This window comes from Duganella aceris, assembly GCF_011090165.1.
Taxonomy (GTDB): domain Bacteria; phylum Pseudomonadota; class Gammaproteobacteria; order Burkholderiales; family Burkholderiaceae_D; genus Rugamonas; species Rugamonas aceris.
In genome coordinates, this window is record NZ_JAADJT010000023.1 from 1 (window position 1) to 47,710 (window position 47,710).

44 protein-coding genes, 3 tRNA genes, 1 other RNA gene and 1 riboswitch are annotated in these 47,710 nt (G+C 65.2%); of the genes, 21 read left to right on the forward strand and 27 right to left on the reverse strand.

Going from position 1 to position 47,710, the window contains the following annotated elements; all coding sequences use genetic code 11:
- Positions 1-274 precede the first annotated feature (274 nt).
- The 5 genes from GW587_RS30035 to GW587_RS30055 all read right to left on the reverse strand — a co-directional run bounded on the left by GW587_RS30035 (position 275) and on the right by GW587_RS30055 (position 5,943).
- Positions 275-364: transfer RNA gene (locus GW587_RS30035), tRNA-Ser, on the reverse strand.
- Between the two features lie 49 nt (positions 365-413).
- Positions 414-2,498, reverse strand: a complete 2,085-nt coding sequence (locus GW587_RS30040; protein WP_166108585.1) for a putative bifunctional diguanylate cyclase/phosphodiesterase — start codon at positions 2,496-2,498, stop codon at positions 414-416.
- A gap of 3 nt (positions 2,499-2,501) precedes the next feature.
- Complete coding sequence (locus GW587_RS30045) at positions 2,502-3,671, reverse strand: EAL and HDOD domain-containing protein (RefSeq protein ID WP_166108586.1); 1,170 nt, start codon at positions 3,669-3,671, stop codon at positions 2,502-2,504.
- Positions 3,672-3,953: 282 nt separating this feature from the next.
- Positions 3,954-4,571, reverse strand: a complete 618-nt coding sequence (locus tag GW587_RS30050; protein ID WP_166108587.1) for a response regulator — start codon at positions 4,569-4,571, stop codon at positions 3,954-3,956.
- Between the two features lie 10 nt (positions 4,572-4,581).
- Positions 4,582-5,943 (reverse strand): cache domain-containing protein, encoded by a 1,362-nt coding sequence (locus GW587_RS30055; protein WP_166108588.1) that lies wholly within the window; start codon positions 5,941-5,943, stop codon positions 4,582-4,584.
- A 255-nt stretch (positions 5,944-6,198) separates the two neighbouring features.
- Here GW587_RS30055 and GW587_RS30060 point away from each other — a divergent pair, with 255 nt between their 5' ends.
- From GW587_RS30060 to GW587_RS31720, 6 genes are all read left to right on the forward strand, one after another.
- Positions 6,199-8,280, forward strand: a complete 2,082-nt coding sequence (locus GW587_RS30060; RefSeq protein ID WP_166108589.1) for a carbon starvation CstA family protein — start codon at positions 6,199-6,201, stop codon at positions 8,278-8,280.
- Positions 8,280-8,480: a YbdD/YjiX family protein gene (locus GW587_RS30065; RefSeq protein ID WP_166108590.1), complete on the forward strand. Its 201-nt coding sequence runs from the start codon at positions 8,280-8,282 to the stop codon at positions 8,478-8,480. Before GW587_RS30060 ends, GW587_RS30065 begins: the two co-directional genes overlap by 1 nt.
- Positions 8,481-8,654: 174 nt before the next feature.
- A complete protein-coding gene (locus GW587_RS30070; RefSeq protein WP_166108591.1) occupies positions 8,655-9,524 on the forward strand; it encodes a ThiF family adenylyltransferase in 870 nt (289 codons plus the stop codon).
- Entirely contained in the window at positions 9,521-10,627 is a 1,107-nt protein-coding gene (locus GW587_RS30075) for a nitroreductase family protein (protein WP_166108592.1), read from the forward strand. Before GW587_RS30070 ends, GW587_RS30075 begins: the two co-directional genes overlap by 4 nt.
- On the forward strand, positions 10,627-11,301 hold the full coding sequence (locus GW587_RS30080) for a DapH/DapD/GlmU-related protein (RefSeq protein WP_166108593.1): 675 nt from the start codon (positions 10,627-10,629) through the stop codon (positions 11,299-11,301). Before GW587_RS30075 ends, GW587_RS30080 begins: the two co-directional genes overlap by 1 nt.
- 146 nt (positions 11,302-11,447) lie before the next feature.
- The gene (locus GW587_RS31720; protein WP_166108594.1) at positions 11,448-12,365 is read left to right on the forward strand and encodes a PEP-CTERM sorting domain-containing protein; all 918 of its coding nucleotides are present in this window, start codon (positions 11,448-11,450) and stop codon (positions 12,363-12,365) included.
- Between the two features lie 85 nt (positions 12,366-12,450).
- Here the strand turns inward: GW587_RS31720 and GW587_RS30090 are convergent, their stop codons facing one another.
- Entirely contained in the window at positions 12,451-13,656 is a 1,206-nt protein-coding gene (locus GW587_RS30090) for a glycosyltransferase (RefSeq protein ID WP_166108595.1), read from the reverse strand.
- Between the two features lie 180 nt (positions 13,657-13,836).
- On the opposite strand from GW587_RS30090, the gene GW587_RS30095 reads away from it, so the two are divergent.
- On the forward strand, positions 13,837-16,728 hold the full coding sequence (locus GW587_RS30095) for a hybrid sensor histidine kinase/response regulator (RefSeq protein ID WP_166108596.1): 2,892 nt from the start codon (positions 13,837-13,839) through the stop codon (positions 16,726-16,728).
- A 1-nt stretch (position 16,729) separates the two neighbouring features.
- Positions 16,730-18,886: a putative bifunctional diguanylate cyclase/phosphodiesterase gene (locus tag GW587_RS30100; RefSeq protein ID WP_166108597.1), complete on the forward strand. Its 2,157-nt coding sequence runs from the start codon at positions 16,730-16,732 to the stop codon at positions 18,884-18,886.
- A gap of 100 nt (positions 18,887-18,986) precedes the next feature.
- Here the strand turns inward: GW587_RS30100 and GW587_RS30105 are convergent, their stop codons facing one another.
- Genes GW587_RS30105 through dnaX form a run of 4 tightly spaced genes read right to left on the reverse strand, consistent with a single transcriptional unit; the run spans position 18,987 to position 23,899 of the window.
- Positions 18,987-20,198, reverse strand: a complete 1,212-nt coding sequence (locus GW587_RS30105) for a CaiB/BaiF CoA transferase family protein (RefSeq protein ID WP_166108598.1) — start codon at positions 20,196-20,198, stop codon at positions 18,987-18,989.
- Positions 20,195-20,785, reverse strand: coding sequence for a recombination mediator RecR (gene recR, locus GW587_RS30110; protein ID WP_166108599.1), 591 nt, complete (start codon positions 20,783-20,785; stop codon positions 20,195-20,197). Before recR ends, GW587_RS30105 begins: the two co-directional genes overlap by 4 nt.
- Before the next feature lie 18 nt (positions 20,786-20,803).
- Entirely contained in the window at positions 20,804-21,130 is a 327-nt protein-coding gene (locus GW587_RS30115) for a YbaB/EbfC family nucleoid-associated protein (protein WP_166108600.1), read from the reverse strand.
- Positions 21,131-21,166: 36 nt separating this feature from the next.
- Positions 21,167-23,899 carry a DNA polymerase III subunit gamma/tau gene (gene dnaX, locus GW587_RS30120; protein WP_166108601.1) on the reverse strand — a complete coding sequence of 911 codons (2,733 nt, stop codon included), beginning with the start codon at positions 23,897-23,899 and terminating at the stop codon, positions 21,167-21,169.
- A gap of 116 nt (positions 23,900-24,015) precedes the next feature.
- Here dnaX and GW587_RS30125 point away from each other — a divergent pair, with 116 nt between their 5' ends.
- On the forward strand, positions 24,016-24,669 hold the full coding sequence (locus tag GW587_RS30125; protein ID WP_166108602.1) for a hypothetical protein: 654 nt from the start codon (positions 24,016-24,018) through the stop codon (positions 24,667-24,669).
- A gap of 42 nt (positions 24,670-24,711) precedes the next feature.
- Here the strand turns inward: GW587_RS30125 and ffs are convergent.
- Together ffs and ubiD are read right to left on the reverse strand one after the other, a co-directional pair.
- Positions 24,712-24,810, reverse strand: an RNA gene (ffs, locus tag GW587_RS30130) — signal recognition particle sRNA small type.
- Between the two features lie 15 nt (positions 24,811-24,825).
- Complete coding sequence (gene ubiD / locus GW587_RS30135; RefSeq protein ID WP_166108603.1) at positions 24,826-26,310, reverse strand: 4-hydroxy-3-polyprenylbenzoate decarboxylase; 1,485 nt, start codon at positions 26,308-26,310, stop codon at positions 24,826-24,828.
- A 524-nt stretch (positions 26,311-26,834) separates the two neighbouring features.
- Between ubiD and GW587_RS30140 the strand changes: the two genes are divergently transcribed.
- Complete coding sequence (locus GW587_RS30140; protein ID WP_229259732.1) at positions 26,835-27,686, forward strand: lytic transglycosylase domain-containing protein; 852 nt, start codon at positions 26,835-26,837, stop codon at positions 27,684-27,686.
- A 46-nt stretch (positions 27,687-27,732) separates the two neighbouring features.
- Here the strand turns inward: GW587_RS30140 and GW587_RS30145 are convergent, their stop codons facing one another.
- From GW587_RS30145 to ribBA, 4 genes are all read right to left on the reverse strand, one after another.
- Positions 27,733-28,161 (reverse strand): hypothetical protein, encoded by a 429-nt coding sequence (locus GW587_RS30145; protein ID WP_166108605.1) that lies wholly within the window; start codon positions 28,159-28,161, stop codon positions 27,733-27,735.
- A gap of 366 nt (positions 28,162-28,527) precedes the next feature.
- Complete coding sequence (gene nusB / locus GW587_RS30150; protein WP_166108606.1) at positions 28,528-28,998, reverse strand: transcription antitermination factor NusB; 471 nt, start codon at positions 28,996-28,998, stop codon at positions 28,528-28,530.
- Positions 28,999-29,019: 21 nt separating this feature from the next.
- The gene (ribH, locus tag GW587_RS30155; RefSeq protein WP_166108607.1) at positions 29,020-29,508 is read right to left on the reverse strand and encodes a 6,7-dimethyl-8-ribityllumazine synthase; all 489 of its coding nucleotides are present in this window, start codon (positions 29,506-29,508) and stop codon (positions 29,020-29,022) included.
- 27 nt (positions 29,509-29,535) lie between these two features.
- Complete coding sequence (gene ribBA, locus GW587_RS30160; RefSeq protein ID WP_166108608.1) at positions 29,536-30,645, reverse strand: bifunctional 3,4-dihydroxy-2-butanone-4-phosphate synthase/GTP cyclohydrolase II; 1,110 nt, start codon at positions 30,643-30,645, stop codon at positions 29,536-29,538.
- A gap of 191 nt (positions 30,646-30,836) precedes the next feature.
- Between ribBA and GW587_RS30165 the strand changes: the two genes are divergently transcribed.
- Positions 30,837-31,214 (forward strand): c-type cytochrome, encoded by a 378-nt coding sequence (locus GW587_RS30165; RefSeq protein ID WP_166108609.1) that lies wholly within the window; start codon positions 30,837-30,839, stop codon positions 31,212-31,214.
- A gap of 19 nt (positions 31,215-31,233) precedes the next feature.
- Here GW587_RS30165 and GW587_RS30170 read toward each other — a convergent pair whose 3' ends face one another.
- From GW587_RS30170 to glyA, 10 genes are all read right to left on the reverse strand, one after another.
- The gene (locus GW587_RS30170; protein WP_166108610.1) at positions 31,234-31,869 is read right to left on the reverse strand and encodes a riboflavin synthase; all 636 of its coding nucleotides are present in this window, start codon (positions 31,867-31,869) and stop codon (positions 31,234-31,236) included.
- 8 nt (positions 31,870-31,877) lie between these two features.
- On the reverse strand, positions 31,878-32,945 hold the full coding sequence (gene ribD, locus GW587_RS30175; protein WP_207393702.1) for a bifunctional diaminohydroxyphosphoribosylaminopyrimidine deaminase/5-amino-6-(5-phosphoribosylamino)uracil reductase RibD: 1,068 nt from the start codon (positions 32,943-32,945) through the stop codon (positions 31,878-31,880).
- Between the two features lie 34 nt (positions 32,946-32,979).
- Positions 32,980-33,507 carry a GspH/FimT family pseudopilin gene (locus GW587_RS30180; protein WP_371875667.1) on the reverse strand — a complete coding sequence of 176 codons (528 nt, stop codon included), beginning with the start codon at positions 33,505-33,507 and terminating at the stop codon, positions 32,980-32,982.
- Between the two features lie 152 nt (positions 33,508-33,659).
- The gene (locus GW587_RS30185) at positions 33,660-34,106 is read right to left on the reverse strand and encodes a type IV pilin protein (protein WP_166108613.1); all 447 of its coding nucleotides are present in this window, start codon (positions 34,104-34,106) and stop codon (positions 33,660-33,662) included.
- The gene (locus GW587_RS30190; protein WP_166108614.1) at positions 34,103-36,184 is read right to left on the reverse strand and encodes a pilus assembly protein; all 2,082 of its coding nucleotides are present in this window, start codon (positions 36,182-36,184) and stop codon (positions 34,103-34,105) included. The genes GW587_RS30185 and GW587_RS30190 overlap by 4 nt, the downstream gene beginning before the upstream one ends.
- Positions 36,185-36,195: 11 nt before the next feature.
- Positions 36,196-36,888 carry a pilus assembly protein gene (locus GW587_RS31105; protein ID WP_229259730.1) on the reverse strand — a complete coding sequence of 231 codons (693 nt, stop codon included), beginning with the start codon at positions 36,886-36,888 and terminating at the stop codon, positions 36,196-36,198.
- Between the two features lie 24 nt (positions 36,889-36,912).
- Positions 36,913-37,854, reverse strand: coding sequence for a PilW family protein (locus tag GW587_RS30205; protein ID WP_166108615.1), 942 nt, complete (start codon positions 37,852-37,854; stop codon positions 36,913-36,915).
- Positions 37,851-38,417: a type IV pilus modification protein PilV gene (gene pilV / locus GW587_RS30210; protein WP_166108616.1), complete on the reverse strand. Its 567-nt coding sequence runs from the start codon at positions 38,415-38,417 to the stop codon at positions 37,851-37,853. The genes GW587_RS30205 and pilV overlap by 4 nt, the downstream gene beginning before the upstream one ends.
- Before the next feature lie 94 nt (positions 38,418-38,511).
- The gene (nrdR, locus tag GW587_RS30215) at positions 38,512-38,982 is read right to left on the reverse strand and encodes a transcriptional regulator NrdR (RefSeq protein ID WP_166108617.1); all 471 of its coding nucleotides are present in this window, start codon (positions 38,980-38,982) and stop codon (positions 38,512-38,514) included.
- A 54-nt stretch (positions 38,983-39,036) separates the two neighbouring features.
- The gene (glyA, locus tag GW587_RS30220) at positions 39,037-40,284 is read right to left on the reverse strand and encodes a serine hydroxymethyltransferase (RefSeq protein ID WP_166108618.1); all 1,248 of its coding nucleotides are present in this window, start codon (positions 40,282-40,284) and stop codon (positions 39,037-39,039) included.
- Positions 40,285-40,382: 98 nt separating this feature from the next.
- A riboswitch (ZMP/ZTP riboswitch) is annotated at positions 40,383-40,506 on the reverse strand.
- A 154-nt stretch (positions 40,507-40,660) separates the two neighbouring features.
- Here glyA and GW587_RS30225 point away from each other — a divergent pair.
- From GW587_RS30225 to GW587_RS30270, 10 genes are all read left to right on the forward strand, one after another.
- Positions 40,661-41,410, forward strand: a complete 750-nt coding sequence (locus GW587_RS30225) for an SDR family oxidoreductase (RefSeq protein WP_166108619.1) — start codon at positions 40,661-40,663, stop codon at positions 41,408-41,410.
- A 251-nt stretch (positions 41,411-41,661) separates the two neighbouring features.
- Positions 41,662-42,084, forward strand: coding sequence for a tol-pal system-associated acyl-CoA thioesterase (ybgC, locus tag GW587_RS30230; RefSeq protein WP_166108620.1), 423 nt, complete (start codon positions 41,662-41,664; stop codon positions 42,082-42,084).
- 12 nt (positions 42,085-42,096) lie between these two features.
- Positions 42,097-42,789 (forward strand): protein TolQ, encoded by a 693-nt coding sequence (gene tolQ, locus GW587_RS30235; protein WP_166108621.1) that lies wholly within the window; start codon positions 42,097-42,099, stop codon positions 42,787-42,789.
- Positions 42,790-42,803: 14 nt separating this feature from the next.
- On the forward strand, positions 42,804-43,241 hold the full coding sequence (locus GW587_RS30240; protein WP_166108622.1) for an ExbD/TolR family protein: 438 nt from the start codon (positions 42,804-42,806) through the stop codon (positions 43,239-43,241).
- Between the two features lie 14 nt (positions 43,242-43,255).
- Positions 43,256-44,191 (forward strand): cell envelope integrity protein TolA, encoded by a 936-nt coding sequence (tolA, locus tag GW587_RS30245; RefSeq protein WP_166108623.1) that lies wholly within the window; start codon positions 43,256-43,258, stop codon positions 44,189-44,191.
- A 1-nt stretch (position 44,192) separates the two neighbouring features.
- Positions 44,193-45,458, forward strand: a complete 1,266-nt coding sequence (gene tolB, locus GW587_RS30250; protein WP_166108624.1) for a Tol-Pal system beta propeller repeat protein TolB — start codon at positions 44,193-44,195, stop codon at positions 45,456-45,458.
- Positions 45,459-45,488: 30 nt separating this feature from the next.
- Positions 45,489-46,019, forward strand: a complete 531-nt coding sequence (pal, locus tag GW587_RS30255) for a peptidoglycan-associated lipoprotein Pal (RefSeq protein ID WP_166108625.1) — start codon at positions 45,489-45,491, stop codon at positions 46,017-46,019.
- A 109-nt stretch (positions 46,020-46,128) separates the two neighbouring features.
- Complete coding sequence (ybgF, locus tag GW587_RS30260) at positions 46,129-46,884, forward strand: tol-pal system protein YbgF (RefSeq protein WP_166108626.1); 756 nt, start codon at positions 46,129-46,131, stop codon at positions 46,882-46,884.
- Between the two features lie 58 nt (positions 46,885-46,942).
- Positions 46,943-47,018, forward strand: a tRNA-Lys gene (locus tag GW587_RS30265).
- Between the two features lie 29 nt (positions 47,019-47,047).
- A tRNA-Lys gene (locus tag GW587_RS30270) sits at positions 47,048-47,123 on the forward strand.
- Positions 47,124-47,297: 174 nt separating this feature from the next.
- Here GW587_RS30270 and GW587_RS30275 read toward each other — a convergent pair.
- Positions 47,298-47,588 carry a hypothetical protein gene (locus GW587_RS30275; RefSeq protein ID WP_166108627.1) on the reverse strand — a complete coding sequence of 97 codons (291 nt, stop codon included), beginning with the start codon at positions 47,586-47,588 and terminating at the stop codon, positions 47,298-47,300.
- Positions 47,589-47,710: the final 122 nt, after the last annotated feature.

Genomic DNA, 47,710 nt, shown 5'->3' on the forward strand with positions numbered 1-47,710 from the left:
ACAATGCGAGCAGATCAGCGGGCACGCCGGATCGGGAATCAGGCACACATGCAGCTCAGCGCCGACAGGGTCTAGCTTGGAAACGAGAAAGCCTTCCCAGAACGGGAGGCTGAGATTATGATTAGCCATGAGAGCAGTGGGTTGGGTTTTGGGTTTGGTCGCACAAACACAATAACTCTTCCTTACTGCTCTCTTGCGTTTACAACAGGTTCATCCCGCTAATCCGCGATGAACCAAAAAAAAGCCCCATCGATGGGGCTTCTTGCTGAGTACTTGGCGGAAGCGGTGAGATTCGAACTCACGAACGGCTCACACCGTCGGCAGTTTTCAAGACTGCTGCCTTCAACCACTCGGCCACGCTTCCTAAGTGTGCAACATTATACAGATTTCCCCTCCCATCAGGGGCAAAAGCCTCAGGCCGCCCGACTCGACCGGCCCGGCAGCCAGTTCTCGCGCAGCGCCGTCTCGAAGGCTTCGGCGTCCAGCGGCCGCGAGAACAAGTAGCCCTGCACCTCGTCGCACCCCGAATTCTTCAGGAACGCCAGCTGTTCCACCGTCTCCACGCCTTCGGCGATCACCTTGTGCTTCAGCTGCTGCGCGATGCTGATGATGGTGTTGGCGATCGCGCAATCGTTGGCGTCGCCCGGAATGCCGATGGTGAACGAGCGGTCGATCTTCAAGGTGTCGATCGGGAAGCGCTTCAGATACGACAAACTCGAGTACCCGGTGCCGAAATCGTCCAGCGACAAGGTCACGCCGGTGGCGGTGATCTGGTCCATGATGCCGATCACGCGGTCGATATTGTGCATCAACGTGCTTTCGGTGATCTCCAGCTCCAGCCACGACGGCTCCAGCCCGTAGCGCTTCAGCGTTTCCATCACCCGCGCCGGCAGCGCGGCCGTGAACTCGCGCGCCGAGACATTGACCGCCAGCCGGATCGGCGGCAATCCGGCGTCCTTCCACCGCTGCGCCTGCGCGCAGGCCGCTTCCAGCACCCATTCGCCAACCTGCACCACCAGCCCGGTGGCCTCGGCCAGCGGGATGAATTCGGCCGGCGGCACCAGGCCGCGCTCCGGATGGCGCCAGCGCACCAGCGCTTCGGCGCCGATGATCTTGCCGCTGGCGATCGAATACTTGGGCTGGTAATGCAGCAGCAGCTCGCCGTTGCCCAACGCGTGGCGCAGCCCGGTTTCGATGCGCATCCGTTCCTGCATGCCCTGGTTCATGTCCTGGCTGTAGAAGGCGACATGGTCGCCCTCGGCCCCGCCCTCCTGCTTGGCGCGGTACATGGCGATGTCGGCCAGGCGCAACAGCGTTTCGGCGTCGCTGCCGTCCTGCGGGTAGACGCTGATGCCGATGCTGCCGCCGACCCGCAGGTCGTGGCCGTCGATGAAGATCGGTTCGTTGAGCGTGCCCAGCAGCTTTTGCGCCACCATGCTGGCTTCGAAATGCTGGCCGATGTCGAACAGGCCGACGGCGAATTCGTCGCCGCCCAGCCGCGCCACCAGGTCCTGGTCGCGCAGCACGGTGCGGAAGCGGCGCGCCACTTCGCACAGCAGTTGGTCGCCGACGCTGCGGCCCAGCGTGTCGTTGATCAGCTTGAAGCGGTTGAGGTCGATGAACAGCATGCAGCCGTGCGCCTTGTTGCGCTGCGCCACCATCAACGCCTGGTCGACCAGCTTGGTCAACAGGCTGCGGTTGGGCAGATTGGTCAGCGCGTCGTAGTAGGCCAGGTGGTGGATGCGCTCCTCGGCCATCTTGCGTTCGGTGATGTCGGTCAGGTAGGCGATCAGCCCGACCGAGCGGTCGTTGATGTCGCACAGCGGCGACAGCGACAGGCTGGCCCAGAACACTTCGCCGGATTTCTTCTTGCGCCGCACCTCCATCAGCCGGCCGCCCTGCTCCAGGAAGTCGTCGTGGAAGCTCATGTCTTCGTCGTCGTACAGGAACAGGATGTTGCGCCCCACCGCTTCGACCGCGCTGTAGCCGAACAGCCGCTCCGCGCCCTTGTTCCAGCTGATGATGAAGCCGTTCATGTCCATCGTCAGCACCGACTCGTGAATCTGGTCGAGGATCTGCGCCTGGTGTTGCAGCTGCGCCTCCATCTGCGCGTAGGCGTGGGTCGAGCGCTGCGCCACCGAGTGCACCTGCAGCACGCTGGCGGCCAGGCCGGCCAGGCTGGCCAGCTGTTGCCGGTCGAGTTCGCTGTAATGGGCGCGGCCGGAGACCACGAAGCGGCCGAAATACTGGTCGTCGAAATAGATGTCCTGGACCAGGCTCGGCACGGCGGCGTCGTTGGCGGCGAGCACCTCCTCCACCGGCGGATGCAGCAGCAGCTTGACCGCGTCGGCCGGCAGGTAGTCGCCCAGTGGGCTGTTGAGTACGCTACGGACGATGCGTCCGAGTTCCTCGCTCAGCGCGGGGCCGCGCAGGCGCAACACCGCGTCGCAAAGCGCCGCGCTGCTGCCCAGGAAGTCGGAGACGGGATGCGCGAGCATGGCTTATAGGTTCCTGCTCACCTGGATCGCCCAATGGTAAGCCTGCAGCTGCGCCTGCCAGTAGGTTTCAGCGTCGATGCCGGCCTGCTCCAGGCCGGCGCGGTCGTGGTGTTCGACCAGCTTGAGCAGATCGCCCAGCGGGCCGGCGCGGTCCAGCAGCGCCATCACAACGTCGAGGTCGAGGCTGAGCGCGGCGACGATCTCGGTCATCGGCATCGCCAGCAGCACGTCCAGCAGCGAGAACACGCCGGCGACAAAGGCCATGTCCTGCTGGTCGCGGTCCCAACCCAAGGCCTTGGCCAGCGCTTCCATCTGCGCCGCGCGCACCGCCGCCAGCGGCAGCAGCGGATTGGCCAGGCCGTCGTCCTGCTGGCGCGCGTACAGCAACAGTTGCAGCCAGCGCTGCAGCTGGCGCCGGCCCAGCACGTTGATGGCCTGGCCGAAGCTGTGGATCGGCGAACTCAGCGCGAACGCCGCCGAGTTCACCAGTTTCAACAAGTGGTAGGACAGCGCCGGATCCTGCTTCAGCAACACTTCCAGCTCGCGCGAGTCGGCGTCGCGCGCCAGCATGCCCAGCAGCGCCAGCAGCCGCTTGCGCGAGGTGCCGTCGCCGACGCTGATGTCGTGCGACGGATGCAGCGCGAAATCGCCGGCGAACCAGCTGAAGCCGGCCTTGGCGCACTCGGCGATGCGCCCCTCGCTGTGCATGCCGGTGGCCAGGTGCGGCCCCGGTTGGGCCACCAGCGCCAGCACCGGCGGCATGACCAGCGACGCGTCGACCATCAGCGAGCGCGCGCTGCACATGGTGGCGGCCGAGCCGTCGGCCACGCCTTCGACCATGATGCGGTAGCCGGCGTCGGCATAGCCGGCCAGCTTCTTCTGCACCGCGACGTCGGCGCAGGCGGCGGCCGGCACGCGCAGGATGACGCGGTTCGGCGGCAAGGTCGACAGGTGCGACAGTTCCAGCAGGTGCGGATGCGGTACGGGAAGGATGCAGTCGAGCGGCGCCAGCGCGGCGAAGACGTCGGGCGTCTTCAGCAGGGTCAGCGCGGCCTGGAAGGGATCGCCTTCGGCGGCGGATAGGTCGAAACTCAGTGCCACCCACTCGTTGTGAGCGTTGGACACCGCATGTAAAGCCACCAGTGGGTACAGGCTGATTTCAGGCGCAGACATCAATATCTCGTCAGGAGTTGTGCGCGTAATCTTAGATCAACTATTGATTTAAAGCAATCCTGTACCATGGGCGTAGTAGAGTGATTAACGATATTACCAGTATAAGACCAATCGACTGCGCGCGAAACGTTTTCTTTTACACAATTGCAATATTCTGCGGTCGGACAGGAATATATCAGATATTGCCGTACAAACACGCACAGTTAAAGATTGCTCAACAGTATTAGATGCCATTGTCGGTTTTTTGGCTACATTAATAAAAATGATAGCGCTCACTCGGCGTTATTGCGCGTGTTGCACCGCGAAACGGATCAATTCGGCCTGGCCTTCGATGCCCAGCTTGCGCTTGATGTTGAGGCGATGGGTCTCGACGGTGCGCACGCTGAGGTCGAGCGCGCGGGCGATCTGCTTGTTCGATTCGCCGTTGGCGATGTGGCGCAACACCTCGTGCTCGCGCGAGGTCAGCTGGTTGTCCTGGGTGTGCGGCTGGGCCAGCTGGCGCGCCAGCGCGGCGCTGTAGTAGATGCCGCCCGACATCACGGTCTCGATCGCCACCACGATGTCCTTGCCGGGCGCGTCCTTGAGGACGTAGCCGCGCGCGCCGGCCTGGATCGCCTGCGACACGTATTCCAGCTTGTCGTGCATCGACAGGATCAGCACCGCGATGTGGGGGAAGGCGTGCTTGAACTGGGCGGTCGCCTCGATGCCGTTGGCGCCGCGCATATTAATATCCATCAGCACCAGGTCGACCTCGCAGCGGGCGGCCTGCTCCAGCGCCTCGGCCGCGCCGCCGGCCTCGGCCACCACTTCGAACTGCGGCATGGCTTCGAGGCGGGCGCGCAGGCCGTCGCGCACCAGGGGATGGTCGTCGACCAGCAGGATTTTGATGGTAGTAGTCATGGTCAGGTCTTTATACGTGGTTGCCGGCGTAGGCGGTCAGCACCGTGCCGCCGTCCGATGAAACGATGTCGAAGCGGCCGCCGATGGCTTCCATCCGCTCCATCATATTGCGCAGGCCGATACCGCGCTTGGGATGCTCGGCGATGCCCTCGGCGTCGAAGCCGGCGCCGTCGTCCTGGATGCGCAGCGTGACGCCGGCCTCGGCGCCGCTCAGGGCGATGTCGATGCGGTGCGCGCCGGCGTGGCGCTCGATGTTGGTCAGCGCCTCCTGGGCCACGCGGAACAGCACGGTGTTGGCGACGTCGGGCAGCCCGTCGGTGCAGCCGGACGCCTCGAAGTGTACCGGAGTGCCGCTGCTCAGGGTGTACTCCTGGCCCAGGTGGTGCAGCGCCGCCGCCAGGCCGAGGTCGTCGAGGATGGCCGGGCGCAGGTTGTGCGAAATGCGCCGCACCTCGCCCATCACGTTGCTGAGCTGGTCGGCGGCGTGCTCGAACACCGCCTGCGCCGCCTCGCGCTGCCCCGGCTTGGCGGAGCTCAGGCGGATAATGCCGGCCTCGATCTGCAGCTTGATCGACACCAGCCACTGGCTGATGCCGTCGTGCAGATCGCGCGACAGCCGCGCCCGCTCCTCTTCCTGCGACTCGACCACCCGTTGCGCCAGCACCTTGAGCTTGGCGTCGGCCACGCGCAGCTCGCTGATGTTGAGCGCCAGGCCGGAGCTGGCGATCGCCACCGAGGCGGCGACGGCGATGCCGGCGATCCACAGCATGGTGTTCTGGATGTTGCCGGACTGCTGGACGTCGATCTTTTCCAGCGCCCGCTCGACGTCGTCCAGATAGATGCCGGTGCCCATCATCCAGCCCCACTTCGGCATCGCCACCACGTAGCCGAGTTTGGCGACCGGCTTGTGGGTGGACGGCTTGATCCACATGTAGCGCTCCAGGCCGCCGCCGGCGCGGGCGCGCTGCAGCAGGTTCTGGATGGTGGGCTGGCCGCGCTCGTCGCGCAGCTCGAACAGGTTCTGGCCGACCAGCTCGGGCTGGCGCGGATGCATCAGCGTGTTGCCCTGCATGTCGTACAGGAAGAAATAACCATCGTCGCCGTAGCTGAGCGAGGACAGGATGCGCATCGCCTCCTGGCGCGTGTCGACGTCGTTGCGGCCGGAGTCGTACAGGTGCGAGATCGAATGCGACGCCAGCGTCACATAGTGCTTGAGCTCGGCTTCCTTGCTGCTGAGGTAAGCCTGCTGGATGGTGGCGCGCTGCTGCTCGGCCAGCAACACCGACTGATGGCGGACCGCCCAGGCGATCGCGCACAACGCCAGGATCAGCGGCGTGATGGCCAGAAAAATGACTTTTTGCCGCAACTGCATGACGCCGCGCTCCTTCGCTACCCGTGTAGCCGCGATTCTACGCTCCCGCCCGCCTTCGCGCCTACGTAGTGGTACGCAGCGATAGTGCGTAGTGCTGCGCTTGTGGCGGTTATCAGCTTCATGAATACTGCCCATAAGCTGCGCAGATTCCATCAAGCGGCAGAAGCAACTCCGGGGTCAGAGCTAAAAACTGGACACGAGCTCATGTCCAGTTTTTAGCTCTGACCCCGGAATAAGGACAACCTTGGAGGAAGCATGAAAACATTACCTACCGCCGGCCAGACGCTGGTGAGCAAGCTCGGCTGGGCGGCGCTGGCGCTGACCGGGGCCTCGGCCCTCGGCGTCGTCGCGCTCAAACGCGGCGAATCCATCAGCGCCATCTGGATCGTCATCGCCGCCGTCTGCGTCTATCTGATCGCCTACCGCTTCTATAGCCTGTACATCGCCGACAAGGTGCTTGGCCTCGACGCGCGCCGCATGACGCCGGCCAACAAGCTGAACGACGGCCTCGACCATGTGCCGACCAATAAATACGTGCTGTTCGGTCACCACTTCGCCGCCATCGCCGGCGCCGGTCCGCTGGTCGGCCCGGTGCTGGCCGCGCAGATGGGCTATCTGCCCGGCATGCTGTGGATCCTGGCCGGCGTCGTGTTCGCCGGCGCGGTGCAGGACTTCATCGTGCTGTTCATTTCGATGCGCCGCGACGGCCGTTCGCTCGGCGACCTGATCAAGTCGGAGCTGGGCCAGATCCCCGGCATGATCGCGCTGCTCGGCACCTTCATGATCATGGTCATCATCCTGGCGGTGCTGGCGCTGATCGTGGTCAAGGCGCTGACCGGCTCGCCGTGGGGCAGCTTCACCGTCATGGCCACCATCCCGATCGCGCTGTTCATGGGCGTGTATTCGCGCTACATCCGCGTAGGCCGCGTCGGCGAGGTGTCGATCATCGGCTTCGTGCTGCTGATGGCGGCCATCTTCGGCGGCCAGTATGTGCAGGAAAACGCGGCGCTGGCGCCGATGTTCACCTTCACCGGCACTGAGCTGACCTGGATGCTGATCGGCTACGGCTTCGTCGCTTCGGTGCTGCCGGTGTGGCTGCTGCTGGCGCCGCGCGACTACCTGTCGACCTTCCTCAAGATCGGCACCATCGTCGGCCTGGCGCTGGGCATCGTGTTTGTCGCGCCTTACCTGAAGATGCCGGCGTTCACCAAGTTCATCGACGGCACCGGTCCGGTATGGTCGGGCTCGCTGTTCCCGTTCCTCTTTATTACGATCGCTTGCGGCGCCGTGTCCGGCTTCCACGCGCTGATCGCGTCCGGCACCACGCCGAAGATGATCGAGAATGAAACCCACGCCCGCTTCATCGGCTACGGCGCGATGCTGATGGAGTCGTTCGTCGCCATCATGGCGCTGGTGGCGGCCTCGACCATCGAGCCCGGCATCTACTTCGCGATGAACAGCCCGGCCGCGCTGATCGGCACCACCGCCGAGTCGGCCGCCGCGGCGGTGTCGCAGTGGGGCTTCTACGTCACGCCGGAAATGCTGATCCAGACCGCCAAGGATGTCGGCGAGCACAGCATCATCTCGCGCGCCGGCGGCGCCCCGACGCTGGCGGTCGGCATGGCCCACATCCTGTCGAGCGTGATGGGCGGCCAGGCGATGATGGCCTTCTGGTACCACTTCGCGATCCTGTTCGAGGCGCTGTTCATCCTCACCGCCGTCGACGCCGGCACCCGCGCCGGCCGCTTCATGCTGCAGGACTTGCTGGGCGCCTTCGTGCCGGCGATGAAGAAAACCGAGAACGTGTTCGCCAACCTGACCGCGACCGCGCTGTGCGTGGCGGCCTGGGGCTACTTCCTGTACCAGGGCGTGGTCGATCCGCTGGGCGGCATCAACACGCTGTGGCCGCTGTTCGGCATCGCCAACCAGATGCTGGCGGCGATCGCGCTGATGCTGGGCACCTGCGTGCTGTTCAAGATGAAGCGTGCGCGCTTCGCCTGGGTCACCGTGGTGCCGACCATCTGGCTGCTGATGTGCACGCTGACCGCCGGCTGGCAAAAGATCTTCGACGCCAATCCAAAGATCGGCTTCCTGGCCCACGCCAACAAGTACCAGGCGGCGCTGGACGAGGGCAAGCTGCTGGCGCCGGCCAAGTCGGTGGCGCAGATGCATCAGATCGTCTTCAACGATTACCTGGACGCGTCGCTGGCGGCCTTCTTCGTGATCGTCGTGCTCAGCGTGCTGGTGTTCGGCATCCGCACGGTGCTGGCGGCGCGCGCCAACGCCCAGCCGACCGCCAAGGAAAGCCCGATGGTCCTGACGCCGTCGGTGCAGTGATGCTGGGCGAGATCGCCAAGGCCGGCCGCTACCTCGGGCAGAGCATGCGCCTGATGATGGGGCTGCCGGACTACGACGTCTATGTCAGCCATCGGGAGGCCACCCATCCCGACGAGCCGATCATGACCTACGAGGAGTTCTTCCGCGAACGCCAGGAGGCCCGCTACGGCGGCGCCGGCAAGCGCGGCGGCTGCTGCTGATTCGCTACCACGACCGGGGTCAGTTCCGGCATCGTGCCACGGGCTGTGCCGTAATCTTCCATACGGCAGAGTTCGTGGCACGATGCCGGAACTGACCCCGTTTTTTACAACGGAACTTTTGGCGCGACCACAGGTCCAACCTCCTTGAGCCGTTTGGCGGGCGATGGGAGCGTCATGACACAGCAATTTTCTTATCAGCAGGCGTTCGCCCGCAACATCGGCTGGGTCACGCCGGCCGAACAATCGGTGCTGCGCGGCAAGCGCATCGCCATCGCCGGCATGGGCGGGGTCGGCGGCGTGCATCTGCTGACCCTGGCGCGGCTGGGCGTCGGCGCCTTCCACATCGCCGACTTCGACCGCTTCGACATCGCCAACTTCAATCGCCAGGTCGGCGCCACCGTGTCGACCCTCGGGCAACCCAAGGTCGACGTGCTGGCCGAGATGGCGCGCGACGTCAATCCCGAGCTCAGGCTGACCCGCTTTCCCGAGGGCGTCGACAGCCGCAACCTTGCCGCCTTCTTCGACAGTGTAGACTTGTATGTCGACGGCTTGGATTTCTTCGCCTTCGGCGCGCGCCAGGCCACCTTCGCCGCCTGCGCCCGGCTCGGCATCCCGGCCATCACCGCCGCGCCGCTGGGCATGGGCGCGGCGGTGCTGAACTTCCTGCCGGGCGGCATGACGTTCGAGGAATACTTCGGCTGGGGCGAACTGCCGGACCAGGAAAAGGCGCTGCGCTTCCTGGTCGGCCTGGCGCCGGCCGGGCTGCACGGCGGCTACCTGGTCGATCCGTCGAGCATCAACCTGCAAGAGCAGCGCGGGCCGTCCACCATCATGGGCTGCCAGCTGTGCGCCGGCGCGGCGGCCACCGAGGCGCTGAAGATCCTGCTCAACCGCGGCGAGATCCTGGCGGCGCCGCGCGGTTATCAGTTCGACGCTTATCGCAACAAGCTGGTGCGCACCTGGCGCCCCGGCGGCAACCGCCATCCGCTGCAACGGCTGGCGCTGATGCTGGCGCGGCGGCGCCGGCCCGGAGCACAATCATGAGCAAAATGGAGCTGCACCTGGACGCGACACTGGAACACATCCTGGAACTGGCGCGCTGGGCCCCCAGCGGCGACAACACCCAGCCGTGGCGCTTCGAGATCCTCGACGCGCGCCGGCTGGTGGTGCACGGCCACGACACCCGCGAGCATTGCGTCTACGACCTGGACGGCCATCCCAGCCAGATCTCGATCGGCGCGCTGCTGGAGACCATGGCGATCGCCGCCAGCACCTTCCAGCTGCGGATGCACGCGATGCGCCATCTGGAGTCGCCCGACAACCGCCCCACGATCAGCGTCGAATTCGCGCCGGCGCCGGGACTGGAGCCCGATCCGCTGGCCGACGCCATCCTGGCGCGCAGCGTGCAGCGTCGCGCGCTGAGCCGGCGTCCGCTGACGGCGCAAGAGAAGGCGGCGCTGGCGGCGTCCCTGCCATCCGGCCACGAGGTGGTCTGGCTGGAGGGCGCGCGGCGGACGGCGGCGGCGCGGCTGATGTTCCGCAACGCCAAGCTGCGCCTGACCATGCCGGAGGCGCACCAGGTGCACCAGTCCATCATCGCCTGGAACGCCCGCTACAGCGAAGACCGCATCCCCGACCAGGCGCTGGGCGTGGACGCCGTCACGGCCAGGCTGATGCGCTGGATCATGCGCGACTGGCGCCGGGTGGAGTTCTTCAACACCTGGCTGGCCGGCACGCTGGCGCCGCGCCTGCAGATGGACCTGCTGCCCGGCCTGGCCTGCGCCGCGCATTTCGTGCTGACCGGACCGCGCCCGCCGCAGCGCATCGACGACTACCTCGCCGCCGGCCGCGCCATGCAGCGCTTCTGGCTGACCGCGACGGCGCAGGGCCTGCAACTGCAACCGGAGCTGACGCCGCTGATCTTCTCCCGCTACGTGCGCGAGGGCCGGGTGTTTTCCGGCGCGCCGGGCATGCGGCAGCGCGCGCAGGACCTGGCGCGGCAAGGCGCGGCGCTGGCCGGCCAGCAGACCTGGGAGGCGGCGGTGTTCATGGGACGCATCGGCGCCGGCGAGGCGGCGCGGGCGCGCTCGCTGCGGCGTCCGCTGCGCGAGCTGCTGGTCGGCCCGGGCGCCACCGGGAGCCACTGATGCGCGCCATCAAGCCGGGCCAGATCGCCGTCTTCATGGCCCTGCTGAGCTTGATCCTGATGCTGGGCGTCGGCACCACCGCGCTGCTGTTCGGCGGCCTGCCGCTGGGGGATTTTCGCGGCGTGCTGCTGTTGCTGGGCGGCGTGCTGCTGACTTATCTTTACGCCTTCCTGGTGTACCGCTGCTTCCTGGCCGCGCTGCCGCTGCGCGAAGGCGCGGTGGCGGAAAACTCGCGCCACGAGCTGGCCGCCAACGTCAACATCCTGTTCTACCTGCTGCTGTTCAACGCGCTGATCCGCACCCACTTCATTCCGGTGCCGCTGCTGCGCCTGGTCTATCTGGCGCTGGGCGCGCGGCTGGGCGCCAACACCTACAGCGCCGGCGTGCTGCTCGATCCGCCGCTGACCCGCATCGGCAGCAACACCATCATCGGCCACGACGCGGCGATCTTCGGCCACGTCATCGAAGGCGACAAGCTGGAGCTCAAGGCGGTGACCATCGGCGACACGGTGACCATCGGCGCCACCGCCGTGGTGATGGCGGGCGTGAGCATCGGCGACCGCGCCATCGTCTCGGCCGGCGCGGTGGTGACCAAGGACACGGTGATCGCGCCCGGCGAAATCTGGGGCGGCATCCCGGCGCGCCGGCTCAAGGCCGCGCCGGCCCCGGCCTGACGGATTTTTTTACAGTGCGCGCGCCGCCGCCGTGCCGCGCGCGCGCAAGTGGTTGATTTGATGAGGAACCCCAGCACTGGCAAGGCTTTTGCTCTATGGACGATACGAACCCGATCCCCGGATTCCCCTCTTTCCAGGAGCACGCAATGAACATCCTCAACCCCGCGTTGGCCACCGCCTTGCTCGCCGGCGCGCTGACGGCGCCGCTGGCGATGGCCGGCCCCACCGTCGGCCTCGACCCCACCGGCAGCGGCGCCTACACCACCTATGCCGATTTGTGGACCAACGTCACCAACACCGGCCTGGCCACCAACTTCATTCCCGGCCGCATCGTCGGCCCCGGCGCCACCGCCCCCTATCTGACCGAGCTGCGCTCGCAGATGGTGATCGGCACTATGACCAACAGCAACATCCCCGGCATCGTCACCCCGAACGGCCTCAACACCAATTTCGAGATCAGCAAGGTGGTGCGCTTCCAGGAGCTGGTCGACGCGCAATCGGCCAGCACCGCCCACTTCACGCTGCCCGCCACGCAGGCGGTCGCGATGGACGTCGACCCGATCCGCGCCGGCGTGCAGAACATCGCGATCTACTTCGACGACATCACCGACGGCAGCGTGGCGGTGCCGGGCAACGGCGCCAACACCGTGCGCTGCTACGGCGGCGGCTCGACCTCGGCCGGCTGCGGCGGGGCCGGCGGCGATGGCGACGGCATCATGATCCTGTCCGGCCACATCATCTTCAACGACGCCAGCTTCACCGCCACCGGCGCGGTCGGCACCGGTTCCTTCGATTCGCGCTTCATGATCGACTATGTCGATCCCGCCTACCTGGACGTCGTGACCGGCTCCATCTTCCAGGACAAGCTGACCGGCACCACCAACGTGCCATCGTTCTTCCAGCCGCAGCAGATGTGGGATGGCGCGACGCCCACCACGGTGCCGTTCCTGAAGGTCGATTCGTCGCAGAGCTTCGCGGCCGTTCCAGAACCCGCCACGCTGGCATTGATGGGCCTGGGCTTTGCCGGCCTGGCGCTGGGTCGTCGTCGCAAAGTGCAGTCCTGAACCGCAGCAGCGGTCTTTGCAGCGGACCCGGCGCAGCCAGCCTGGTCCGCTTTTTTTTCGCCCGATCGCTTTGCTCCCGATGGCCCTAGCGCCGCAGCGGCTGCGCCAGCAGCCTGGCCAGCCGCGCGCCGGCGTCGTAGCGCAGGAACTGCTGCGCCACCTTGCGCGCCGCCTCGCGCGGACCGGGCTGCTCCAGCAAGCGCAGCGCCGTGTCGCGCAACTGCTCCTCGTTCAAGCGGTCCGAGCGCAGCAAGGCGCCGGCGCCGGCGGCCAGCACGCCGTGCATGTTCAGATACTGGTCCAGATTGCCGGCGATGCCCAGCACCGGCACGCCGGCCGTCAGCGCCTGCTGGCTGGTGGGGCTGCCGCCGTTGCAGATCACCAGCGCGGCGCGCTGCGCCGCCATCATGCCCGGCAGATAGGCCGCCGCCCGCGCGTTGGACGGCAGCAGGCCGGGATCGACCATGCCCGCCGTCGCCGCGATCACCGTCACCGGCAACGGCGCCAGCGCCTGCAGCACCTTGGGCAGCAAGGCGCCCTGCCCCGAGCTGCCCAGGGTCACGTAGACGACCTGGCGCGCCGCCGGCAGCGCGTCCCACCACGACGGCAGGCCGGTCGGCGGCGACCAGATCACCGGCCCCAGATAGGAATGCGTGATCGGCAGATCGTGCGAGGGGAACAGCTCGGGAATGTCGGCGTACAGCACATGGTCGGCGTCGGTGTAGACGCGCCGCAGGTCGCGCCCAAGCGACCGCAGTCCGTAGCCGCGCCGCACCCGGTTCAGCGGCATGCTGTGCAGCGCGAAGGCCAGCGGCCGCGCCAGCCGGAACAGGCGGTCGGCCAGCGCGATCGGCAGCACCCGCGCCAGCCCGATCGCCGGCACTGTGTAGTGCTGCGCGACATAGGGACTCCAGTAGGCGTTGATCAGCCCGACATATGGCACGCCCGCCAGCCGCGCGCTGACCGACAGCGACAGCCGGAAGTCGCCGATCACCACGTCCGGCCGCACCGCCTGCAGCAGCCGCTGGTCGTCCAGCACATAGCGCCGCAAGGTCGCCGCGTCGTACACCGGCTTGCCCGCCGCCAGCGCGGCCAGGAAGCGCGCGCTGGGAATGCTGTCGATGCTCCAGCGGCTGAGCTCGCTGCCGGAGAAAAATTGCTCATACCCGGGCGCGCAGGCGAAGTGCACGTCGTAGCGCTGCCGGTCCAGCGTCTGCGCCAGCGCCAGTGGACGGCCGACATGCGCCAAGGTCACGGCCTCGGCCACGAACAGGATTTTTTTACGTTCCATCCCGATAGCTTGCGACGCGCAAGGCGGCAGGGTTTGAGCCAGCGCAAACGTGCGCCTTAGACGCAGATCAATGTCCGCGCCGCGCGAAGCGGATACTTTTCCGATTGGCACTCACTGATCAGCTTGCTGCACCCGCCGCGCCGACGCTTTCGACGCCCACCGTTTGCAACCGCTCACGCCATGTTCCACTTCGAACGCTCCGGCCCGCGCCAAAAACTGACGGTCATCCCGGTGCTCGCGACCGGCAGCGCGCTGCTGCTGGTGTTCATCGTCTTCGCCGCCGCCTCCGTGCTGGGCCACACCGACGCACAACGCAAACAGCTGTCCGCGCTGGCCGGCGTGATCGGCAACAACAGCAAGTCCGCGCTGATGCTCGCCGACCGCACGCAGGCCGAACAGACGCTGGCCACGTTGGCGCTCGAGGACGACATCCTGCAGGCGGCGCTGTACGACGGCGACGGCAAGCTGCTGGCGCGCTACGCCGCCGCCGGCCTGGCGCCGGAGCGCGCGGCGCCGGACGCGGTGGACACCGCCGGCGCCGATCTGCGCAGCGAGCACAGCGGCCCGCCGTGGGCGCCGGCGCTGCGCGTGCAGCGCGCGGTGCGCAGCGGCGCCGATGCCGACGGCGGCCCCGGCGTGCTGGCCGGCGTGGTGATGGTGGAAAGCGCGCAGCTGCGCATGTGGCTCGATATCCTCAAGAACCTGGGCGCCGCCGCCGTCGCCGCCGTGCTGGCGTTCATGACGGCGCTGCTGACGGCGGCGCGCTTCAAGGGCGGCATCGCCGAGCCGGTCGGCCAGCTGATCGCCGCCGCGCAGCAAGTGAGCCGCGGCCAGCAAACGCCGCGCATCGCGCATCAGCGCGGCGACGAGCTGGGCGCGCTGATCGACAGCTTCAACGACATGCTGGCCCAGGTGGAGGGCCGCGACGCCGCGCTGGCGCAATACCGCGACCAGCTGGAACGCCAGGTCGGCGTGCGCACCGAGCAGCTGGAAAAAGCCAAGAACGCGGCCGAGGCCGCCAGCAAGGCCAAGAGCGCCTTCCTCGCCACCATGAGCCACGAAATCCGCACCCCGATGAATGGCGTGCTGGGCATGACCGAGCTGCTGCTGGCGACCCGCCTGTCCGAGCAGCAGCGCCACTACACCGACATGGTCAAGCGCTCCGGCGAGCATCTGCTGGTGATCATCAACGACATCCTCGACTTCTCCAAGATCGAGGCCGGCAAGCTGACCGTCGAATACATCCATTTCAACTTCCGCGATCTGCTCGACGACATCGACAACGTGTTCTCGCCGCAGGCGCAGGCCAAGGGCATCCGGCTGGAGCTGGCGATCGCCAACAATATTCCGGTCGCCATCTGCGGCGATCCCAACCGGCTGCGCCAGGTGATCTTCAACCTGCTGGGCAACGCCATCAAGTTCACCGAGAGCGGCAAGATCACCGTCAGGGTGGCGGTGGCGCGCGAGGACGCGCAATCGGTCGGCCTGCGCTTCGAGGTGCACGACACCGGCATCGGCGTCTCCAGCGAGGCGCGCGAGCACATCTTCGATTCCTTCTCGCAGGCGGACGGTTCGACCACGCGCAAGCACGGCGGCACCGGTCTCGGCCTGGCGATCTCGAAGCAACTGGTGGAGCTGATGGGCGGCACGATAGGCGTGGACCATGCGCTAACTCAAGGGTCGATCTTCTGGTTTGCCGTAAATTTCGATAAACGCCGCGTCGATATCGACGATCCATCCACCGCCGCACAGGGAATCCGCGCTTTGATTGTCGATGAAAACCCCGCCAGCCGCGCCGCGCTGGAGCGGCAGCTGAGCGCTTGGCGGATCGCCAGCGCCGCCGCCGCCGCCACCGACGCCCTGTCGCAGCTGCGGCGGGCGGCGGCGGACGGTCGCGCCTACGACGTGGTGCTGCTGGACATGGAACTGCCGCGCACCAGCGGGCTGGCGCTGGCGGCGGCGATCCATGCCGAGCCGGCGCTGGCGGCGTCGCGGCTGCTGTTGCTGAGCAGCGAACGGCGCGCCGCCGACGGCGTGCAGCGGCGCCAGGCCGGGGTCGCCTTCCAGTTGATCAAGCCGCCGCGCGCCTGCGATCTGTACGACGCCATCGTCACGCCGTCGCGCGACGGCGGCCGCCATCCCCCTGCCGCGCGTGGCGGCGACGCGCCATCCCCCGTTGCCGAGCCGGCCTCGGCGCCCGCCGCCCCGCCGCTGACCGTCCTCAGCGTCAACGCCAGCGCAGGCGTTGGCTTCGCATCGGCGCCGCGCGCGCGCAAGCGGCGCAAGGTGCTGCTGGCGGAAGACAACCCGGTCAACGTCGAAGTCGCTAGCGCCATGCTGGAGGGCCTGGGCCTGGACGTCAGCCGCGCCTGCAACGGCGAGGAGGCGCTGCAGTCGGTGCGCGCCGGCGACTTCGACCTGATCCTGATGGATTGCCAGATGCCGGTGATGGACGGCTTCGCCGCCACGGCGGAAATCCGCCGCCACCAGCAACAGCGCGGGCGCGCCGGCAGCCTGCCGATCATCGCGATCACCGCCAACGCGCTGCAGGGCGACCGCGAATCCTGCCTGGCCGCCGGCATGGACGATTACCTGAGCAAACCGTTCACCCAGCAAGCGCTGGGGCAAACCATCGCGCGCTGGATCACGCTGCCGCGCGTCGCCGCGCCGCCGGACGAGGCCGCGACGCCAGCGCCGACGCCCACCGTCCCGGCCGCCCAGCATATCAACCGGCAAGCCCTGAACAACATCCGCGCGCTGAGCGCCAGCAACGGCGACGCGCTGCTGGAACGCGTGCTGCATGCCTATATCAACGACACTCCGACCCACCTGCACACCATCCGCCAGGCGATCGCCAACGGCAACGCCGGACAGATGCGCAAATCCGCCCACAGCCTGAAATCCAGCAGCGCCAATGTCGGCGCCGACGCGCTGGCGCAGCGCTGCAGGGAGCTGGAACAGCTGGGCCGCAACGACACCACCGCCGGCGCCGCAGTCCTGCTGGCGGAGATGGAACGATCTTTCCAGGCCGCGCGGCAGGCGTTGGGAGCAATACTGGAAAAGGAAATCTGACATGGCCATCCCCTCCTCCTCCCCCAAACGCGGCCTGGTGCTGGTCGCCGACGACGATCCGATGATGCGGCTGCTGATGCTCGAAATGCTGGCGCAGGTCGGCCTCGACGCGGTCGAGGCCGAAGACGGCTTGCAGGCCGTGGCCAGCTACCAGAGCATGGCGCCGGACCTGGTGCTGCTGGACGTCGAAATGCCCGGCATGGACGGCTTCGCCGTGTGCCGCGAGATCCGCCGCCTGGAATCGCAATCGACCGTGCCCATCATCATGGTCACCGGCGGCGACGAGCTGGAAGCGGTGACGCAGGCCTACGAGGCCGGCGCCACCGATTTCGTCTCCAAACCGATCAACTGGCCCATCCTCGGCCACCGCGTGCTGTATGTGCTGCGCGCCAGCGACGCCATCACCCGCCTGCGCATCGCCGACGCCCACCATCGCGCGGTGCTGGCGGCGATCCCCGACACCTTCTTCCGCATGAACAAGGAAGGCTATTACCTCGACTACGAGCAGGGCCACGAAGCAAGCGGCGTGTTCTCCAGCGACCAGTGCGTCGGCCGCCACCTGGACCAGGTGCTGCCGGACCACATCGCCCGCCACATGCTGGAACAGGTGCACACGGTGCTCGACACCCAGCGCATCCACTCGCTGGACTACGAGCTGCCGGTGCCCGGCGCCACGCCACGGGTGCGTCACGGCGAACATCCGGCGCCGACGCCGGTGCGGCATTTCGAGGCGCGGCTGGTGGCCACCGGCCCCGACGAAGTGCTGGGCCTGGTGCGCGATATCAGCGAGCGCAAGCGCAGCGAGGAACAGATCCGCCGCCTCGCCTATTGCGACAGCCTGACCGGCATCCCCAACCGCCAGGCCTTCCTGGAGACGCTGGAGGCCGAGCTGCTGCGGTCGCGCAAGGCCAACAAGAAGTTCGCGGTGCTGTTCATGGACCTGGACGCCTTCAAGCGCATCAACGACACGCTGGGGCACGACGTCGGCGATCATCTGCTGAAGGCCGTGTCGGAACGGCTGCGCGAAACCACGCGGCCCAGCGACCTGGTGTCGCGCACCGAACCCGGCGGCAACAACCTGGCGCGGTTGGGCGGCGACGAGTTCACCATCCTGATCCCCGACCTGGAGCGGGTGGAGAACGCGCTCAACGTCGCGCACCGGGTCAAGGAGGCGATGCGCCGCCCCTTCGTGCTGGACGCGCACGAGATCTTCGTCACCGCCAGCATCGGCATCTCGCTGTACCCGGAGGACGGCGAGGATTGCAATTCGCTGCTCAAATACGCCGACACGGCGATGTACCACGCCAAGAACTGCGGCAAGAACAACGCCAAGCTGTACAGCTCGTCGCTGACGATGCAGATCATGAGCCACGTGAAGCTGGAGGTCGGGCTGCGCAAGGCCTTGCAGAACGACGAGCTGTATCTGCTGTACCAGCCGCAGATCGACGTCGCCAGCGCGCAGGTCGTCGGCGTCGAAGCGCTGGTGCGCTGGCGCCATCCGGAGCGCGGCGTGATCTCGCCGACCGAGTTCATCCCGCTGGCCGAGGAGACCGGCCTGATCGTGCCGATCGGCGAATGGGTGCTGCGCACCGCGTGCCGGCAGGCGATGGCGTGGCAGAGCATCGGCAAGCGGCCGGTGCGGGTCGCGGTCAATCTCTCGGCCAAGCAGTTCAAGGACGAGAACCTGACCCAGATCGTGCTGTCGGCGCTACACGACACCGGCCTGACGCCGGAGCTGTTGGAGCTGGAGCTGACCGAGGGCACGCTGATGGACGACGCCCGCGCCACCATGGTGACGCTGGAGCAGTTGCGCGGCATCGGCGTGTATCTGTCGATCGACGATTTCGGCACCGGGTATTCGTCGATGAATTATTTAAAGCGCTTCGACGTGCGCGCGCTGAAGATCGACAAGAGCTTCATCAGCGGCCTGCCGCTCGATTCCGAGAACGCCGCCATCACCCGCGCCATCATCGCCATGGCGCATGGCCTGAAGATGGCGGTGGTGGCCGAAGGCGTCGAGACCGACGCGCAGCTGGTGCTGCTGGAAGAATACGGCTGCGACATGGTGCAAGGCTACTACCTGGGCCACCCCTCCCCGCCCGAATCGATCAACCAGATGCTGGCCGACCAATGCGCGATGGATGAACCAACCATCTAAGGATGATCCATATCACTCGACGCGCGTGGCTGCCAAGGAAGATTTGGTCGCGTTGATCTTGCAGGCTGACAAACCCTTGTCCGCGATTCCTGACTGATGGCTACAGCACCCCGTCCTGCTTCATCGCGGCGATGTCCTCGGCGCTGTAGCCCAGCGATTGCAGCACTTCGTCGTTGTGCTGGCCCAAGGTCGGGCCCAGCCAGTTGGTGCGGCCCGGCGTGGCCGACAGTTTGGGCGAGATCGCCGGCAGTTTGACCGGCGTGCCGTCGGCAAAGTGGTGCTGCTCGAACATCTCGCGCGCCAGGAACTGCGGATCGACCATCATGTCGCGCACCGAGTAGATCTTGCCGGCCGGGACGTCGGCCGCCTTCAGCACGTTCAACGCGCCGTCGATGTCCTGTGTGTCGCACCAGGACTGGATCGCGTCGTCGATCTCCCGCGTACGCTTGACGCGGCCATCGTTGCGCGCCAGTTCCGCGTCGCCGGCCAGGTCGATGCGGCCCATCGCCAGCATCAGCCGCTTGAAGATCGCGTCGCCATTGCCGGCGATGACGATGTTCTCGCCGTCGCGCGTGGTGTAGGTGTTGGACGGCACGATGCCCGGCAGCGCGCCGCCAGTCCGCTCGCGCACCACGCCGGCGTGGTCGAACTCCGGCACCAGCGATTCCATCAAATTGAACACCGATTCGTACAGCGCCACGTCGACCATCTGGCCCTCGCCCGTCACGCGGCCGCCGGTGGCGTCGCGATGGCGCAGCGCCATCATGGCGCCGATCACGCCGTGCAGCGCCGCGACCGAGTCGCCGATCGAGACGCCGACCCGCACCGGCGGCCGGTCGGCGTGGCCGGAGACGTAGCGCAAGCCGCCCATCGATTCGCCGATCGCACCGAATCCCGGCAGATCCTTCATCGGCCCGGTCTGGCCGAAGCCCGACAGGCGCACCATGATGGTGGCCGGGTTGAGCGCTTTCAGCTGCTCGTAGCCGAGGTCCCATTTCTCCAGCACGCCGGGGCGGTAGTTCTCGATGATGATGTCGGCTTCCAGCGCCAGCTGACGTGCGATGGCGCGGCCGCGCGCGTGCTTCAGGTTCAGCGTCAGCGATTTTTTATTCCGCGACTGCACCGACCACCACAGCGAGGTGCCGTCCTTCAGCACCCGCCAGGTGCGGATCGGATCGCCGCCGTCGGGCGACTCGATCTTGATCACCTCGGCGCCGAACTCCGCCAGCATGCGCGCACAAAAAGGGCCCGCGATCAGCGTGCCCAGTTCCAGTACCTTGATGCCGGCCAAGGGACCGCTTGAGGTCGTCACGTCGCCCTCCGGTCCAGCATGGCGCGGGCGATGGTGCCGGCGTCGACATATTCCAGCTCGCCGCCGACCGGCACGCCGCGCGCGAGGCGGCTGACGCGCAAGCCGCGCGCCTTCAGCATCTCGCTGATGTAGTGCGCGGTGGCCTCGCCCTCGTTGGTGAAGTTGGTGGCCAGCACCACTTCATCGACCAGGCCGTCGGCGGCGCGCGCCACCAGCTTTTCCAGGTGAATGTCCTTCGGGCCGATGCCGTCCAGCGGCGACAAGCGTCCCATCAGCACGAAGTACAGGCCCTTGTAGGTCAAGGTCTGCTCGATCATCAGCTGATCGGCCGGCGTCTCGACCACGCACAGCAGACGGCGGTCGCGCTGTTCGTCGTTGCAGGTGTCGCAGACATCTTCTTCGGTGAAGGTGTTGCATAGCGCGCAGTGATGCACGGCGCTGACCGCCTGGTGCAGCGCGCGCGACAGCATGTCGGCGCCGTCGCGGTCATGCTGCAACAGGTGGAACGCCATCCGTTGCGCCGACTTGGGGCCGACGCCAGGCAGGCGGCGCAAGGCTTCCGTCAGAAATTCCAGCGATTTGGACATCGGGGGGGCGGCCGGTCCTTAGAACGGCATCTTGAAGCCGGCCGGCAGATTCATGCCGGAGGTCAGGCCGCCCAGTTTCTCGGCGGAGGTGGCTTCGGCCTTGCGCACGGCGTCGTTGAAGGCGGCGGCGACCAGGTCTTCCAGCATGTCCTTGTCGTCGGCCAGCAGCGACGGGTCGATCGAGACGCGCTTGACGTCGTTCTTGCAGGTCATCACGACCTTCACCAGGCCGGCGCCGGACTGGCCTTCGACTTCGATCAGGGCCAGCGCGTCCTGCGCCTTCTTCATATTGTCCTGCATTGCTTGCGCTTGTTTCATCAAGCCAGCCAGTTGGTTCTTCATCATGATGGGGTTCTCCGTGTTTGTAGGTTAAGGATGTGATCAGGCGGCCGCAGCTTGCGTCGACGGCGGCGGCACGATGGAGCCGGGCACCACCCAGGCGTCGAGCTCGCGGATCATGCTGTTCACAAAAGGATCGTTGGCGATGGTCTCTTCGGCCGCGCGTTGGCAGGCGGCGCGGTAGGCGGCCGCTTCGGCGCTGGCGGTGTACCACACGGCGCCCAGTTCGGTATCGACGCGCACCGGGCGGCCGAAGCGTTCGGCCAGCGCCAGCGTCAGTTTCTCGACGTTGCCCGGCGTGCGCCAGGTTTCGATCGGCACGCGCACCTTGAACACGGCGGCGTTGCCGTCGAAGCCGCATTCGATCAGCTCGGCCTGCATCGCCAGTTGCTGGGCGACGCCGCGCAGCGGCAAGGCGGCGGCCACGGCGGGCCAGTTGCCGTCCCAGTCCAGTTCCGGGACCGGGGTGATGACGTAGGCGTGCGGTGCCTTGGCCGGCGCGGCCGGGGCGCGTGCCGGGGCGACGAAGGCCGGGACGTCGTCGGCGTAACCGCCTTGCGCGGCGGGCGCGGCCGATGGCGATGGCGCTACCGCGCTGTCGTCGGAAAATTCGGTGACCCAGGGTGGCAGGTCGTCTTCATCGTTGGATTGCTGTTTGGCCTGCGGCGCGGCCGGGGCAGCGTAGCGCGGCGCGGCGGCCGGCGGCATCGCTTGCGACGCGGGCTGCATGGTTTGACGGACAGGCGCTTCCAGCACGGCGGCTTGCGCGTCGCCGCCCATGGTCGCCGCCGGTGGCAGGTCGTCCCACGGCGCCGGCGAGCGCGGCGCGGCGGCCTGCGGCGATGCGAATGCGGATGGCTGCCCCGATGCGGATTGCGCCGGACGCTGCGGCGCCGCCGAAGGCGATGCGAATGCCGACGGCTGCCCCGGCGCGGACGGCGCCTGATGATGCGGCGCGGCCGAAGGCGATGCGAATGCCGACGGCTGCCCGGGCGCGGATGGCGCCGGACGCTGCGGCGCAGCCGAAGGCGATGCGAATGCCGATGGCTGCCCCGATGCGGATTGCGCCGGACGCTGCGGCGCGGCCGAAGGCGATGCGAATGCCGATGGCTGCCCCGGCGCGGATGGCGCCTGATGATGCGGCGCGGCCGACGGCGATGCGATTGCGCCAGGCTGTGCCTGCGCGGCCGAAGGCGCGCCCTGTTCGGCACCGCTCTCTTTGGCGGCGGCGGACGCGGCAGCGGCGGCACGAGCCGCGCCCGGCTTCGACGCGGCACGCGCCGCTTCCAGCGCGGCATTGATGGCCGCACGGGCCGGGCTGATCGGACCCGAAGGCGCGGCCCGCGCGACGGGCTGTTCTACTGGCGCCGGTGCTGCGGCGATAGGCGCTGGCGCGGCAACCGGCGTTGCCACTCTGGCTTGCGTGGCGGCCGGCGCAGGCGCCGCTTCGCCCCACGCCGCAGCAGCCGAGGTCGGCACCGGTGCTGGCGTTTCGGCGCGCGCCATCGCGGCGGCAGCGCCGGCCACGACCGCCGGCGGCGTCACGCTGGCGTGGCTGGCTTGCACATGGGCCGCCGCGCGGGCAGGCGGCGTGGCGGCGGCGCGCACCGCAGCCACCGCCGCCTGACGCGACATCCCCGCCGACGCGGCCGCGGGTTGTCCCTCCGCCCCGCCTACGCCGGGCCGAAAGGCCAGCATGCGCAGCAAGGTCATCGAGAAGCCCGCATACTCATCCGGCGCCAAGCCCAATTCATTACGGCCATGCACCGCGATCTGATAATACAGCTGCACCTCTTCCGCATCGAACAAACCGGCCAGGCGCACCACATCCGCATACTCCGGCAAATCCTCCGGCAACGCGGCCGGCACGGTCTGCGCCAACGCAATCCGATGCAGCAACGTCCCCAAATCCTGCAAAGCGCCGTTGTACGACAAACTGCGCGTCGCCATCTCATCGGCCACCGCCAGCAAATCGGCCCCATCCTGCGCCGCGAGCGCATCCAGCAAGCGAATCAGATACGACTGATCCAGCGCTCCCAGCATGCCCTGCACCGCATCCAGCGTCACCTCGCCGGCCGCGTAGGCGATTGCCTGGTCGGTCAACGACAGCGCATCGCGCATCGAACCGTGCGCGCCGGCCGCCAGCAGACGCAACGCCGGCTGCTCGAAAGCGATGCCCTCCTGGCCCAGGATATTTTCCAGATGCCCGATGATATGACCCGGCGGCATCTGCTTCAGATTGAATTGCAGACAGCGCGATAACACCGTCACCGGAATCTTCTGCGGATCGGTGGTCGCCAGGATGAACTTGACGTGCTCCGGCGGTTCCTCCAGCGTCTTCAACATCGAGTTGAAGGCGTGGTTGGTCAGCATGTGCACCTCATCGATCATATAGACCTTGAAGCGCGCATTGCTCGGCGCGTACACCGCCTGCTCCAGCAGCTGCGCCATCTCGTCGACGCCCCGGTTGGACGCCGCATCCATCTCGATGTAATCGACAAAGCGCCCCGCGTCGATCGCGGTGCAGGCCTCGCACACGCCGCACGGCGTCGGCGTGATGCCGCCGGTGCCGTCCGGGCCGATGCAATTGAGCGACTTGGCCAGGATGCGCGACAAGGTGGTCTTGCCGACCCCGCGCGTCCCGGTGAACAGATAGGCGTGGTGCAAGCGGCCGCTGTGCAAGGCGTGCGTCAAGGCGCGCACGACGTGCTCCTGGCCGACGAGCGTCTCGAAGTTCTTGGGGCGGTATTTACGGGCGAGGACTTGATAGGACATGCTGGAATTTTACCGTAGATAGCGGGTGCCAAAGCGGCAATTGTAACAAGTCGAGCCCGGATTAGGTAAGTCCGGGCGCCTGCCTTACAATTTGTTTTTCTTTTAACATGACAAAAATGAAAATCCTCGCCCTGCTCCCCTTGCTGGTCCTGTCCCTGGCCGCCCACGCCGACGAACGCGAATGGGTGCCTTATAAGAAGCTGGTCGAAGACCTGCGCATCGACAAGTTCTACGCGCTGCCGGCCGCCGAGCGCGACAAGCTCAACCTGTTCATCACCGTCAAGCCGAACAACAAGAACTACAAGCCGTCGGACGTGGTGCTGACCGTGGTGCAAGGCACGGAGCGCCAGCCGCTGCCACCGCTGTCGCCGGAGTTCCGCATGACGCTGGTGCCGAGCCAGAAATGGATGACCGACCAGACCAAGATCATGACCAGCCTGCCGAAGGAAGAGAAATCCGCCGTCGGCTACGATGTCGTCACGCCGCTGCCCGAGGGCCTGCAATGGAACTACGCGCCGGTGATGGGCAGCGTCGGCCAGATGAACCAGGCGATCAAGAAAATGGCCGGCGCGCTGAGCATGTTCGCGCCGTCGGTCAAGGTGGTGGTGTTCAAGTTCGCCAAGCCGGCGCAGCTGAAGGTCGGCGCCACGGTCTACAACACCGACGCCAAGCACCAGATCAAGCTGAAGCCCGAGTCGGGCCTGCTGAAGGACAATCCGCTGATGATCGCCAGCGAGCGGCCGTTCGAGGCCGAGCTGGACAGTGAATAAATAAAAAAAGCTGCCAATGGCAGCTTTTCTATTTTTCCCGAAGGAGGCGAGCCTGATCTGCGGCACTTATGGTTAATAGCCGTGGCTGCTTCGTTCCCGACCTGACCAGGTTAGCCATGCCACAATGCGCAGGGGCCCGCCGAGGGCAATTATACCCTACAGCCCCAACTCCTGCCAAATTTGATCCACCCGTGCTTTCACCTCGGGCGACATGCTGATCGTGGTGCCCCACTCGCGCGTGGTTTCGCCCGGCCACTTGTTGGTCGCGTCGATGCCCATCTTGCTGCCCAGGCCGCTCACCGGCGAGGCGAAGTCGAGATAGTCGATCGGCGTGTTGTCGACCAGCGTGGTGTCGCGGGTCGGATCGACGCGCGTCGTGATCGCCCAGATGACCTCGTTCCAGTCGCGGATGTTGACGTCCTCGTCCACCACCACGATGAACTTGGTGTACATGAACTGGCGCAGGAAGCTCCAGACGCCAAACATCACGCGCTTGGCGTGGCCGGCGTACTGCTTCTTGATCTGCACCACCGCCATGCGGTAGCTGCAGCCTTCGGCCGGCAGGTGGAAATCGGTGATCTCGCTGAACTGCTTTTGCAGCAGCGGAATAAACACCTCGTTCAGCGCCAGGCCCAGCACCGCCGGTTCGTCCGGCGGCTTGCCGGTGTAGGTGGAGTGGTAGATCGGATCGCGCCGCATCGTGATGCGGTCGATGGTGAACACCGGGAACGAGTCCTGCTCATTATAGTAGCCGGTGTGGTCGCCATACGGCCCCTCCAGCGCGTGCTCGTAGCCGGTTGGATGGTTTTCATCCGGGTAGATATGCCCTTCCAGCACGATCTCGGCCGAGGCCGGCACGCGCAGCTCGCTGCCGATCGCCTTGACCAGCTCGGTGCGGCTGCCGCGCAGCAGGCCGGCGAACTGGTATTCGGACAGGCTGTCCGGCACCGGCGTCACCGCGCCTAATATAGTAGCGGGATCGGCGCCCAGCGCGACGCACACCGGATACGGTTTGCCCTTGCTCTGTATGGCGTGCTCGCGGAAATCGAGCGCGCCGCCGCGATGCGCCAGCCAGCGCATGATGACCTTGTTCGGACCCAGCACCTGCTGGCGGTAGATGCCCAGGTTCTGGCGCTTCTTATTAGGGCCCTTGGTGATCACCAGGCCCCAGGTGATCAGCGGCGCCACGTCGCCCGGCCAGCAGTGCTGGATCGGCAGCTTGGCCAGATCGACGTCGGCGCCTTCCCAGACGATGTCGTGGCACGGCGCGCCGCGCAATTCCTTCGGCGCCATGTCCCACACCGCCTTGACCAGCGAGCCCAGGCCCATCAGATCCTTGAAGTCCTTCGGTGGTTCCGGCTCCTTCAGGCGCGACAGCACGTGGCCGATCTTGCGCAGTTCGCTGACGTCGTTGGCTCCCATGCCCAACGCGACGCGGCGTCCGGTGCCGAACAGATTGGCCAGCACCGGAATGCTGTGGCCGGTAGGGTTTTGGAACAATAAAGCTGGCCCGCCGGCACGCAACGTGCGGTCGCAAATCTCGGTCATCTCTAAATGCGGCGAAACAGGGGTCAAAATGGGCTTTAGTTCGTCCATCCGTTGCAGTTGAGAAATAAAATCTCGCAGATCAGAATATTTCATCGTTTTTTAATTTTTTCTTACATTAAAGCGCACTGTTTAAAAATACAGGTCAAGTAGTTGATTTTATTGGTTTTCCACCGTACACAAGGAAAAAAGCTAGACTTAAAAGTTATAGCTTTCAATCGCGTTAGTATTGACTTGATATAAAACGGCTTCTACAATTTGCCCTACTTGAAGAGGACACGGTCTCACCACCTTATGCGAACCACATAAGTTGTCGCTCATTCATTCACGGAGTCGGGGCTCCACATGACATTTTAGGAGTGTTTTCAAAAGGCGTCTGCCTTACCCCCGAAAGAAGTTGTATTGCGACTGTTTCGAATACCTCAGGGAAAGATCAGCTCTAGCAAGCAATGATGGCGTCCAACGCGCGCTCCCAGCGGCGGCGGACGATGATATTTCTGATGCACGGCATTAGCACCCTCTTAGCTGCGTTCAACGCTGGCGGGGACCCGCTTTTACGGTCATTTCAGGGGAACTCTATGATTAATCGCTTCACCGGTGCAACGATGTTTGCCCGCACCATGGCTCGCCAGCCTGCCACGTGGTTCGCCACGACGCGCGTTTCGGCAAAGGGTGTGTTGACCACCGCCCAGCACACTCTGACTATTTTGGGTGTGTCCGCTTTAGTAGTGATGGCAGTAATGTTTGTCCGTCCGGATCTGGCCAAAGCCTTGAGCGACAGCCTGAACCCGGCGCCCGCGCTGGAAACCGTCGCCGTCGTGGCACCTCCGCTGTCGGCGCTGATGGAAACGCCGGTCGCCGGCACCCCGGCCGCCAACACCGCGCCGCTGACCTCGGAAGAGAAAGCGCTGCTGGGCACGCAAAAGCAGCAGCAATGGGTGACCTCGTGGTTGTCCAAGCGTTACCGCGTAGCGGGCGACGCCGCCAACATGCTGGTGTCGACCGCCTACCTGACGGCGCGTGAGATCAAGCTCGACCCACTGCTGATCCTGGCGGTGATGGCGATCGAATCGGGACTGAATCCGTTCGCGGAAAGCCCGGTCGGCGCGCAAGGCCTGATGCAAGTGATGTCGAAAATCCATCACGACAAGTTCCAGGAAATGGGCGGCCTGCAAGCGGCGCTGAATCCCGTGGCGAATATCCGCGTCGGCTCGCTGATCCTGAAGGATTATGTGACCCGCGGCGGCTCGGTTGAAGCCGGTCTGAAGATCTACGTCGGCGCAGGCGCCTTCGAGCACGACGACGGTTACGGCTCGAAAGTGCTGGCCGAATACAACCGCCTGAAACAGGTTTCGGCGGGCAAGAAAGTCCCGACTATCACGCCGATGATGGCCGCCACCCCGCCGAAAGCGGCGGCACCGGTGGTCGTGGCGGAGAAATCCAGCAACGATACGCAAATCGCCGGCCTCTAATTAATAGAGACAGGAAACAAAAGCCGCCGCGAGGCGGTTTTTTCGTTTACGGGCAGGACGTGATCTTGACCCGCCCGCCGCTGGCGGGGTCCTTGGAAATACAAACGACGAGGCCGCCCGGCATGCGCCATTTGGTCACGCGCGTGCCGTCGGGCATGCTCACCTCCCCGATCTCGCCGCTGCCGCCGCCCACGTAGGCTTTTTCGAACGCGGCCGCCAGCGCCGTGGTGTCGTTGACGATCTTGCGGTCGCGCTGGGTCCAGGATTCCTTGCGCACCGCCTTGTCGGCGGCGAAGGCGCTTTTCAGTGCGCGCTGCTTGAGGTCGTCTTCCGGCTTGGCCGGCAGCGCGAATGGATCGGGCAATGGCGCGGCCTGGGTGATCGCCTGCGGCTGCGTGGCGGCCTCCGGCGGCGACAAGAGCGGCATCGGCGCCGCCGCATCGGGCGCGTCGGGTTTGGGCAGATCGGGCGACATGCGCGTCCGGGGCGGCGGGATGCGCTGCGGCGCCTTCTGCGCGAGCTGGGACCGCTCCGGCGGCGCCGGCCGCATCGGCGCGAGAATATACGTGATCGGCGCGTGAACCGCGACAGCGGCCGCCAAGCGCAGCCCAGGCTGCTGCCAGCAAAGAAACGCCAGGATATGCGCGCCGCCGACCAGCGCCAGCCAGCCGCGCCGTCGCCAGGCCTGCGGGCCGGATAGTCGGGTCAGTTCGATGATATCGCCCCAGGTTAGCTAAAAACCAAGCGATACTGCGGCGCGCCGTCCCGGGCGGCAAGGCAAATATAAAAAAAGCCACCGCAAGATACCTTGGGTGGCTTTTGACGATACCGCTTCAGCGGATCAGCGTTTCTTGTCGGCGGCGACTTCGTCCGGACGCAGCTTGCCGGCCAGCTTGTCCAGCACGCCGTTGACGTATTTGTGGCCGTCGATACCGCCGAACGACTTGGTCAGCTCCACCGCTTCGTTGATGACGACGCGGTAAGGGATTTCCAGGTTGTTCTTCAGCTCGTAAGCACCGATCAACAGCACCGCGTGCTCGATCGGCGACAGCTCGTTGATGCCGCGATCGACCAGCGGCGCGAAGCTCTCGCGCAGCTCGACCGACGAACCGATGGCGCCGTTCAGCAGCACGGTGAAATGCTCGCCGTCGGCCTTGTCGAAGCCATGCGCGCCACGAATGTGGTTGACCACCTTGGAGGCGGGTTCGTTATTCAGCAGCCACTGGTACAACCCTTGCAGCGCGAACTCGCGCGCGCGGTGACGCGGCGTGCGGTTCTTGCTGGGGTTGGCGTGCAGATTCTTCTCAGTCATGGGTACACCTTTTCTTATTAATTACTCGTCGTCGCCTTGATCCTGGTTCAACTCTTCCAGGGCGATGGTCAGATTGGCCATCTCAACCGCGACGCGCGCCGCATCGGCGCCTTTGATGGCCATGCGCACTTCCGCCTGTTCATCGTTCTCGGTGGTCAGGATCGCGTTGGCGATCGGGATGCCGTAGTCGAGGCCGATGCGGGTGATGCCCGCGCCGGATTCGTTCGACACCAGCTCGAAGTGGTAGGTCTCGCCGCGGATCACCGCGCCCAGCGCGATCAGCGCGTCGAACTGCTGCGACTCGGCCATCTTCTGCAGCACCAGCGGCACTTCCAGCGCGCCCGGCACGGTCACGTGCAGCACGTCGTCGTCGGCCACGCCCAGGTGTTTCAATTCCGCCAGACAGGCCGACAGCAGACCGTGGCAGACGTCTTCGTTGAAGCGGGCTTGAACGATGCCGATGCGCAGATCGTCACCGGACAGATTTGTTTCGTAGCTTCCTACGGTCATGGGGTGCCTCTTTATATGTTGGTTGAATTAGTTAGGTTTGGCGACATAGCCGGTGACTTCCAGATCGAAGCCGGTCATCGATGGCATTTTGCGCGGGCTGGCCAGCAGCTGCATCTTGCAGACGCCGACTTCGCGCAGGATTTGCGCGCCGATGCCGTAGCTGCGCAGGTCCATGCTGGCCGCGCGGCCTTTCGGTTTGCCTTCCGGCTTGCCCAGCGCGTCGAACTGGGCGAAGAACTGCTCCGCCGTTTCTTCGCAATTGAGCAGCACGATGACGCCGCTGTCGGCCGCCTTGACCGCCGCCAGCGACGACGACAGGTTCCACGAGTGGGTGGTCGCTTCGGATTCCAGGATGTCCAGGATGGAGACCGGCTGGTGCACGCGCACCAGGGTTTCCTTGCCTTTTTCGATCTGGCCGTGCACCAGCGCCAGATGCGCCGAGCCGCTTGGCTTGTCGCGGTACGCGATCATGCGGAACTCGCCCTGCGCGGTGTTCAGCGGGCGCTCGCCAATCTTCTCGACCAGCGACTCGTTGCGGCTGCGATAGTGGATCAGGTCGGCGATGGTGCCGATCTTCAGATTGTGTTCCTTGGCGAAGACCAGCAGGTCCGGCAGGCGCGCCATGGTGCCGTCCTCGTTCATGATCTCGCAGATCACCGAGGCCGGGGTCAGGCCGGCCATCGCGGTCAGGTCGCAGCCGGCTTCGGTATGGCCTGCGCGCATCAGCACGCCGCCCTTTTGCGCCTTCAGCGGGAAGATGTGGCCGGGTTGGACGATGTCCGACGGCTGGGTGTTCTTGTCGACCGCGACCTGGATGGTGCGCGAGCGGTCGGCCGCCGAGATGCCGGTGGTGACGCCCTCGGCCGCTTCGATCGAAACCGTGAAGTTGGTGCCGAAGGCGGTGCCGTTACGGGCCGACATCATCGACAGGTTCAGCTGGTCGCAGCGTTCCTCGGTCAGGGTCAGGCAGACCAGGCCGCGCGCGTAGCGGACCATGAAATTGATGGCCTCCGGCGTGACGAAGTCCGCCGCAAGCACCAGATCACCTTCGTTTTCCCGGTCTTCTTCATCGACCAGGATCACCATGCGGCCAGCGCGCAATTCGGCGACGATTTCTTCGGTGCTGGAAATTGACATTTTTATTCCTTAAAGACTGAGCGAGAATGTTTCTTAACCCGCTATTTTAAAGGATTTACGCCAGCCCCACCGCAAAAGCCCGCTTTTATCCGGCAAAAGAGCGTCTATCTGGTTTTCTTGAAAACATTCCCACTTGAATCCAGTTGTACACTCATTGCGTATAAGAAATAAACACCACGGAGAGATTCATCATGTTCAGAACTATCGGCGCGGCGCTGATCGCCGCATGCACCCTGGCAGGCACGGCGCAGGCGACGCCGCAAGCCGCCAAGGGCGAGCGTCTATGGCAGCAGCGCTGCGCCGAGTGCCACGCCGTCGACACCGATCAAACCGGCCCGCGCCATCGCGGCGTGTTCGGCCGGCGCGCCGGCAGCGTGCCGGATTACGACTACTCGCGCGCGGTGCGCAAATCCGGCGTGTATTGGGACGCCGCGTCGCTGGACCGCTGGCTGACCGATCCGGAGAAATTCATCCCCGGCCAGAACATGGACTTTAAGGTGCGCAACAAGGCCGAGCGCGCGGCGCTGATCGCCTACCTGCAAACCCTCACGCCTGCGCCGCATCCATGACCCGGGCGCGGGGGGCGTTTTACTTCGACGCCGCGCCGACCGACACCATGCGCTCGACGTAACGGGCGATCAGGTCGATCTCCAGGTTAACCTGCTTGCCGACCGCCAAATGCTTCAGCGTGGTCATGGCGATGGTGTGCGGGATCAGGTTGATCGAGAACTGGCACACCAGATCCTTGCCACTGCCGATGTCGTTGACGCGGTTCACCGTCAACGAGACCCCGTTGACCACGATCGAGCCCTTGAACGCCAGGAACTTGGCCAACTCGTGCGGCGCTTCGATCACCAGCTCCCACGACTCGCCCACCGCTTCGAACTTGCGCACCACGCCCAGGCCATCGACGTGGCCGGACACCAGATGGCCGCCGAGACGCTCGTTCAGCGTCAGCGCTTTTTCCAGGTTCACCTCGGTCGGCGTATCCAGGCCGACGGTGCAATTGAGGCTCTCGCGCGAGACGTCGACGCGGAAGCTGGCGGCGTCTTTTTCCACCACCGTCATGCAGGCGCCGTTGATGGCGATCGAGTCGCCCAGCGCGACGTCGGCCAGCGGCAGGCCGCCGGCGTTGATGTCCAGGCGCACGCCCGCGAACGAGCCGCCTTCCAGCGGGGTGACCGATTCAATTTTGCCGATGGCGGCGACGATTCCAGTGAACATAATTTTTCCTAATGAGTGAAGCGGGCAAGGATACGCAAATCTTCGCCGATTTGCTGAACCTCGTGAAATTTCAAATTCTTCTTCAGCGACAGATCCGTCAACGCCGGCAGCGCGAACATGCCCTGCGCATCGCCGATCAGCGACGGCGCCAGATACAGCAGCAGCTCGTCGACGCAGCCCTCGCGGATCAGCGAACCGTTCAACTTGCCGCCCGCCTCGACGTGCAGCTCGTTGATCTGGCGGCGGCCCAGCTCGCGCATCAATTCGGGCAGGTCGACCTTGCCGGAGGCGTTGGGCAGCATGATGATCTCGGCGCCGGCCGCGCGCAGCGCCGCCTCCTTCTCCGGATCGGCGACGGCGGCGGCGATCCAGGTCCCGCCTCCCTCCAATATCTTGGAGGAAAGGCCAATATCAAGCTTGCTGTCGACCACGATGCGGCGCGGCTGGCGCGGCGTCTCGACCGCGCGCACGTTCAGCTGCGGATCGTCGGCCTTGACGGTGCCGATGCCGGTCAGAATGGCGCAGGCGCGCGCGCGCCAGGCGTGGCCGTCGGCGCGCGCCTCGGGGCCGGTGATCCACTGGCTGACGCCGTTGTGCAGCGCCGTCATGCCGTCCAGGCTGGCCGCGGCCTTCATGCGCACCCACGGCAGGCCGCGCGTCATGCGCGAGAAAAAGCCGATATTCAATTCATAAGCTTGCCGCGCCAGCAAACCGGTGCTGGTGTCGATGCCGGCGGCTGCCAGCTTGGCCATGCCCTGCCCGGCCACCAGCGGATTCGGATCCTCCATCGCCGCCACCACGCGGCCGAGGCCGGCGCGCACCAACGCGTCCGAACACGGCGGCGTGCGGCCGTAATGGTTGCACGGTTCCAGCGTGACATAGGCGGTGGCGCCGCGCACGTCGTGGCCGCGCGCTTGCGCGTCCTTCAGCGCCTGGATTTCGGCGTGGTCGCCGCCGGCCTGTTGGGTGACGCCGGCGCCGATCACCACGCCGTCGCGCACGATCACGCAGCCGATGTGCGGATTCGGCGAAGTCGTGTACAAGCCTTTGGCGGCCCATTCGAGCGCCAGCGTCATGCCGTCGAGATCGTTGCTGATATTCACGTTGTCCTTAATCCGCGCCATCGCAGTTGGCACGGTCCCGGGCCGGGTCGCAGACGCGTACCCGGCCCAGCATGTTGATCTTGATGTTGCGCACGTCGTCGCCCTGGGTCAGCGACAGCGTGCCCCAGCGCGCCGCCAGGCTGTTGCTTGCGCTACAGGCGCGTCCAGCAGCATTATAGGCAAGATAGCTCTGCGCCGCACCCGAGGAAAACTTCGACGCGACCAGAATGCCGTCGGCGATCGGTCCTTGGCGGTAGATCAGCGGCTCGCCGGGGTCGGGCCGGCGGTTGTGGTTCCGGTCGACGAACACGGCCCAGCCGAGCCGCCAGTCGGTGCCGGCCGGGTCCAGCGGCGCCATCATGACCCTGGCGCCGCGCGCGATCGCCTGCGAGCGCGTCAGGTCGACGGCGGCCAGCAGATCGTTGGTGGCGGTGCGCAGCCGCTGGCGCCGCACGATGTCGACGAAGGATGGCATGACGGCGCCGGCCAGGACGCCGGCCAGCGCCAGCGTCACCAGCAGTTCGACCAGCGACACGCCCCCGCCTCCGCCCCGCCGCCGCATCGGACCGGACGCGCCGCGGCACGCACCGCCGCACATGCCCAAGCCGCGCCGAAGCGCCAACACCGCCGCGCCGGCGTACCAGTTGCCGCGCGCGCCACGGCAGCGGTCGGGCCCGGCGGCCCGGCTCACGGCCAGCATCCGGTGGCGGGGCCGCTGGCCAGGCGCAGGCCAGTGCTGGTCAGCGTCAGCTTGCCGCAGTCGTCGTCGCGGAACTTGCCATCGACCTGCCCGGTACCCGGCGTGGCGACCAATTGCACGCATTGCGCGATCAGCTCGCCATCGCAGGCCTTGCCTTCGATCTCGTAGGCGCTGGTCGACGTACTGGCGCCGCTCCACCACTGGAAGTGCCGCGCCTCCGGATCGGCAACGCCGGCGGCGAACGCGATGTAGCTATTGGCCTGCGTGTGATAGCGCTCCTGCTGCATCATCAGCTTGAGCAACGCCGACTGTCCTTCGCCGCGCTTGGTGCGGATCACTTGCTGCTGCCAGGCCGGCATCGCCTGCGCCGCCAGCACCGCCATGATCACCAGCGCGACCAGCAGCTCGAACAGACTGAAGCCCTGGCGCTTCATTTCGCGGCCTCGTGCAGCTCGCGCCAGTTGCTCACTTCCCGCCAGTTGAGCCGGCCGGCGCGGCGCAGCGATTTCACGCTGCCCGCCACGACCACCCCTTCGGCGCCGATGTTCGCCACCGCAGCCGTGGCCTTCACGCTGATCCGGCCCGCCGGGCCAAGGTTCGCGCGCGTGGTCGACATCGGCAGCAGCACCGGCGACGGCGCGTATTCGGGCAGCAGCAATCCGACGATGGGCTCATTGCCCGGCAGGATCGCAGCCACGGTACTGTCGCCGGCCAGGCCGGTCAGCACATTGAGCGCGTAGGTCCTGGCGCGCGTCGCCGCGCACGGATCGGCGCCCGGAATCAGCGTGTTGAAGAAGACGTCGCCGTTCGCCAGCACACCGCTGTCGATGCTGCGCTCGCCGGTTTTTTCCGCTTGCAGAAAGTCGACATACCAACCCTTGCTGCCGGCATCCATGCTGGCGCCGCTGATGTTGAACAACACATCGCCAGCGGCGCCGTCGAGGAAGCGCTGCGTCAGCTGACGCCGGCTGGTGACCAGGTCCGGCGGGGTCAGCAAACTGTCGATGATGGCGTAGTAGGATTGCGGCGCGCGACGCGCGGCAGCGCGATCGGCTTTTTCGATCAACTGGCCGGTGCCGAACAAAACCATGTAGCCGCGCTTGGGCGCATACGCCAGCAGCGGTTGTTGCGCGATCGCTTGCCGCCGGCCGCTGGCGTCGCGGGCGACGAACAAGGGCGTGCCGCCGGCGCCGGGACCAACCGCCTTGGCCCACGGCGCGGCGCCGCCGAAATCGAAGCGCCACAGGTTGCCTTGCAGGTCGCCGGCGTAGGCATAGCGCAACGCGCCGTCGCTGTCGGCCAGCAGCACCGGGGCGTTCAGGGCGTTGGCCAGCGCCGGTTCCGAAATCGGTGTGATCAGCCGGTAATAATTGGTGTCGCGCTGCCACGGCTCGTCGTGCGGTTTATCCAGCGCCAGCAGGAACAAGGCTCCCTTGCGCGCGTCGCCGGAGTCGTAATTGTTGACGCCGCTGGCGACGATCGCGAAATAGCGGTAGACGGCGCTGGCGCCCGCGCCGTTCGTGCGGACCTTGGCGATCTGCGGCGGCGTGGTGACGTTGCCCATCATGGCGTCGTCGCGGTCGGTGAATTCCCACAGCACGCCAAGGCCGTCGGCGAAGCGCGTCGGGTCGGTGACGTCCAGTGCAAACACGCCTTGCGCGCCGCCGCCCATGCCGGAGACGAGGACGGTTTTCCGGCCGCCGCCGAGGATCGCCTCACCGGTGCCGGCCGGGCCGTCGACGTAGGCGCGATGAACGTAGGCGGGGTCCGTCAGGCGGTGGAGTTCGGCCATCAGCGCGTTGGGGATGTAGGCGAACAGTTCCTGGCCGGTGTCGGCATCGAAGCCGTGCAGCATGCCGTCATTGGCGCCGAGATAGATCGCGGCCCTGCGCCCGGCGCCCGCGACGTACACCGGTGTGCTGTGAATCGAATCGCCCAGCACGCTGCTGCGGCGACGGAAGCGGCTGCCTTCCAGCGCGCGGTCGCCGCGCAGATAGGCCAGGCGTTGCTCGCCGGCCTGGTCCTCGCGGTCGAGCAAGGCGCGCTGTTCGGGCGATAAGGATGGCCAGGCAAAGGGGATCATGGCCAGCGTGCCATCGGGCTGGATGATGGCGGTGTGGATGTTGCGCAGCTCGGGCTCGGGCATGGGCGGCTGTCCCGGCTGGCCGGTCAGGATGGCGCCGGCGTCCCACACCAGCACCGGCGCCGCGCCGACGCCGGCTTGACAACTTCCCCCGCCGTCGACATTCTTCCCGGCGATATCGCTTGTGGTGCAGGCCGGTAAAACCTGCCGCGAGAAGTGGCCGCCCCAGTCGGCCGGCGTCATCGTGGCTTGATAGAGATCGCCTTTCCTCACCAGCCTCGCACCGGCGGCCTTGCCCGCGCTGCCGTTGGCTGGACAGACGACGGCGATCGGCAAGCTGTCGATGGCCAGCAATGGCGGCGACGCGTGCGCGCACGCCAGCAGCATGTGCCACAGCGCGGTCACCACCCAACAATGCATGCGCCTCATCGTTCACCTCCTCAATTCGGCTTGCTGAACACGCTTTGCAACACCACTTCGGTCCCCGGCTTGGCACCGAAGCCGATCACCGTTACGCGGTAGCAGTAGCGCGTCGACGCGGCGGCGGAGGAGGCATCGTCTCCCGGTTGGTGGCACTCCATCCGTTCGATCAGATAGCGCGGTTTTTTGAAAGGCAAGAAGCCCTCACCGGTCGGCGTGGACGCGCCGGTGTATGAGCCGTGCGCCACGGTACAGGCGCCGCCATCCTCGGCGCCTGACAAATCCACGCGCTGCCACACCGGCGGCTTGCCGGCCGCCGCGCGCGCGTGCAAGCCGGCAGCGGCGGCCACGACGCCATCCTCGCCCGCGCCGCCCGAACTGCCACCGCCATCGCCCCCTCCGCCCCCACTGCCACTGCCGCTGCCGCCGCCTCCGCTTCCGCTCCCGCCGCCACCGCCACCGCAATCCGCCGCGAACGCCGCAGCCTCCGCGTCCGAGCCGAAATTGGCCGCGCGAGCCGGATCGCCGGCGCCTTCCGGCCCTCCCTGAATATCCAATTCCGCATCAGCCAAGGCATCCTCCGCCGCAAGAAACGCCACGTCCCTGTCGCGCTCGCCGCGCGCCGCCTTCTCGCCCTGCATGCTCAACTGCGCCGCCGAGACGCCCAACAACAGCACCATCAGCAGCAACATCAAGCTGACAAGCAAAACCATCCCCCGCTGCCGCCGGCCCCTCATCTAGCCGCTCCGATTGCGCAAGGCGACCGTCATGCTGAACATCCTGCGCGCCCGATACCGCTGCGACTCCGGAAAGCTCGCCGACAACACCCGCACACCCTGGTCCTCGCCATGCGCATCGGCATAGGCCGCGCCGAACAAATCGAAACGCGTCTGCACCGTATCCACGCGAGTATTGCCGTCGCCGTGCAACAGCAAAGCCAGCTTCACGCTGCAGACACGCTTCCAATAAGTCTTGCGGTGCCGATCGCGCTCCAGTTCGTCCGGCGTCGCGCCGACCAGCGCCAAGCCGGCGTCCAACGCGCGCAAGCCGGTCGCGTTGAGATACGTGTTGGGCACGCCGTCCGCCGGCATATCGGTATCCAGACCGTACAACACCTGAAACGAATCGACCCCGCGCACGATGGCATCCGCGCCCCAGCCCGCAGCGCCGCGATATTTGCAGCGCAACTCGGCCTCGCCGCCCGCGTCGGCGGCGACGTAGAAAATGCTCCAGCCACGCGCCTCGGCATCGGCCGGCGCCGCCACGCCGAAGCCCGCGCAGTTGACGCTGGAGCCGTCGCCATTGGCGCCGCCGCCACTACCGGAAAATCGCAAGGCCAGCACATCGCTGCCGTTGGCCACCGCCGCCTGCGGCGCGCTGATACCGTCGCCGCCCCGGCCGATGCTGGCGGCGTCGCGGCCATCGACGGCCGCCGGCGTCTCGGCATTCAGCTCGAACGGCGCGGCGTCGACCTCCCAGTTGATGTTGGCGCTCTGGCGTATCGCCTGCGCCATGATCTGTAAGGCGTAACGGCCTCCGTCGCTGAGCCACATGTTCTCGCTGTGGTTGCGGTAGTTGCTGCCGGCGGCAAGGAACAAGCCGCTCGCCAGCAAGGTGACCAGCAGCCCCAGCGCCACCGCGATCATGAACTCGACGATGCTCCAGCCGCCGGCCTTCATCGCACCGCTCCCACCGCCAACGCCACGCCCGGCATGAATTCGCCGCTGACGTCGGTGCGCGGCGTGCCGTCCGGATTCTTGCCGCGCCAACCGACCTTGACCACTAGCGGCGCACCGGCGCCACCACCGCAAGCCCAGCGTAATTTCCCGCCGCTCCACAAGCCGGCATCGCGGCAGATCACCACCCGCCCCGCCGGCAAGCTTTGCTGCACCAATTGCTTGGTCTCGTACAAATCGGACAGCGCCAATTCGGCCCCGCCGCAGGCGATGCCGCCTTGGCACAGCGCGGCGGGCGCGGTCGGCGACGGCTCGCTGAAGGCATCGTAGTTGAGGGTGAGATAAAGATTGTCGCCATCGGCCAAACGCATCTGGCCGGCGTTGGCGCGCATGCGTTCGGCCATCGACGTGGCGAGCTGGGTCGCCTGCGACAGCAGCGCAGCCTGATGCCGCGCGCGCAAGGCCGCCAGCTGCAAGGCCACGCCGCCCATGATGCCCAGCGCGAGCACCACCACCGCGATCAGGACTTCCAGCAGCGTATAGCCAGAATCAATGCGTGCGCGCATGGCACACCTCCGCAAAGTCGGAACGACTATGCTAGAAGTTAGCAGCGGAGATTGAAGGAGATATGAGGCGCATCAAAAGTGCGCCAGCGGCGTGCTAGCCTTTGCGCGGCTTGCGGTCTTGCCCGACTTCGGCGATCGCGTCCTGGAACTCGGCCAGGTCTTCGAAGTTTTTATACACCGATGCGAAGCGGATATATGCGATCTTGTCCAGGCGCTGCAACTCCTGCATCACCAGCTCGCCGATGTAGCCGGTGTCGACTTCGCGTTGTCCGCTGGTCAGCAGCTTTTCCTCGATCGACAGGATCGCCGCATCGACGGCGGGCGCCGCCACCGGGCGCTTGCGCAAGGCCAACGACAGGCTGCCGCGCAACTTGGCCGACGCGTATTCGGTACGGCTGCCGTTTTTCTTGACCACATACGGCATCACCAACTCGATCCGCTCATACGTGGTAAATCGTTTATCACATTTTCCGCAGCGCCGACGCCGGCGTATGGAATCCCCCTCCTCCGATACACGCGTATCGAGGACCTGGGTATCGTCATGCTGGCAGAACGGACATTTCATATGGGCGCTTTAAACAGGCGACGCCGGGGATGGCCGGCGTCGCGGGTACAACGATTACTTGGCGTAGACCGGGAACTTGTCAGCCAACACCTTCACCGCCGCTTTGACGCGCTCGATGGTGGCGGCGTCGTGCGGATTGTCCAGCACGTCGGCGATCAGGTTGCCGACTTCTTCCGCTTCCGCTTCCTTGAAGCCGCGCGTCGTCATCGCAGGCGAACCCAGGCGCACGCCCGACGTCACGAATGGCTTCTGCGGATCGTTCGGGATGCCGTTCTTGTTGGTGGTGATGTGGGCCGAACCCAGGATCGCTTCCGCTTCCTTGCCGGTCAGGTTCTTCGGACGCAGGTCGACCAGCATCACGTGCGACTCGGTGCCACCGGAGACGATGCGCAGGCCGCGCTTGATCAGGGTCTTGGCCAGCACGTCGGCGTTCTTGACCACCTGTTGCTGATAAACCTTGAACTCAGGCTGCAGCGCTTCCTTGAACGCGACCGCCTTGCCGGCGATCACGTGCATCAGCGGGCCGCCCTGGATGCCGGGGAAGATCGCCGAGTTGATGGCTTTCTCGTGCTCGGCCTTCATCAGGATGATGCCGCCGCGCGGGCCGCGCAGCGATTTGTGCGTGGTCGAGGTGACGAAGTCGGCGTGCGGCACCGGGTTCGGGTACAGGCCGGCGGCGATCAGACCGGCGTAGTGCGCCATGTCGACCATGAAATACGCGCCGACCGCTTTGGCGACGGCGGCGAAGCGCTCGAAGTCGATCTTCTTCGAAAACGCCGAGGCGCCGGCGATGATCAGCTTCGGCTTGTGTTCCTTGGCCAGCGCTTCCATCGCGACGTAGTCGATGTCCTCTTCGGCGGTCAGGCCGTAGGAGACCACGTTGAACCACTTGCCGGACATGTTCAGCGGCATGCCGTGGGTCAGGTGGCCGCCTTCGGCCAGCGACATGCCCATGATGGTGTCGCCCGGCTTCAGCACGGCGAAGAACACGCCCTGGTTGGCTTGCGAGCCCGAGTTCGGCTGCACGTTGGCCGCTTCCGCGCCGAACAGCTGCTTGACGCGGTCGATCGCCAGTTGCTCGACGACGTCGACGTACTCGCAACCGCCGTAGTAGCGCTTGCCTGGATAGCCTTCGGCGTATTTGTTGGTCAGCTGCGAACCTTGCGCTTCCATCACGGCCGGCGAGGTGTAGTTCTCCGACGCGATCAGCTCGATGTGGTCGTGCTGGCGGGTGTTTTCGTTTTGAATGGCGCCGAACAATTCCGGGTCAACGCTGGCGAGGGTGTGATCTTTTGCGAACATGAAAAACTCCAATCGAATGAGTAACTGTATTACTGGCAGGCTGGATCGAATGAGGGACGCCGATAGCGGACAGGCAGCCTCTTTCGTGCTTTCCATCGATGGGCTGCCCAGGCGAACGGCTAGTGAAATCTCACGTTTCCCGGTGGATGCCCACCTTTCGCCGATCGATCAGCGCACCATTCTGGGGCAGATCGCGGCTTTTCGCCAGTTACGTGAGACGTAATGGAAGCCAGATTGTAATTTATGCGCCAGATTTGAGCAAGGCAATGACTTGCCTTAAAAGCAATAAAATAGGCATTTTCAGCGGACCTTAAGCGAAAGCTGGCATTTCGGCTACAATTTTGCACAGCCCTCCACCTACCAGCAAGGATAGATCATGATCGTCTTCATCACCGGCGCCAGCGCCGGCTTCGGCGCCGCGATGGCGCGCACCTTCGTCCAGGGCGGCCACAAAGTGCTGATCAGCGGCCGCCGCGAAGACCGCCTGCAGGCGCTGGCCGCCGAGCTGGGCGACACCGCCCGTCCCATCGTGCTGGACGTCACCGACAAGGCCTCGATCAAGAGCGCGCTCGACGGCCTGCCGCCCGAGTGGAAGCAAATCGATGTGCTGGTCAACAATGCCGGCCTGGCGCTGGGCACCACCCCGGCCCACGAATCGTCGCTGGAGGACTGGGACACGATGATCGCCACCAACGTCAGCGGCCTGGTCGCGATGACCCGCGCCATCCTGCCGGACATGGTCCAGCGCGGCAGCGGCACCATCATCAACCTCGGCTCGGTGGCCGGCGCCACGCCCTACCCGGGCGGCAACGTCTACGGCGCGACCAAGGCCTTCGTCGAACAGTTCACGCTCAACCTGCGCGCCGACCTGGTCGGCACCGGCGTGCGCGCCACCAACCTGGCGCCCGGCCTGTGCGGCGGCACCGAGTTCTCCAACGTGCGCATGAAGGGCAACGACGCGGCCGCCGCCAAGGTCTACGAAGGCACGGTGCCGCTGACCGCCGAGGACATCGCCAACACCGCCTACTGGATCGCCACCCTGCCCCCGCACATCAACATCAACCGCATCGAGATGATGCCGACCTGCCAGGGCTACGGCCCGCTGGCGATCAAGCGCGACCTATAACAAATCGGCGGCCTCCCTGGCTTAAGGGAGGCTTAGCCGTCATTGCGCCTGTGGAATAATTCGTAAGTGGTTGTTACAGTGGTTGGCAAGTTGCAGTGAAAACGCTTTACTGTCGGAAGTGCAATCTTTGCGCGCCAGTTGAATATATCCGGATAAAACGCGGATTTGACGTGATTTGAACCGTCTAAGCTTCAACCAAAATAACAAAATCGCGTAGAATGTTGCTCAATCTTATTAGTAGTCAAAACAACATGCCAGCAGATTTCATCTGGAACGTCCGGGTCTATTACGAAGACACCGACGCCGGCGGTATCGTCTATTACGCAAATTACCTCAAATTCTTCGAGCGCGCCCGCACCGAGTGGCTGCGCGCGCTGGACGTAAACCAGCATGACCTGCTGCGCGAGCACGACGCGCTGTTCGTCGTCAAAAGCGTCGTCGCGGAGTATCATGCGCCAGCAAAGCTGGATGATGAACTAAAATTAACGGTTAGCATCGAAAAACTCGGCCGCGCCTCGATCAGCTTCCTCCAGCAAGCGTGGTGCGGCGAGCAGTTATTGAACACGGCGCGGGTCAAGATTGGCTGCGTCGATTCGGCGCTGCGGCCGCGCGGCGTGCCGGCCGTCGTCGCCGATAAAATGCGCACCACCATCGTCACCACCCAACAAGACTGATCAGATAACTACATGAACGTCACCCAAGACCTCTCCTTCCTGTCCCTCATCACCAACGCGCACCTGATCGTGCAGCTGATCATGGCGTTGTTGTTCATTATCTCGCTGACCAGCTGGACCTACATCTTCAGCAAATTGTTCGCGGTGCGCTCGGCGCGCCGCCTGACCATCGAATTCGAAAAAACCTTCTGGGCCGGCGGCAACCTGCACGCGCTGCACCAGAACGCCGGCAAGGACCGCGCCAACAGCGGCCCGCTGGCGCGCATCTTCGAAGCCGGCATGGGCGAGTTCATCAAGAGCAAGGCGTCCTACGTCGCCGCGCGCGAAAGCATGGACGCCGGCGCGGTGCTGGACGGCGCCCGCCGCGCCATGCGCGCCGCCTACCAGCGCGAGATGGATGTGCTGGAATCGCATCTGGCCTTCCTGGCGTCGGTCGGTTCGGTGTCGCCGTACATCGGCCTGCTGGGCACCGTGTGGGGCATCATGAACGCCTTCCGCGGCCTGGCCAACGTGCAGCAAGCGACCCTGGCCGCCGTCGCGCCCGGCATCGCCGAAGCGCTGATCGCCACCGCCATCGGCCTGTTCGCCGCGATTCCCGCCGTGGTTGCATATAACCGCTTTTCGCACGATATTGATCGTCTGGCGATCCGCTTCGAAAGCTTCGTCGAAGAGTTCTCCAACATCCTGCAACGTCAATCGCGTTAAGAAGGACAAGGATCATGGCTTCCTCATTCTCCAGCAGCATGCGCGGCGGCCGCGGCCGCAAGTTCAAGTCCGAGATCAACGTTGTGCCGTACATCGACGTGATGCTGGTCCTGCTGATCATCTTCATGGTGATGCCGTCGGCTAACGACCCGAGCGTGGTCAACCTGCCGAACGCGGAAAAATCCACCAAGCCGCCAAGCGACTACGTGCAGATCGTCATCAAGCCGAACGGCGCGCTGTCGATCGGCGTCAAGGGCAAGGACGAGGACGCGCCGGAAACCGCGCCGAGCCGCGACGCGCTGGTCAAGAAACTGCGCACCATCCATACCGAACATCCCGACTATCCGGTGCTGATCGCCGGCGACAAGGAAAGCAAGTACGACGACGTGATCCAGCTGATCTCGGAAGCGAAGAAGATGGGCATCACACGGGTCGGCTTGTCCACCAAATAAACATAGTGCATACGATGAAACCCGCAACCGCAGGCGGTCCGTACAAAGTACCGCGACAAAACGAAGGCTGGCGCTCGGCAGTGCTGGCCGTGGCGATGCACGCCGTTTTGTTGCTGTTCCTGTGGGTCGGCGTCAGCTGGCAGAACAACGAACCGACCGAAGTCCAGGCCGAGATCTGGGACATGAAGGTGCAGGACGCCGCGCCGGTGGCGCCGACGCCGCCCGCGCCAGAACCGGAGCCGGAACCCGAACCGCAGCCGGTGGTCAAGACCCCGCCGCCGCCGCCGGTGGAGGCGCCGCCGACGCCGAAGGAACCCGACATCGCCCTCGAACGCCTGAAGCAGAAGAAAAAGCTTGAAGAAGAGAAGAAGCTGGAAGAAGCCAAGCTCGCCAAATTGAAGAAGGAAGCCGACGAGAAGCTGGCCAAGCTGGAAGCCAAGAAGCTGGCCGACAAGAAAGCCGCCGAGGACAAGCTGAAGGAAGAGAAGGAAGAGAAGCTGGCCGCTGAAAAAGCCGCCGCCGAAAAGGACAAGAAAAAAGCCGCCGCCGAGAAACTGGCCAAGGAAAAAGCCGACAAGGCCGCCAAGGACAAGGCCTTCGCGGCCGAGATGGCGCGCATCAACGGCGTCGCCGCCAAGGGCTCGAGCGGCACCGCCGCGCAATCGACCGGCGGCAAGGTCGACGGCGGCTACCAGGCGGCGATCCGCGCCAAGATCAAGAGCAACCTGATCTACGGCACGGCCGACGACACGCTCAAGGCGACCTACGAGATTACCCAGTTGCCGACCGGTGAAATCATCGGCGTGCGCAAGGTAAAGGGCAGCGGCTCGCCCGCCTACGACAGCGCGATTGAAAACGCGATTGCCAAATCGTCACCACTACCCAAGAAGAAAGATGGTACGGTAGAGCGCGAATTTACCGCCGACTTCAACATGAAGGATATGCACTAATATGAAAAAACTGACCATCCTCTACGCCGGCCTGGCCATCGCCGCCAGCATCGGCAGCGCCCAGGCGCAGATGCGGATTGAAATTTCCGGCGTCGGCAGCAACCAGATTCCGGTCGCCGTGGCCGGCTTCGCCAACGAAGGCGTGGCCCCGCAGCAGATCTCGGCCATCATCAAGGCCGACCTGGAGCGCAGCGGCGCCTTCAAGATCATCGACGCCGGCGTCATCACCGACGTCAACAACATCGACTACAGCGGCTGGAAAGCCAAGGGCGCCGACGCGCTGGTGGTCGGCACCGTCGACGCGCTGGCCGACGGCCGCTACGACGTGCGCTACAAGCTGCTCGACACCGTCAAGCAAGCCAAGATCTCCAACCTCGACAAGGCCGTCACCGCGCAGTTCACCCGCCTGTCGGCCCACTTGATCGCCGACGATGTCTACTTCAAGCTGACCGGCATCAAGGGCGCGTTCTCGACCCGCATCGCCTACGTCAAGCAGGAAGGCCGCAGCTACCAGCTGATGGTGGCCGATGCCGACGGCGAAAGCGAACAGCTGGCGCTGCGCTCGAACGAACCGATCATCTCGCCGTCGTGGTCGCCTGACGGCACCAAGGTGGCCTACGTCTCGTTCGAACAGAAGAAGCCGGTGGTCTACGTGCAGAACCTGATCACCCGCGCCCGCACCGTGATCGCCAATGAAAAAGGCAGCAACTCGGCCCCGACCTGGGCGCCGAGCGGCAACAAGCTGGCGGTGGCGCTGTCGAAGGACGGCCACACCCAGGTCTACACCGTCAACGCCGACGGCGGCAACCTGCGCCGCGCCTCGAACAGCGCCGGCATCGACACCGAACCGCAATTCTCGGCCGACGGCCAGAGCATCTACTTCACCAGCGACCGCAGCGGCGGCCCGCAGATCTACCGCATGGGCGCGGACGGCGGCGAAGCCAAGCGCGTCACCTTCAGCGGCAGCTACAACACCAGCCCGCGCATCTCGGCCGACGGCAAGACGCTGGCCTACATCTCGCGCCGCGACGGCAACTTCCAGCTGTACGTGCTGGATCTGGCCAGCGGCCAGGAACAGCGCCTGTCGGACACCACCAGCGACGAGTCGCCAAGCTTTGCCCCCAACGGCAAATACATCATGTACGCCACCCAATCCGGCAGCCGCAAGTCGCTGGCCGTGGTCTCGGTCGACGGACGTGTAAAACAACGCCTGACCACTCAGGCGGGCAACATCAAGGAGCCCACCTGGGGTCCGTTCATGCAGTAATTATTCGTTATCACTACTAGGAGAAATAACATGCGTAAACTCAGCAGCTTAGCTTTCGTCATCACCACCGCCGCCATCCTGTCGGCTTGCTCGACCCCAGTAAAAGTGTCGGAACCGGCGCCGGTCGTCGAACGTCCGGTTGAAAAAGCGGTGACGCCGCAAGCCGACACCCGCACCGTGGCCCCGGTCGAAACCAAATCGCTGGATCCGCTGGACGATCCTAAAGGCGTGCTGGCCAACCGCAGCGTCTACTTCGACTTCGACAGCTACGTGGTGCGCGACGACGGCAAGCCAGTGGTGGAAAACCACTCCGCCTACCTGACCAAGAACAAAGCCCGCTCGATCCTGATCCAAGGTAACACCGACGAACGCGGCGGCTCCGAGTACAACCTGGCGCTGGGCCAGAAGCGCGCCGAAGCCGTGCGCAAGTCGATGACCACGCTGGGCGTGCCGGAATCGCAAATCGAAGCCGTCTCGCTGGGCAAGGAAAAGCCTAAGGCCACCGGTTCGAACGAAGAAGCATGGGCGCAAAACCGTCGTGCCGACATCGTCTACAAGTAATCAAAAGCACTACCTTTTTGCCGGGTCACAGGCATAATACGGGGCGGCGCGCGGTTTACAGACCGCGCCCTGCCCCGTTTCCTTTTTGATTTGTGTGAAAGCGCCCGACATGATGAAATTCTCCAAATCCGGCCTCACCGCCGCCGCCTTGCTGGCCGCGATGAGCTGGCTGCCGCAAGCCCACGCCGGCCTGTTCGACGACGACGAAGCCCGCAAGGCGCTGCTCGACCTGCGCGCCAAGGTGGAAGCGATGCGCATCGAAATGAGCGCGCGCATCGACACCAAATCCGACAAGTCCAGCACGCTGGATCTGGTCACCCAGAACGAAAACACGCTGCAGGAGATCGCCAAGCTGCGCGGCCAGATCGAAGTGCTGGCCAACGAGCTGTCGAACGCGCAAAAGCGCCAGAAGGACTTCTACGTCGACCTGGACGCGCGCCTGCGCAAGCTGGAGCCGCGCGAAGTGACCATCGACGGCCGCACCTCGCAAGTCGACCCGAACGAGCAGCGCACCTACGAGGCCGCCTACAAGCTGTTCACCGCCGGCGACTACAAAGCCTCGGCCACCGCGCTGAGCGAGTTCGTGCAACGTTATCCGGGCTCCAGCTATGCCGCCAACGCGCAATACTGGCTCGGCAACTCCTACTACGCCCAGCGCGACTGCAAGAGCGCCATCAGCGCGCAGCTGGTGGTGCTGAAAAACTACCCGGACAGCCCGAAGGCGCCGGACGCCATGCTCAACATCGCCAGCTGCCAGACCGAGCTGAAGGACAAAGCCGCCAAGAAGACGCTGCAGGATCTGATCAAGCAATACCCCGACTCGACGGCGGCGGTCACGGCCAAAGAGCGTCTTGGCGGCAAATAATTACCGGGCGGTATTTGACAGGTGAGCCGATCCCCCCTATAATCTCGCTTCTTTCGAGGGGTCGTTAGCTCAGCTGGTAGAGCAGCGGACTTTTAATCCGTTGGTCGCAGGTTCGAATCCCGCACGGCCTACCACTTGAAAGAAGCTAAGGTTGTATTACCTTGGGTCGTTAGCTCAGCTGGTAGAGCAGCGGACTTTTAATCCGTTGGTCGCAGGTTCGAATCCCGCACGGCCTACCAAGATTCTCAAGCGAAAACGCCAACCTTAACCGGTTGGCGTTTTTGTTTTCTGGTCCATTTCTGGTCCACTACCTCAGCCTGCAACAAGCTAGCAGGCAGTTTACTTCGTATAGCAGCGCTCAGGCTTCCTCCCAGGTCCACCTTTGCGACGAGCATCAACTCCTCGTGATATCGTTATTTAGTTAGAGCTTGCATATTTACGGCATCCTCAAAACCAAAGCCAAGCATCCTACCTATCAGCAAGTACCGGAAATCATCGGTCTTGGAACGCGCCTCAACAACTCTTTCCACTAGATCTGCACCCGAAACCACGCCAATGGCGAAAAGAATGCTGTTTCGAATGTCCGGATCAACCGCCTTGAGAAATATTGGAGACCGGCGCGACTCGGACGTATACACGACGGTACGGGGTCGCCAGAAGCTGCCATAAAAATTAGTTTCAGTGCGCCCCTTCATTTGAGCCATGAATCGCCACGAGTTTGCTAGACACTCGCGAGCCTCTCAAAATACCGCTTTTCAAAATTGACCGGTGAAAGCTTCTCATTGAAGCCATGCCGACGTTTTGGATTGTAGAACATCTCGATGTA

Excerpts from the sequence above, each read along its gene's own strand:
- GW587_RS30040 (WP_166108585.1), bottom strand. The coding sequence starts at position 2,498 with ATGCTCGCGCATCCCGTCTCCGACTTCCTGGGCAGCAGCGCGGCGCTT.
- GW587_RS30045 (WP_166108586.1), bottom strand. The coding sequence starts at position 3,671 with ATGTCTGCGCCTGAAATCAGCCTGTACCCACTGGTGGCTTTACATGCG.
- GW587_RS30050 (WP_166108587.1), bottom strand. The coding sequence starts at position 4,571 with ATGACTACTACCATCAAAATCCTGCTGGTCGACGACCATCCCCTGGTG.
- GW587_RS30055 (WP_166108588.1), bottom strand. The coding sequence starts at position 5,943 with ATGCAGTTGCGGCAAAAAGTCATTTTTCTGGCCATCACGCCGCTGATC.
- GW587_RS30060 (WP_166108589.1), top strand. The coding sequence starts at position 6,199 with ATGAAAACATTACCTACCGCCGGCCAGACGCTGGTGAGCAAGCTCGGC.
- GW587_RS30065 (WP_166108590.1), top strand. The coding sequence starts at position 8,280 with ATGCTGGGCGAGATCGCCAAGGCCGGCCGCTACCTCGGGCAGAGCATG.
- GW587_RS30070 (WP_166108591.1), top strand. The coding sequence starts at position 8,655 with ATGACACAGCAATTTTCTTATCAGCAGGCGTTCGCCCGCAACATCGGC.
- GW587_RS30075 (WP_166108592.1), top strand. The coding sequence starts at position 9,521 with ATGAGCAAAATGGAGCTGCACCTGGACGCGACACTGGAACACATCCTG.
- GW587_RS30080 (WP_166108593.1), top strand. The coding sequence starts at position 10,627 with ATGCGCGCCATCAAGCCGGGCCAGATCGCCGTCTTCATGGCCCTGCTG.
- GW587_RS31720 (WP_166108594.1), top strand. The coding sequence starts at position 11,448 with ATGAACATCCTCAACCCCGCGTTGGCCACCGCCTTGCTCGCCGGCGCG.
- GW587_RS30090 (WP_166108595.1), bottom strand. The coding sequence starts at position 13,656 with ATGGAACGTAAAAAAATCCTGTTCGTGGCCGAGGCCGTGACCTTGGCG.
- GW587_RS30095 (WP_166108596.1), top strand. The coding sequence starts at position 13,837 with ATGTTCCACTTCGAACGCTCCGGCCCGCGCCAAAAACTGACGGTCATC.
- GW587_RS30100 (WP_166108597.1), top strand. The coding sequence starts at position 16,730 with ATGGCCATCCCCTCCTCCTCCCCCAAACGCGGCCTGGTGCTGGTCGCC.
- recR (WP_166108599.1), bottom strand. The coding sequence starts at position 20,785 with ATGTCCAAATCGCTGGAATTTCTGACGGAAGCCTTGCGCCGCCTGCCT.
- GW587_RS30115 (WP_166108600.1), bottom strand. The coding sequence starts at position 21,130 with ATGATGAAGAACCAACTGGCTGGCTTGATGAAACAAGCGCAAGCAATG.
- dnaX (WP_166108601.1), bottom strand. The coding sequence starts at position 23,899 with ATGTCCTATCAAGTCCTCGCCCGTAAATACCGCCCCAAGAACTTCGAG.
- GW587_RS30125 (WP_166108602.1), top strand. The coding sequence starts at position 24,016 with ATGAAAATCCTCGCCCTGCTCCCCTTGCTGGTCCTGTCCCTGGCCGCC.
- ubiD (WP_166108603.1), bottom strand. The coding sequence starts at position 26,310 with ATGAAATATTCTGATCTGCGAGATTTTATTTCTCAACTGCAACGGATG.
- GW587_RS30140 (WP_229259732.1), top strand. The coding sequence starts at position 26,835 with ATGGCTCGCCAGCCTGCCACGTGGTTCGCCACGACGCGCGTTTCGGCA.
- GW587_RS30145 (WP_166108605.1), bottom strand. The coding sequence starts at position 28,161 with ATGTCGCCCGATCTGCCCAAACCCGACGCGCCCGATGCGGCGGCGCCG.
- nusB (WP_166108606.1), bottom strand. The coding sequence starts at position 28,998 with ATGACTGAGAAGAATCTGCACGCCAACCCCAGCAAGAACCGCACGCCG.
- ribH (WP_166108607.1), bottom strand. The coding sequence starts at position 29,508 with ATGACCGTAGGAAGCTACGAAACAAATCTGTCCGGTGACGATCTGCGC.
- ribBA (WP_166108608.1), bottom strand. The coding sequence starts at position 30,645 with ATGTCAATTTCCAGCACCGAAGAAATCGTCGCCGAATTGCGCGCTGGC.
- GW587_RS30165 (WP_166108609.1), top strand. The coding sequence starts at position 30,837 with ATGTTCAGAACTATCGGCGCGGCGCTGATCGCCGCATGCACCCTGGCA.
- GW587_RS30170 (WP_166108610.1), bottom strand. The coding sequence starts at position 31,869 with ATGTTCACTGGAATCGTCGCCGCCATCGGCAAAATTGAATCGGTCACC.
- ribD (WP_207393702.1), bottom strand. The coding sequence starts at position 32,945 with ATGACGCTGGCGCTCGAATGGGCCGCCAAAGGCTTGTACACGACTTCG.
- GW587_RS30185 (WP_166108613.1), bottom strand. The coding sequence starts at position 34,106 with ATGAAGCGCCAGGGCTTCAGTCTGTTCGAGCTGCTGGTCGCGCTGGTG.
- GW587_RS30190 (WP_166108614.1), bottom strand. The coding sequence starts at position 36,184 with ATGAGGCGCATGCATTGTTGGGTGGTGACCGCGCTGTGGCACATGCTG.
- GW587_RS31105 (WP_229259730.1), bottom strand. The coding sequence starts at position 36,888 with ATGGTTTTGCTTGTCAGCTTGATGTTGCTGCTGATGGTGCTGTTGTTG.
- GW587_RS30205 (WP_166108615.1), bottom strand. The coding sequence starts at position 37,854 with ATGAAGGCCGGCGGCTGGAGCATCGTCGAGTTCATGATCGCGGTGGCG.
- pilV (WP_166108616.1), bottom strand. The coding sequence starts at position 38,417 with ATGCGCGCACGCATTGATTCTGGCTATACGCTGCTGGAAGTCCTGATC.
- nrdR (WP_166108617.1), bottom strand. The coding sequence starts at position 38,982 with ATGAAATGTCCGTTCTGCCAGCATGACGATACCCAGGTCCTCGATACG.
- glyA (WP_166108618.1), bottom strand. The coding sequence starts at position 40,284 with ATGTTCGCAAAAGATCACACCCTCGCCAGCGTTGACCCGGAATTGTTC.
- GW587_RS30225 (WP_166108619.1), top strand. The coding sequence starts at position 40,661 with ATGATCGTCTTCATCACCGGCGCCAGCGCCGGCTTCGGCGCCGCGATG.
- ybgC (WP_166108620.1), top strand. The coding sequence starts at position 41,662 with ATGCCAGCAGATTTCATCTGGAACGTCCGGGTCTATTACGAAGACACC.
- tolQ (WP_166108621.1), top strand. The coding sequence starts at position 42,097 with ATGAACGTCACCCAAGACCTCTCCTTCCTGTCCCTCATCACCAACGCG.
- GW587_RS30240 (WP_166108622.1), top strand. The coding sequence starts at position 42,804 with ATGGCTTCCTCATTCTCCAGCAGCATGCGCGGCGGCCGCGGCCGCAAG.
- tolA (WP_166108623.1), top strand. The coding sequence starts at position 43,256 with ATGAAACCCGCAACCGCAGGCGGTCCGTACAAAGTACCGCGACAAAAC.
- tolB (WP_166108624.1), top strand. The coding sequence starts at position 44,193 with ATGAAAAAACTGACCATCCTCTACGCCGGCCTGGCCATCGCCGCCAGC.
- pal (WP_166108625.1), top strand. The coding sequence starts at position 45,489 with ATGCGTAAACTCAGCAGCTTAGCTTTCGTCATCACCACCGCCGCCATC.
- ybgF (WP_166108626.1), top strand. The coding sequence starts at position 46,129 with ATGATGAAATTCTCCAAATCCGGCCTCACCGCCGCCGCCTTGCTGGCC.
- GW587_RS30275 (WP_166108627.1), bottom strand. The coding sequence starts at position 47,588 with ATGGCTCAAATGAAGGGGCGCACTGAAACTAATTTTTATGGCAGCTTC.